The sequence below is a fragment of the Microbulbifer jejuensis genome, from assembly GCF_047289955.1.
GTDB lineage: Bacteria > Pseudomonadota > Gammaproteobacteria > Pseudomonadales > Cellvibrionaceae > Microbulbifer.
Map to the genome: position 1 here is coordinate 1 of NZ_JBLBUB010000025.1, position 57,671 is coordinate 57,671.

A 57,671-nucleotide genomic window follows, 5' to 3' on the forward strand; every position below is an offset into this window, starting at 1 on the left:
TGTCTCATGTCGACCTGCAAACTCAACAACGGTATTCTTATCCATAGCAGCGTATTCCTGGTTGGTTGACTGTTTGGCGACAACAAATCAACCAGATACGCTGCTTTCTTTCAAACCCTCAAACACCAGATTCGGTTATAACTCTAAAAATTATATGGTAATTACACTCCCACTTCGTGTGACCTAAGCTGTTCACTTATCTCATGGTGACGCCTATGTGTGTTGCTTGGCGGCTCACACATTGGAGTTACTATGGGACTTACGGATCTGTCAAACTACGCGTGCCTCCACGGTAGAGTCGGGGACCTCCCTTTTGAACTAGAGGAGCCTCTTTGATCGCCTCTTGGAGTGCATAAAACACGATGAGAATTTTCTTTATGCAATTGAATCAATTACTTACCTGCCAGTTTAATTTCGAGCGACAGGTTTCGTAAAAATTATGATCGATCGGGTGGATTAACGTTAACCTATGCGGTTTTTTATGAATGTGAACAACATCGCCAAGTTCAGTAATCACTTGCTCAAAACCATCACAAGTTACATAGGGCTTAGCAATATTATGCTCACCAATGATGATCTTAAATTCGCTGCTGCCTTCTACCACAATTGGGCGACTACTCAGCGTGTGTGGATTAAGAGGAACAAGTACGATCGCATCCAACTTGGGATGCATAATCGGACCACCTCCGGAAAGTGCATAAGCGGTAGAGCCGGTAGGCGTTGATATAATTAAGCCATCAGACCTCTGCCTGTACACAAATTGCCCGTCAATATACAGGTCAAACTCAATCATCCGAATGAATTCACCAGGGTGGAGCACAACATCATTCAAGGCCGAGCCTTTGCCAATCGGTTTACCGTTTCTGGTAACTGCCATATCGAGTAAAAACCGGCTCTCGGCCATGTACTTTCCAGACAAAACCTCGCCAACTTTTTCCTCAACCTGTTCAGGGGTGATATCTGTCAGAAAACCAAGGCGCCCCCGGTTAATACCGAGTAGAGGGACGTTAAACTTAGCAAGAGTACGTGCTGCAGCCAAGAGGCTGCCGTCACCACCAACAACAATCACCAAATCACATAACTCGCCCAATTTATCTCTAGAGGATACGCGGGCACCATGACCAGATACCGCTTTTGCAGTCTCCGCCTCTAATACTATTGAGTAGCTCTCCCGTTGGAGAAAAGTCATTAAGCGCCTAAGGGAAATAACTGCACTATTACTTTCAGTTCGACCAATTAAGCCTATATTTTGAAATTCTGACACATATCCCCCGTGGTGCATCTTTATACTCTTATCTATTAGTCAACCCAATCAATCACCAGGTCGATTCTTTTAAGCTTCCCACAACATCGAACAATGAATGGCAGAATCGCTAAATCGAACAGTCAGAAATAGCCGCAGAGACAAATTAAAGACCCGCATTTTTCAGGGCAAGAATGCAATTAGCTTTTCAAGCAATAGCCGCGCCGCCCCTGAAGACCCCCGGTATGAAGTGCAAGTGCTCTCACCCCTCGCTGCTCCCCATCCTTGGCAGTAATTTTTTTTAGTGCATTAAAGAGCTTACTTGTATAGATGGGGTCCAGCGGAATATTCACTTGATCTTCGAATTCTCTTTGGAAATCTGCTAGCGCTTTTGGATATTTCCCATACCCCCCACAGTGGTATTGACTCAACAAGCGCAGTCTCAGATCTGAGAGTCGGTCTAAAGGTAACCGGGTTCCTGATTTATCCTTCTCAAGGTGCCCAAGTCTAGTAGCGCTCAATCGTTCAATCCAGAGGCCCGCATCCTTGAGAATGCTATCGCCAGCCTTCAGAATTTCAACCCCTATCACGGAAATATTCCGGATACCTACTGAAAATCCCGCAAAGGTAGCCCCGGTACCACAAGCAACCCACATCTGATCAAAGGCGACCGGCGCTGTCTCTTCAATCACCTTTCCTAGTAACTGAACGCCCTTGATCCCAAGCAGGTTCGAGCCGCCTTCCGGTATAAAATAAGCTGAACCGGGCTCCAAGCCCACCTCATGAAGAAAGTCAGGCTGATTTCTTTTTCGATATTGAGTTCGTGTAACAAATTTCAATTTCATACCAAATCGCTGCGCATCCTGCAAGTTTGCATTTAGTATGGCGGGTATTTCACCACGGATGACGCCGACCGTTCGAAACCCAAAACGAGCACCCGCTGCCGCAACAGCATGAATATGGTTTGACCAGGCACCGCCGCAGGTAATCAGTATCTCCGCACCTCTATCTCTCGCCTCAATCAGGTTGAATAGAAGTTTGTAAGCTTTATTTCCCGAAATGATCGGATCGATTAGATCGTCTCGACGCACCCAGACATCGAAACCGGGAAAAAGACCGCTCTTTATTTGCTGATAGGGGACCTCGCAGGCAGCGTCTGTAAAGGCCTGCAGATCCAGACAATCCCAAAAGCGGGGCGACATAACTAAACCCTCTACCTTAGCTGCTATGCCGGTCTGGGCAAAAGCCCATCCACCAAAAAATCATCCAATACAAAATGGACAATCTCTGTCTTATCGCCTGATTTAACTAGGAAAACCACCCCTGCACCACCAGTCTCCGCCGTGACATCAGCCTCTTGAGAGGGTGGCCGCTTTAGAAGTGCCTGAGGTTCAAGAAGAGCCACATTGATTCCCTCGCCGTTACTTGATGGAAATTTTACTAACCCTACCTGAAGCGCTCGCGCCGAAATCACTTCCAGACCCTGAATATGCATCTTCCGAAGCTCCCTGCCCAGACTCTGGCAGTAGCGGTAATCGCCTGGATGCGTCAGCGCAGACCAATTTTTTTCCCAAGCGATATCCTGCAGCCGGATCGCCGGGTCTGCGCGATACTTTGCTGAAAATACACTGTGGTAGCTGGTAAGGGGATCGGGGGGGGACTCAAGCATGTCGTGAAAAAAAAGGAGACGGTAATAGGCCGCTTCTGCCAGAGTCGTCATCAGGGTTTTACATCCATAAAAAATGCCCGATTCCGCCACCCCACCGAAGCGAGAGCCCCAGGGCAATGGCGGGTAACGAAAGGGAGTAGCTAACAGGTAATGCAACGCCTCCGTACCCGACAGTCTCTGCGGTTTGTTTTCTTCCAGTAAGTGCTCGAGTACCTGTTGCTTTTGCAAGCTGTCCACCAGGCTGCGAGTGGCGATCTCCTCTTGCGACTCAACGATACGGTACAGCCGCCCCATGATACGAATCTTCGAAGACTCAATTCTTTGAGTCAGAGCGGTAGTCACACCTTGCCCCGCATTGCATCGAGATAGGTGACAATTCGCACCAATCCATCAATCCGGTATGCCAGCTCACGCGGAATACCATTCAATGCCCGGTTAGGTGTGGCAAACCAGCGGCGGACGCCCTCTTCACTGCCACAGAGGACAAAGGCCGCTCGGTAAGCACGGATCAATAGCAGTGCAAGCTGGCCAGCCGCGCTGGCGGGATCCAGGCCTGATTTTCGTCTCAAGGTCCGCTCGTCCAGGTGAACGATTTCTCCAAGCTCTCTCTTCTTCAGCGCCAAATGGGCGGCTGTACTCAGAAGGGCCTCAAGAAGTACCGTATCAGCACTGGGCTGGGGGTGAAAATCTGGGGAGGAATTCATATACCTTGTTTTTAATGGCCAGATGTCCAAATTATAAGTCATTATCGGACAAATGGCAACGAACCCTGTGCCGAGAGGCCCAAGGGTAACCCAACTCGCCATAGAATCCTTGCTAAGTGGATATAGGTATCTTCAGCAAATGCAGAGAGAAAAACTGGATCAGGTGAGAAGCATTCAGACTTAGAGCAGACGGGGTGTATTTATCGTTTGGCGGACCGGACGGGACTCGAACCCGCGACCTCCGGCGTGACAGGCCGGCATTCTAACCAACTGAACTACCGGTCCCCGATAGTATTCTTCCCAGTGAGAAGCTGGTGGGTGGTACAGGGGTCGAACCTGTGACCTACGGCTTGTAAGGCCGTCGCTCTCCCAACTGAGCTAACCACCCTTGCTCTCTGGGGAGGGGTTGCCCCCAAAGCGAGGCGCATACTACCCGACTGGACTATCCTGTCAACAATTTTTGCGCCACAAATATTATCAGTGACTCGGGTTTGCTTCGTCGGACAGCGACACTCGTGCGCCTCCAATCTCGTCCTCACCCGCCCTGGCTTCCTGCAGCATTTTATCCTGGCGATAGTCGGGGGAGATCAAGTGGCCCGCAATTTTCACAGGAATTTCCCTGGGAATCAATTGCTCCCGCGGGCGCGCCACATCCTGTTCATTGTAGTTACACACACCGGTAGGAAAAATGCGGCGCAAATCTTCAGCCCGCCCGGCGATTTCCTCAGTATGCAAACCGTAAATGCCTTTTACCAGCGCCCGCTCTATGGGTTGCAAGGCACACTTAAAAACGTCATCCGTCACTGGTGCTCCGGCCACTTGGCGCGCAGTGCTGTAAATTGGATACATCCTGGTGCATTTCCCCGATGGCCGGCGATTCCAGTCCCCGTCCCAAACCTCGGAGCCTGTCGCCAGTACATTGCCCTCGCGGTCAAAACAGCGATCACTGGCTTCTGCGGGGCGATTGCCCACTACGCCGGCTGCTGGATCTCTGATAATATTCTCCATCCAGCGATCAATCATATCGAGTGCTTCATCCAGGGGATAATACGCCTTGTGGCTGATCCAGATCAGTTGGTTGTCGGCATGGCCGCGCGCACGACGGATACGCTCACGCGCAGTAAAGGAAGCGGAGCTGTGATGCATGTCGGGCTCTTTATCCAGATAATGACGCAAATCAATGATCGGGATTTCTACATCGCCCAGAAATACATGACCAGAGCGGTAAATTCCTTTGATAGCCTCCAGACTGGCCCGACTTCGCCTTGCGGGGTTTTCAAGGCTTCCCATATTTAAGTTCTGTTCACTCCAAACAGAAAGGCGGACAGGGAGCAGGCTGCCATTCAAAAACCAAAGATGCTCCTCGGTCTGATTCTCCTGGGTTTTCCACCCACCGACCGACGCATTGAGTTTTAGGAAGGTGTCAATGCTGATATCGCCATTCACAAGGGCCTTCAATCCATATTGAACACCTTCATTGTCCCAAGTAGTGTTGGCATATCCATTGGCACCGGAACCATAGAAGCTGCGCAGGTTTTCCCAATGCGTCCAGTGGACCTGCCTCACCAGGTCTTCGGAAAAGCTTTTGAAAAAGTGTACAAAATTGGGGTTATTGACCAGTGGCACCAGACCGCGCCAACCCTCCACACATTCAGTCGTGCCGCGTGCGCGGCTTCTATAACGGCGATCAAACAACCCCGCCGCCATACTCATCAAATCAAAACGGCTGCTCACCTTAGAATTTGCCGAAAGCCCCTGTATGATTGAACGCGCTTCGGCGTTGCGCCAACGGGTATTGCCGGCATCCAGAACATCGAAGAAATATTCCAGCGGCTCACAGTCAAATGCGTAAATGGTCTGACTGACCATATCGGGGTATGAATAGAGCGGAATCGCTGCGTCCAAAAGACCGGGGGCATTTTGTGCAAACAAATATTGCTGAATGGCCCCGCCCGAACCACCGATACCCACCGTGTACATGGGTTCACCGTAAAGGGCTTCAAACTGCTTCTTGAGCCGTCGCGAGGCATCCTCCGCCAGCCATATGTTGTAATGGTTTCTGGTTTGATTTGCCGTCGAATAGATAATGGCATACCCCCGCGCCAGCTGATCCACGCGCCGGGTGGTGATATCCCCCTTGCTGATATTTCCCTGGCGCCATCCAATGCCAACACCACCGCGGAACTGGTAGATCAAGCGCCGGTTCCAATTGCTACTGTTGGGCTCCCCAGCACCTTCCCCTTCGCCCTTCAATACCGCGATAGCGTAGAAGTGGCGGTTAATGGTCCCTGTTTCAACACGCACAATAAAATCCACCTGCCGCCCATTAACAGTTACTTTCTGAACATCGTTACGAGCTTCATGCAGGCTATAAAACTGCCCATCCTTTGTACTGCGGTAGAAATAGGTGACCTCAGTGGCATGGCTACAATCACGACTGTATCCAATCACCTCTTTTGTCTTTTGCCCATCACCATCCAGGGCAAACACAGGAACACCCTCACCTGCCTGATTATCCACCAGCGGTTGTTTACCGGTAATGGCATTCCAGCCGCAGAGAAAGGGATATCTTGAGGCACCCGCGAACAGGGTTTCTACCGGCCCAACTTCACCAATCCCAATAGGGAAGGGAAAGTATTCCGGCGGGCGCGCCATCCTCCTCGGGTGTGGGCCGGCATAGGCCGGCATGGCGGGGTAATCGAGCGCGCCTCTCGGTACCCCAAGCACTGGCGCATTGGCCTTTCCGTGTACTTTTGGCAGCTTCTGATATCCATACCATGCGCCCAAACCCAGCATTCCTGTCACTACCAACAGAAAAACAGTGACAAACCAGGCTCCCCTTACCGACATAGACGCCTCCACAACTGGCAACTTCGCTATCTGGTACAGGTTGAGTATATGAAGGGATGGAAAGGACAACCGCCAGTTGGCACCTGGATAGACATAAAGGGGGCAGGACGTGGCGCATCGCGCAAGGCGGCAGCCTCACGCCATGGTTTCAGGCACAAGAGAAGGCCAATAAGGGTCTCCTTCTACCCGGGCCTCGAGGATCAGTCTTTGGCAATGATTCCTCTTTCCTGCAGGGTGGAGACTATCACTGCCACTTCCTGCTCAAGGGTCATCTCAGCGGTATTCAGGTGCAACTCAGGCGAAGTCGGCGCCTCGTAGGGATCATCAATTCCAGTGAATCCTTTGATCTCTCCCGCACGGGCCTTCTTGTATAGGCCTTTTGGATCACGAGACTCCGCCTCCCCCAAGGGGCAATCAACAAATACCTCTATAAAAGGGAGGCCCCCTACCTCGTGCATCTTCCTGACCTTTTCACGGTCCTCCCGGTAGGGGCTGATAAAGCTACTCAATACCACAATGCCAGTATCCGCGAACAGCTTGGAAATCTCACCGACACGGCGGATATTCTCCTGGCGATCCGCCGCGGAGAAACCCAGGTTGGCATTGATACCCAGGCGAATATTGTCGCCATCCAGCCGGTAACTCAACACACCACGGGCAGCCAGCGCCCGTTCCAAAGCAACCGCAACCGTGCTCTTACCGGAACCAGACAGGCCTGTGAACCATAGAGTCACTCCCTTGTGACCGAGCATGTCCGCCCTCTTCTCACGAGTCACACTCCCCTTGTGCCAATGAACATTGGTCGCCTTGCGTTCAATCGTTGTAGTCACCCATCACTCCAGACTTTCAAATTTAATCCCCACCTACACCCAGTGGACCGCGGTCGTAATATCCACTGACTCAGGACAACTCTCGCGTCAATTATCCCGTATTGAACCGGGACAGGTAAAGGCTGGGCTTATAGCCTATTGCGCGACTTGAACACGCTGATCGCATAAGCCCTATTAAAGTCCAAATCATCTCCAGTCATTTGGCAGGTAATCGCCAGGCTCACTACCTGGCGGTTTTTAGCGCAAGAAACCCACAGCTGCCCGGGCAAACTGCCGCCTCGCATTAGACAGCCCCCTTGGGGCCATGAACCAGCGGGGCGAGCGGACTCCGAAGTCTTTAACTTTCCACTCACCGCTCGCCGGCCTTTCAGAAAGAGCGACCAATCATTCGCTTAGCGGCATCCAAGGCGAAATCCCTATATTCCGTTTCTAATTTGGCCATTTCCAGCTCAAACTGAAACTGCTTTTTGCGCGACAACTGTTTCCAATCCTGCAAAATGGGGATATGAGCGGTTTTCTCTGCAAGGGTATAGAAGGCCACAAATTCATCCCGCACCGCCTGATCAACTTGTAACGCATCCAGAAGTACACGAATACGTATCGACGCTTCGGTCAATCCGATGCCTTCATCCAGAAGTGCGCGCGCGATGATCTGGATACTGTCATTGACCCTCCGGCGCTGATCTGCCGCCGCCTGCGCCAGTTCCGCCAGCTGCTCAGCCTGTTTCTTTTGTGCGGCAGACAACTTGTGCAGAAAGTACCCTGCCACCAGGGCGAGAATGACAATAATCGTCGCGGCTACAATCAGCAGCCAGGTTGGAAATAACGCCATCAAAAATACACCTTTAGTAGCACCAGTCCAATACTGGCGGTAACCACGGAGAGCAGGGTACTGAGCCCAACAATATGCGCGGTAAGTTGACTGTTGCCACCCATTGTGTGTGCCATAACAAAAGCCGATATGGCACAGGGAGCCCCCGTCATCAACAGTAGGTAGCCCAGATATTCCGGGCTCAATCCCATCATCCAGCCAATCACAAACGAAATCGCCGGCGCTACAACCAGCTTGAGCAGAGAAGCGGCAAGCGCTGTAGGAGGGCTGTGCAGCAGTACCCCTATTTTCATGCTGGCACCAATGCAGATAAGCCCTAAAGGTAGACTAACAGAGGCCAGGTCCTGAATGGTATCCCGCACCATATCCGGTAGTTTGACTTCCAGCATCCGGCATAAGATCGCGGCAAACACCCCCAGAATCAGGGGGTTTTTAAAAAGTTCCCATGCCAGCATACGCCAACTAAAGTTCGTATCCTTATTGTAAAGTACGAATAAAACGACTGCGATCACATTAAACTGGACGGCGAGTGCTGCCACCAATGTAGCCGCATGGGAGACCCCGGAACCTCCGTAAGCTTTCTCCACCCAGGCCAAACCCACGATGGCAAGGTTTCCCCGATAGGTGCCTTGAATAAAAGCGCTTCGGTCACTAGGCACTAGAGGGCGAGCCAGTAACCAGGCCAGCGGGATCATTGCAAAAGACCCCAAAACTCCCGCGGTTAACAGCGGGACTTCTTCCATCGGTCTTGCCTTGGATGCGTAAATACTGATAAACAGCAACGCTGGCAGGGTAATATGAAAAACCAGCCTGGAGGCATCGTCGATAAAGCGTTCGCGCACAATACCGCTGATACTCAACAGGTATCCGGCCACAATCATCAGGAAAATAGGCCCGGTGACCGAGAACGCGAATACAAGGTTTTCCATACCGGGTTATTCTTTCGCAGCGACGGTGGTCGCCTGAGGCAATTCCTCCGGTTCCGACGCATTTGCCTTTTCGCGCAATTCAGGGGAAATCTGTTTGCGAGTTTTGGCCCCCAGCTTGCGCAGGCTGTCGATGCGCTTTACCGCATTGCCACGGCCGCTGGCCAAGCGTTTGTAGGTCTGCTGATAGGCGTCCTCCGCCTGGCGCAGGCGATCACCCAGCGCATCCAGAGATTCCAACACCAAGGCAAACTGATCGTGCAACCTACCCGCTTCATCGGCGATTTTCTCCGCGTTCTTGTTCTGCTTTTCATAGCGCCAGATATTTTCCACGGTGCGCAGGGTCGCCATCAGGCTGGTGGGGCTGACCAAGACTATCTGCTTGTCGTAGGCAAAGCGGAACAGGTCCGGGGCCGCCTGCATGGCCAGCAGGTAGGCAGCCTCTATGGGTAAAAAAATAAATACGAAGTCCAGGGTGCGCACGCCTTCCAACTGCTCATAGGCCTTTTTGTTGAGACCGGAGATATGGGCACGCAGAGCATTGACGTGTTGTTTGAGGGCCTGTGCGCGCGCCTCGTCGGTCTGGGCCGAATTGTAGCGTTCGTAATCCACCAGGGAGACCTTGGCATCGATAATCAGATCTTTGTTTTCCGGCAGGTGCACGATCACATCGGGCTGGCGCCGGCAGCCGTCACTGGCAAGGCTGACCTGGGTCTCATACTCCCGCCCTTTCCTCAGGCCGGACTCTTCCAGCAGCCGCTCCAGCACCACCTCCCCCCAGTTGCCCTGGAACTTGCGATCCCCCTTCAGGGCGGCGGTGAGGCTGAGGGTCTTATCGCCGATACGCTGCGTCTGATCGCGCAGCGCTTTGATCTGTCCCAGCAGGCTATTGCGCTCGGCATTTTCGCGATCATAGACATGCTCCACACGCTTGCGAAAATCCCCCAGCTCGCGCTCAAGGGGATTGAGACTCTTGCGCAGGCTGTCTTCACTGCGGCGCATAAAGCTCTGCTGCTTTTCCTCAAAGATACGGTTGGCCAAATTCTCGAACTGTTCACCCAAGGCACTGCGCATCTGTTCCATGACCCGTCGCTGCTCCACCAGGGCCGCTTCGCCCCTCTCAACCAGCACCTGGCTGCGGCTCAGCTGCTGCAGCTTGTCGGCCAGTTCTGCACGCAGACGCTGTATCTCGGTGTCGAGTTGGGCCTCCCGCTGACGACAGCTTTCGAGGCGGGTTTCGGCCACCTGCAGTGCGACTTCAGCACGCAAAAGGCTGCGACGACTGCCGGCACGGGACAGCCAAAATACAGCCCCCACTAAAATCAGCAAGACAAGCGCCGCCAGTGTTGCGTGATCGGCATTCAGTTGCAGCGGAAACGCAGGCATAGAGAGCCACTCCCAGACCCGTAATAGAGCGGTATCAGTTTGGATTTTCTATGGAAACAGGCCATTCGCACCTGGCAGCCCCAGATGATCGTCGGGCGAAACACCCATTCTATCAGCTTGCAGGCCGAAAGTGCTGCGATTGCAGCAAGCTACCATTGCTCGGTGCGCGCTCAGCCCAAAACGCAATTGCGGCAACCGCAGGGTTGACACTCCCCCAGTGATCGGCACTGCCACCGACAAAAGTACACTCGCAGTGTGGTGCGACAGGAATTTTTTTGGGAATTTGAGGTATTCTTGGGGAATTGGTCTTGATGTTGGTACCCCAAGCAGATGTTCAAGCAAAGTGCCCTCCCCGACACACCCCCCCCCAGCGCACTGGTCTTCGATTCCGGCGTGGGTGCCATCAGTATTGCACGGGAGATCCGCCGCCTGATACCCGGGCTGACGTTGCATCTGGGTATTGACAACGGTTTTTACCCCTACGGCAACAAAAGCGAGGAGGAACTGCGCCCCCGTATCCTGGAGCAGGTAAAGGCCATGATGGCACACTGCGGGGCCGACATCTTGATCGTGGGCTGCAATACTGCCAGCACACTGGCCCTGCCGCAGCTGCGCAGCACACTGGAAGAGCCCGTAGTGGGCGTGGTGCCTGCGGTCAAACCCGCTGCCGGGGCCAGCCGCTCCCGCACCATCGCACTGATCGCCACCGAGGGCACGGTAAACCGCAAGTATACCCGCGAGCTGATTGCGCAGTTCGCCAATGGCAATCGGATCATCAATGTAGCGGCGCCTGAATTGGTCCAGTTGGCCGAGAAAAAGCTGCGCGGAGAGGCTGTGTCCGCCAGGGATCTGGAGCCGGTTTTGCACCGGGTATTCCGCACTGCCGGTGGCGACCAGGTGGATATCGCAGTGCTTGCCTGCACCCACTTCCCCCTGCTGCGCGAAGAGTTACAGCAATTTGCCCCGCGCTCAATTCAATGGGTGGACTCCGGCGAGGCCATAGCACGCCGGGTGCGCTGGTGGGTCGATGAACTGCAATTGACCCTGCCAGGTACGCCACAGCCCAGCCGCCTGATTACCAGCGCTGCCGACCGCAGCGGAACTATCGTGCAAGCTTTCCGGGAATTTGCTCCCCTCAGCGAACCTCTGGCACCAGGCTCCTGAATTCACCAGGCCGCCGAATGCCCTTGCACAAACCACGACCGTTCCCCCTCATAACAGGACTCCACCGGTACCCAAATTCATGCTGAAACCGGCATTTCCCGCCCTCGAGATTTTCGCACAGCTCCCCCCGGGGGGGCTGCTGCTCACCCCCAACAACCGCCTGCGCAACCGCTGCCAGCAGATCTATGCCGCGCAGCAGCCACCCGGCACCTGTTGGCTGCCGCCGCCAGTGGAGTCCCTGCAGAGTTGGCTCGATAAACTTTGGTTCGAGCTGCAGCAGTGCAACTGGCAGCCTGCGCTCATGCGGGTCCTCGACCGCGAACAGCGGCAATTGCTCTGGCAGCGCGCTTTGGACCAGTCACTGAAACAACAGCTGCTCAATCGTCAGCAACTGTGTCGGGATGCCGACAGCGCCCTGTCGCAACTGGTGCAGTGGCAGCGGGTTACCAACATCCAGAATTTTGAAGAGACCATCACCCCGCTGATGGAGCAGTTTGCGGTGTCGTTGCAGGAGGAAAAGCTCCCTCTATGCACTATGACCAAGGTCTTTGCCAATACGCTGCAGGCTTATACTGCCATTACCCCGGACCAGCGCGACCAACTGATCTTGCGTGCCCTGCAGGAGGGGATACTGAACCCCTGCCGCAAATCGATATGGCCGGATTCACGCAGATTTCGCCACTGGCCGGCGAGATTATCCAGGCTGCCGCCCACAAGGTGTGCAGGAGAGCCGGTGTGCGGCAGCCGAGCCAACTACGGGCCGCCGCCTGTGCCGATCGCGACGACGAGCTGGGCCAGTGCCGCACCCGGGTGGAGACGATTTTTTCACGGGTGTTGGAGCCCCAGTGCACCGATCCCCAACAACCGCACTACACCCTGCCCTTCAACTTTTCCGCCGGTGTGCCACTGGCGCAGACCCCCATTGGCAGTGCAGCCCTGCAGTTGCTGGATCTCCTGCGCGGTGAATGGGACTGCAATGCCTTGCGCAATACGCTCTTCTGCCCCTTCTGGAGCGACAGCGGCGAAACCTGGCTGCGCAGTGCGCTGTATCGGCGCCTGCAAAAGCTGCAGCTGCGCCGTATTGATGGCGCCGCTGGCAGCGCGCACCCGCTGAAACCTGGGCGAACCGTCTGTCCAAGACCCTGGCCGATCTCGGCTGGCCCGGTACCCGCACCCCCAACAGCCAGGAATACCAGCAACTGATGCTGTGGGAAACCACCCTGGAAAAGCATGCAGCCCTCAACGCCTACGCCGGCAACCTGACCCTGGCACAAGCCCTGCAGCTGCTGCACCAGATCGCCAGACGCACACCATTTCAGGCGGAGACCCACGACGGCCCCCTGCAGATCCTGGGTGTGCTGGAGGCCGGTGGCCTCGCCTTCGATCACCTGCGCCTGATGGGCTTCGGCCAGCAACAGTGGCCGCCGACACCGGCACCGGCACCCAACCCCCTGCTGCCAATCCAGTGGCAAAAACACTGGAAAATGCCCCGCGCCAGCGCAGGGCGGGAATTGGGTCTGGCGCAAGAAATCACAACCGGCCTGCTCAATGCCAGTGGCGATATTGTAGTGAGTTACGCCTGTGAAGAAGACGGCGTGCAACAGAGCTTGAGCCGCTTGTTCGGGCATCCCGAAGCGACCGAACACTTTGCCGGTGACGCCCTGCAAAGCCACTTCAATGCATTGGCCGGGGCTGTGCCACTGGAAAAAATCGACGATGAATCGCTCCCCCCTCTGACACCAGAAGACTGCCAGCAGGTGCGCGGTGGGGCCTCAGTCCTCAAGGCACAGGCGCTCTGTCCGCTCAACGCGCAGTTGTATTATCGACTCGGTGCTGGCAGTAGTGATAGTGCGCCGGATATCGGTCTGAGCCCGGCCGAGCGGGGCAATGTGGTGCACAAGCTGCTGGCAGAATTCTGGCAGCGATGTGTCGCCCTGGCGCAGCTGCAGGCCCTGGGCGAAGCGCAGCGCCATGAGCAAATAGCGCACGCCATAGAGCTTGTGCTGGGCGGTGTGCGCCGAAAATACCACCACCTCCCCGGTGGTTTCTGGGCCCTGGAAGCGCAGCGCCTGCAGCGACTGATGCACCAGTGGCTGGCCACAGAGTTGCAGCGGCCCGTCTTTTCCGTGAAGGAAATTGAGTGGGAACAGGCAGTGGAGATTGATGGGCTGCATTTCAACCTGCGCCTGGACCGCCTGGACCAACTTGCCAGCGGAGAGCGACTGGTGATCGACTACAAGACCGGCACTCCCACTATTCGCGACTGGCTCACCCCACGTATTCGCGAACCCCAGCTGCCACTCTATGCCCTGTTCCAGCCCCACGCCCGTGCCATCACCTTCGGTCAGGCACGCAGTAGCGACTGTAAATGGCATGGCTGCGGTGAGCTTGAGCAGCCCATAACAGGGATCAAAACCGTGGCGGATATCGAGAAAAACACCCCCTTCGGCAGTTGGAGCAACCTGGTAGCGCACTGGTGTGAAAGCCTGAAATCTCTCGCGGGCGAATACCGCAGCGGTGCCGCCGCCCTCACCTTCGACCGGCCCGCAGACAACACCACGGAGCTCTGGCCCCTTAACCGCTGGCCCGAAAGGGCTCAGAGGTGCGAATGAACGAGACAGTGACCACCCCGATCCTGCGCCATCCCACTGATGCCAGGGCCCGCAACCGCGCTCTGGATATCACCAGCAGCTTTGCCGTCTCTGCACCGGCGGGCTCAGGCAAGACCGGTCTGCTCACCCAGCGGATACTGAAGTTGCTGGGCACCTGCCAGCAGCCCGAGGAAGTACTGGCGATTACTTTTACCCGTAAGGCCGCCGGCGAAATGCGCGCTCGCCCGGTCGAAGCACGGTACCGCGCCCGGAGAATGCCCACCAGGCTGCCACCTGGGATCTGGCTCGGACACTGCTGGAACGGGATCGCGAGTGCAATTGGCAGCTGCTGCAAACACCGCAGCGCCTGCATATCCAGACCATTGACGGTCTGTGCAGAAGCCTCGCCAGCCAGCTGCCCATCGAGAGTGGCCTGGGCGCGCCGGGTGAACCTCTGGAGCACACCCGTATCCCTTTCGAACTGGCCGTGGTGAACCCGCTCAAGCACCTGGACGGTGAGCAGCCCGACCGCGACCTGCAGCAATTGCTGTTGCACCTGGACAACGATCTGGGCCAGCTGAATACACTGTTGCGCCTCCTGCTGGAGAAACGCGAACAGTGGCTGGGCCCCCTGCTCAATGTGCGCCACAAAGACGCCCAGGACTATTTCCACTTCGTCATTGATGAACTGGTGGCAGAAAAGCTCGAAGACCTGAACTGCACACTCGGCAGCTACACGGGCGAATTACTCGAACTGGCGCGCTATGCCGGCCGCAACCTGCAGCGGGACAACCCCGCCTACCCGCCCAGTGGCAACCGCAACCGATACCGCAACAGCACTGGCTAGCCCAGTACCGCATGCGCGATTACCAGCCGGGTGAGGACGGGGGGGATAATATTCCGCAATTGGGGCAGGTTGCCCAACGCTGGCTGCGCCACGCCGGCACCGTTGCCCACGAGACCCTGGCCACCATTGCGCAGACAGATATCGCGCAGTGGAACGAGATACGCCTCGCGCAGCAGCGTACACTCTGGCAACTGCGCTTGTCGCAATTGGGCCTGTCCGGCAGTAACCTGGACCGTGCTGCTGAAAAAGTGGCAGTTGCCGTGCGCAACAGCCTGAACTGCCCTACCGGATGCTGGCTACTCGATAGCACATCGGTGCAGGATGCAACCTGTGAACTGGAACTCCACAGCGGCGGGCGGCATCTGCGCCGCGCATTCGTGGACCGCACATTTATCGATACCCAGGGTGTACGCTGGATCGTGGGCTACAAGACTGCCGAGCCCGGTACCGGAGAAAATCAGGCGGCGTTTATTGCCGCCCAACTGGAGCACTACCGCACCCAGTTGGAAACCTATCGGAAACTCTTTTATACCCGTGGCGAACGCAATATTCGCTGTGCCCTGTATTTCCCACTACTGCAACAACTGGCCGAACTGGTTTGAATATACCGTGAGTGAGCGTGCCAGCCCGACAATAAGCACAATTTGGCCGCTCACCTTTGCGCCAAAAGACTTACCAGCGGGTCGGAAGGAAAGAATTCCCCTCTCCCAGGACACGCTGTGAATACTTCCTTGTACGCTCGTAATCGGCATCCATGCCTCATACGATCCAGGGAGAGGGGTATTCTTCCCTCCTGCTTTACTAGTATCCGCCCTACTTCCTCGCTTGCCCAATCACCATTCACCGCATCACCGCCAAATTCCAGTAAGGTGCCAAACTGTTACAGGATGGCTGCCGCCTAATTTCCCAAGATAACACCCAATATTTGGTTGCACATGAAACCCTCGCCCAAGCCTTCTCAGCACAGTAGGATAAGCGATCCGCGCGCGAATGTGCGCCGGACAACAAAGGAACAGAGTAGCCAGTAAACGCCATGAGCACACAGCAGTTCGACGACTTGAATGTTGTCTCCCAGGAAGTTCTGATCAGCCCGCAAACCCTCAAAGTGGAACTCCCCATCAGTGCCGCCGCGGAGGCCGCCGTTGCCAAGGGGCGCGCCGCAGTGCGCAATATCCTGGACCGCAAAGACCACCGCCTGATGGTGGTTATCGGACCCTGCTCCGTCCACGACGTGAAAGCCGCGATGGACTATGCCCATCGCCTCAAGGAGGTGGCGGACAAGGTCGCCGATACCCTTCTGGTTGTGATGCGCGTCTATTTTGAGAAACCCCGCACCACAGTGGGCTGGAAGGGGCTGATCAACGACCCCCACCTGAATGATTCCTTCAAGATCGAAGCGGGGCTGCATATCGGTCGCAAGCTGCTGCTGGAGGTTGCCGAACTGGGCCTGCCCACAGCCACCGAAGCCCTGGACCCGATTTCGCCCCAGTACCTGCAAGACCTGATTTCCTGGTCCGCTATCGGCGCGCGCACCACGGAATCCCAGACTCACCGGGAAATGGCCAGCGGCCTCTCTTCCGCCGTGGGCTTCAAAAACGGCACCGATGGCAGCCTGGAAGTGGCTATCAATGCATTGCAATCCGTCGCTAATCCACACCGCTTCCTGGGCATCAACAAGCGCGGTCAGGTGGCTATCATCCACACCAGCGGCAACCAATACGGCCATATGGTGCTGCGGGGTGGCAATAACAAACCCAATTACGATTCTGTCAGCGTTACCATGTGTGAACAAGAACTGCGCAAAGCCAATATCACTCCCAATATCATGGTGGATTGCAGCCACGCCAATTCCAACAAAAATCACGAGTTGCAGCCATTAGTAGTGAACAATGTGACCCACCAGATTCTCGACGGCAACCGCTCGATTATCGGCATCATGGTGGAGAGCAACCTGAAAGCCGGCAACCAAAAACTTCTGCCAAACCTGGATCAAATGCAATACGGGGTTTCTGTGACCGATAAGTGCATCGACTGGGAAACCACCGAATACCTGCTATTGGACATGGCTAAACAATTGCGCGAACCACTCCGATCCCGCAACCAATGACTGGTTTATGATTCACCCGGCAATCCAGGAAATTGCAAAAACAATAGGGCACCGGGAGTGACCAACACCACACCGAGGCCGGCACTGATCTTTAAAATATAAACCATGCTGGGAATGGAGCAATACTGTAGCACTCTGCCGGGGACACAGGTTTCAGCGTAGCTTCGCATACACACCGAGCCGAACGAACGACCTGGGCCGGCTGGGGATTTGATCCCAAGGTGTTAACCCCCCGCATTCTGCCCGGATCACAAAGCGAAATGACAACTTCCCTGTGAAAATTCTATTATTGCCGGGGCTGGATGGAACGGGATTGCTCTTCAGGCATCTGATTGAGGCCCTGCCAGAGTCCCTGGACCTTGAGGCTATTTCTTTTTTCGATTTTCCGCAATCAAGCTATCTTGAGCAGGCACAGCGTCTGGCGGAACTGTTTTCTGATAGGCAGATTTTTTTAGTTGCTGAGTCCTATTCTGGACGGATTGCTTATGAGTTATGCAGTTTGATGAGCGGCAAGATCAAGGGTGTGGTATTAATCGCCAGTTTTATTTCCCCTCCATCCAAGGTCTCCAGACTGGCAGTCCCACTTTGCAGATACGGGATTAAACCCACAAGGTTAAACCAATGGCTCGCCAATATGGTTGGCTTCAATGGGTATGGCTCCAGAAGACAGGTTCACGAAACCTTTTTCGCACTTGCAAAGACACAGGGGGAGGGACTGCAAGAGCGCGCGCGCAATATAGCGCAGCTTGATATCCCGATCATAAAACACACTGTGCCCACCACCTACATCCGCCCCAGCAGAGATCATCTGGTCAATAGGGGCGCAGTGAATATTATTGACGCATTATATTGTGACCTGGAAATCATCACTCTGCCTGGCGGGCATTTTATTGCCCAATCCAAACCCGCAGAATGCGCCAGGATCATAGAACTGGCAGCTTTGTCAGCTTTATCAATGAGGAAAAAATTGCCCGGCTTATACGGCGATAGGAGGCTTGAGGGATTATAGGTAATGCCCACAAGAAAAAACACCTGATCTGAATTAGACCGATTGTATCGACCAAAAGGGAAACATTTCCATAGTGTGGATACCAATCAGCTGCAAAGTTGCAGCTTTATTTATAGGTGCTACTTTTTACGATTGGTGGTGGTGACCATCTATCAAAGAGCACGGCTGGCTTGGGTGCATACAACCGCATCAATACGTTAAATTCCCCTTTCGGTGCCGGCAGCCAGTTTGCCTCTTTATCCTTGCCCGGGCTCTGGCTCTGGATATAGATCACAACGGAACCATCGTTGCCTTTCTTCAAATCCATCCAACTGGATATGGCAAATTGCCATAAACTCCCATGGTATGGGTATTCATTACCCATCCATTGACAACTGGAGCCATATTACCGATTTCCTGTGCCATCCGTTTCCGGGCTTCTTTTGGCGCCTCCTGCAGGGCCTGTTGCAACCGGGTGTCAAGACGATTGAAATCGAAGCGCTTTTCTCTGCTAATCCCGAGATGTTCAATCCTCGCGAGTTGGGCCTGATCTGTCAGGTGCGGCCGGGTTGTGTTGAGCAATTTCGCAGCGTATGCGAAGAATTGTTTTCCAGGCATCCTTCAAGGCGTGATGAGCCTCACCCTTATTGAGGCCGATTTGAGCGCGGCGTTGCATGTCAGTGTCGAGCAGCCATTCGATGATAAACAATGTCCGCTCGATGCGCCCGATTTCTCTCAGCGCAATGGCCAGATCATGTTGCCGTGGCCGTGCCGCCAATTTCTTCAGAAGCTGGCTGGGCTGCATCCTGCCTGAAAGCATCGTCGCAATGCAGCGCAGAACATCCGGCCAGTTGGCGATGATGGTGGTTTCCCGGATTTTGTCACCCACCAAACCCCTCAGTTCAGTCGGGACACCTCGCCGATCAAAGACATGCAGCCGTTTGGACGGCAAATCCCTGATGCGCGGGATGAACAGATAGCCAAGCAGCGAAGTAGCGAAGTAGCGGCAAATACGAGATCGGTGAAGCCGCCTGTATCGGCCTATTGTTCCCTGATCCGTTTGCCCGTTGGGTTCATCAGCAACCCATCCAGAATATATGGGGCCTCGTTCACCGTGGCAGGGATAACCTGCGTTGCAAAGGGACCATATTGATCTGATACATGGGTATAGGGTTTCAAGCCCGGCTCATGGCCGTATTTCGCATTGATCAGATTCATCGCTTCACCCTGTCGCGTGATGGGGAAGAATTGCCCATCACTGGAAGCGGTTTCACCGGCACCCCAGTATTTTGCCATTGGTAACTGTGCCTGCGCTTCGATCACGATGGCCAAGGCCCGATTGATAGCTTCACTTTCCACGTGCCAGTTTGAAAGCCGTGCCAACTGAGTAAAACTATGCGTGCTGCTTGCCCCGGCTATCTTGCTCAACCCGAGATTTAAGCCCTCGGCCAGAATGACGTTCAGCAACCCAAGCCTGTCCTTACAGGGTGCTCCGGTGCGCAGATGGGTAAAGGCATCTGTGAGCCCGGTATCATTGTCCACATCCATGAGGATATCCGTAATCCGCACCTCCGGCAGGCGGTGATAAAGATCAAGGATGAGGCTATCGGCTTCAGCGGGTACATCAACTTCAAACCGATCGACACGCAACCGGTCATCCTCGATGACACCACCGGGGAGGGTTCCGTTTTTAACCGCCATCGCAAGCCTGTGCAGCCCGTCTTCCAGCCGTTGTTTTCGATCTGCGATCCAGACTTCCGGTTCCAATGGCATCGACAGACCCATAGTCTGAGCGGCCTCGACCGGAACCAGGGCCTGTTTCATGTCGCTGTAGCGGCGGGAATGAGCAAGCCAGACATCCCCGGATCTGAAGGCTTCGCGCAGATGGAACAAAACCGCGACGACCCAAAGGCGGTCCCGGTTGGTTTCCGGATTCCGCAAGTGAGTTCGCCACTTCGACTGTGGCTGAAGAAAGGGCGCAGAACGACTTGGAACATCGCGCTTGTCGCGGATCACATCGGTCGCCGCCAGCAACGGCTCAGCCACACTGGCTCCCGCGATATCCAATACTGCCAGCATTCACGGGGCATAGAGCTTGAAGCGGTGATAGCCCTGCTCGACATAGGCCAGGGTATCCGCCTTGACGGCCTTACCGAGTGCTCCGGCTGTCGCGACGAGGTTTTCCAGAGCATCCCAGCCACAGGAAGCATCCACGGCACCGGCGACAGCCACCTCATCGCCTTTGGCCAGCAACAATGTCGTGCCCAACATCTCGAACCCGGCCAGGGTTGCTGCGATCTCCGATTGCGCCGCGGCAACACGAGCACCGCAAATCCTCTTTGCCTCTCGCCATATTGACCCCACGATCCGGTCGTGGGTTTCGATGACGGTATCTGCGATGGCAGCTGACCATTCCACAATGCATGCGGCGAGAATGGCCAATCGGCGATCACTGGTGATGTCCCGAAGACCATCTGTAAAATAGCGCTCCCCCTGACGGCGCAATTGTGTGACCCGATGCACTGGGATGTCGTCTAGAACCGCAGGTGACAAGCCAATTCCTTGCAGAAATTCCAACCGATCAAGCTGACGGTTCATATCGGCAGAGTTCTTGCCGACCTCGAACTGACGCAGCCAAATGAACCGGCTGACCCGACCATCCACCTCTTCGTTTAGCAAGGCATCAAGGCGAACGCGCATCTTGCTATCGAGACGCGCGACAATACGCGCATCGATTCGCCGTTCGGCGTCAACCAACGCATCCGCACAGTGACGTTCTATTCTGGTTGGGCCGGGCAAGACGATCTGGCGCCGCCGACACTCTTCCACAAACCCGCGCACTATGCCTTCACTGGATTGTGCGGCCTCGGCGTGCTGGTCGAGCCAACGTTTCATCTTCTTTGCAGCTTTGCCCGTGAACATCTTGTACCCATATATCTTACGCAAAACGTCAAGGTGTTCGTAACGGGTGTTTTCTCTGGCAGCGTAGGGAAGAAGATCGTCAGGCTTTAGGCCAATTTGGGCAGCCACAAAACGCAAGACAAGCTCAGGGATCACCTCACCTGCATCCAGCAAGCGGCCCGGATACCGAAGAGCGCAGAGTTGGAGCGCAAAGCCGATCTGGTTCTCTGGCCGCCGCCGGGTGCGGATATGCGCGATGTCTTCATCATCCAATCTGTAGTGTTTCAGCAGCAAAGCCTCATCGACAGGAAGATCAAAAGCGCCGCGCGTTGTCGCACGGTCAGAACCGCTCGGTGTGCCATTCAAAGTTATGTCCGTAAGAGGTCCGATGAACGGACGATTTTTCGTGATTCGCTCTGCCCAGAAAAACTGGTGCGGGAAGCGTCTCGTATAGGTAGTACGATAAAAATTGCAGTGAAGGGGTCATATACGTACAGTTCTGCCATGAACACCACGCTTATCAGATACGTCCGCTGCTCGACCAACGATCAGGACCTCACCGCCCAGAAACAGGCGTTGGAAAATCTCGGCGTTGCTTCGGATCACATCTACACCGACCACGGCCTGACCGGCACCAGCCGCGCTCGCCCTGGTTTGGATCAGGCCATTGCCGCTGTGCGGGAAGGTGACACGCTCGTCGTGCCCAAACTCGACCGGCTGGCTCGATCCGTGCCAGATGCCCGCGCTATCGCCGATCAGCTCGAAGCCAAAGGCGTCAAGCTTGCTCTCGGGGCGTCCGTTTATGACCCAACAGACCCAATGGGCAAAATGTTCTTCAACATCCTCGCCACTTTCGCTGTGTTCGAAGCCGACCTCATCCGCATGCGCACCCGCGAAGGCATGGCCATCGCTCGTGCCAAGGGAAAATTGCGCGGAAAGCAGCCAAAGCTATCTGACAAGCAGCAGAAAGAACTCTGCCGTATGCATGGAACCGGAGAGTATTCAATCAGCGATCTGGCCGAAGTGTTTTCCGTGTCCAGACCAACAATCTACCGAACCCTCAACCGGCACCAGACCTGACTTTCGCTGATGTTTATGACTGAAACAAATATCGAGCAGCCACCTTATTTTCATCAATGGTCTTACACAGTTGAGACAGACGAAACATCAATCGTTTTGCCTGATGGCTGTACGGATATTATTGTCATCTCCAATGACGAGTCGGAAATCAGCGGGCTTCATTCGACGAGCTGGGACATATCACCAAGACGGGTACGCCTGCGTGCTGGCACATCGTTGACGGGCTTTCGGCTAAGGCCCGGAGCTACCATAGATCTTCGCGACCTGGGCACCGAAGCATATAGCGCGGCCAATCTCGCCGCGCAGATCAGCAGCGTCGTGCGACACGATCAGGAGATTACCCAAATCATTGATGACCTTGGTCTGCCGGGGAGGAGCGTCGCCGAATTGGCCAAACAGCAAGGCGTATCAGAAAGAACTTTGCAACGTCACTTCAAAGGTCTCTCGCTACCGTCGCCGGGATTCTGGCGTCAATTGGGACGCGCCAGGCGGGCGGTTCAAGCACTCCCCTGCCGCGTTCCGCTAACTGAGATAGCACTTGAGTACGGCTATAGCGATCAGGCCCACATGACGCGCGAGTTTGTACGTTGGTTCGGAAAGACGCCCGTTCAATTGCGTCGCGACCACGCCACTCTTAAAGACCTGGCCCAACCCGGCCTTGGCAATTGGTCAAGTCAGGCTGTTCTGTAACCTGTATGCCTGTCTCAGAAAATCCTTACTCTCCTTGTCATCAATGTCAGCCATACTAACGAACTTTAGGTGCCTGCGGTGTTTGCCGCTCCCCTCAAGGATTTTCTTCGGGTCGTCCAATTGGGCTCCGTTCGTGAATTCCAGAGAAACGTGGTTCTTATACTCGAAGACGCCGCAGAACTGCGACTTTGGCTGCCCGAGGGCACTCTGGATGATCGTTCCACCATACTTGGCCACGAATTCCGCATCAGGGGCGACAGAATGGACAAGAGCTTTCAATCGCCCAGCAATCTCGGCTCTTATCGTCTCATCCATCATGACGTCATCCCGGAAGCTTCACAGCGGAACAAATCTCGATCAGATAGCCGTTCGGGTCCGACACATAAGACGTTGTCTGCCCCCATGGTTCATCACGCACGTCTTGAATGAGCGAGGCACCGGCATTGAGCGCATTTTGAAGGGCACCAGAGACATCATCCGTCTCAAAAGCGATCTCAAATGTCGGATTGTCACTCTTCGGTGATGCCGGGTTCTTGCCCAATTGTTGCATGAGAGCCGTTGAGGAAAAGGCCAATTTGGTCGCTCCGGTGACCAGTTCACCATAGTCGCCGCTTTCGTGAAGGAAGCCACGCTCAAACCCGAATGCCTTCTCAAAGAAGATCAGCGAAGACGCGACATCGTCGACGTATAGAATTGTGTAGCGAAAAATCATCTGAGTTGCCCCCGGTTTGCGTTTGCAGGCACAAATAAATGCTGTCAGCATGGGGTGTCTTGAAAAAAGCCGACATTCATCCGTGTTGTAGAGACCATCAAGTATGGGCCCACTTGCTGAATCCGCCGCTCGTAAGGCGAACAGCCGCTCAGCCAAATAATCTGTTTAAAGGGGGATTTGGCACTCAGCCGCACTCGACCCCTTATTGGGAATCAGGCCATATTCACAACGTTTGCAACCGGTGAACAGCTGGGCCTGGAGCCGGGTACTGAAATGTTCAGTCCAGTTTTGAGTACATTCCAGGCTCTGGAGCTGGCTATGATCATCCATGTTGTAGTGAATACTCTGGCGATATTGAAACTTTTTTTCAAGTCGGGTATTACCCCACATAAAGAACAAGTACTCCCGTCGCAGCTGCCCTACTTTGAGCAAATCATAGCTGTTGATCAGAAACTCAGCGGCATCCTGTGCCTGTGTGGACTGCAGGCTCATCTGGGCAAGGTCAACCTGCGCTCGCACCTGATTCCACTCCGTATTTTCATACCCGTGGGTATTATGCAGATACTCTGCTGTAAACTCCCAGCCGCCATTGAGGCTGATTTGAGTGCCCAAGACCATTTTAAGATACCCTTGCCTCTCTGTATGGTCGTAACGGAAATGACTGACCACCGGCAATTCCCGCTGCTGCTCCCAAGCTGCCTCCAGGCGCAGTGTCATTCTATCCTGCGCCAGTGTACTCAACCCCAAAGCGGCAGTAGTGTCTCCCCCTTTCAATCGGTGAAAAATCGACTGCGTATCCAGATCGCCCTCGCGATTGATCCTGAGCGCCGTCTGTAACCCCTTTTGCGTAAAAGCGCGATCTGACACCTTGCCAACTCCATCGGCGACTTCGACAGTATAAAGACCAATATTCCAGTCCCCATAACGCAGATCGATGTGAAGCATGTCCCAACCCTGTTGCTGGATGAGGATATCGGAATCGAGACTCGGGCGATCATATACAGGTTTGAGAAGGTTCGCTGTTGTCCAATGATAACCATTGCTCCACTGAGGCTTGTGACGACCGATATTAATTCCAAATCTTTTATTCACACTGTAATAAGATACATATCCTTCCAGCAAATAGTGGCCAAATTTTCCCACCGAGCTTCCGCCTTCATCTATCTGGTAATGTTCGAAAAATGCGAGGCGTGTATAGGCCGAAAATAGGGGCCGGCCGCGAAGTGGCCATTGAGATCCAGTGCCAACTGTGTGTTGCCTATGGGAAACATCAGTTCACCCGTGTCGAAAAATTGCTTTTCCCTGACAGAGTTCAACTCATGGTAAGCAACAACAGAAGCTGAACACTCCTTAAGTAAACCCGTTTTTACTGTATCAGTAGGTTTGATATCATCGGAGAAATGGACTTGATCTGCCTCATTGGAAAACGGAACTTTATACTCGATGGTATCATTGTTCATAGCGGCCCCCAACAAAAAAAATGGACAACCTATGATCAGACCTTTGCCAAATTTGACTGTTTTTTTAATTAAGCCTGCCCAGGGACTCTTTCTGGAAAATAGCGGCATCCAGCACCTCCAAACGATAGTCATCGAACCTCATCCAGGTGTAACTATCCTTCATTAGAGCATCCACCAACAATAATTTATGCAGTTTAAGCTCGCCTTCATAGAATTTGTACTCTTTGTAGTAAGCAGTTTTCAAAAGACGTTTTGAACGAGAATAGAATTCACTTTTGAATGGCTTATTACCTGCATATTTTTCCATCCAAACTTTCACAGATGAATAAGTAACACTGGGATATTTTGCGGTCAACTTCAATACCCAATACTCTTTCCCCACTATTGATTCTTCTCCATATATTTCCGCATCGTAATTATTGCTGAAGCTGGCACCCACAACATCACCATTACTGATTTCACCAAGTAATCGTTGAGATGGGGCAACACGGATAAGCCGGCGGGTACCAGGAATATAAAGCCACATATTGGTATTTTCTTTCAACATTGCCCGACCTCTTTCACGAGCGGGCGACTGAAAATAAATAAGAGATTTATCATTATAAACTTTTATGTAAAGTTTATTGCTTCGTGGGTCCCTGTTTTTTTATAACTTATATTGGTAATATTAAAGCTGAACCCCTGATCCCTATAACCGCGCACCTCATCTAACCTATTGACTAACGATTCGACAGAGATTTGCTCCGAAACTGAATGATTGAAATCCGTCAACAAGAAAAAAAGAAAAGCCAAACGATATCCATCCATCACGGCACCAAATAGTTTGAATCCACTGGATCACAAACAACAACCGCTATCAGGAAAATCTCAATGCATCTACAACTGCTATTCTGGATGCCTTTACAGCGGGATATACACAGGAAAAAAAAGCAGTCAACACACCCAGCACAAACGTTTTTAACAAAATATCCAGCGCAATTAATATTCGTATTGGATAGTCTTCAGTACTGCCGGGCGGCCGAGGCATCATCCACTCCCCAAAATTAACTCCCCTAGCCATTAGAATTCCGCCCAGCAGACCGAGCAGGCCTCCGATAACCCCCAGAAACATTGATTCAAGCAGAATCAACCCAACAACCTGTGTTGGCGTCCCTCCCATCGCCCTGATGGTGCCAAGTTCACGGGTACGTTCCATCACCGACATTAGCATTGTATTCGATATACTTAACGCTATAATCACCAAAACGATGACTGTAATAAAGTCAAACACACCATCGAACAGCCCAACCACCTGGTGGTAGTAATCCGCTAATTCCTCCCAGCTTTTCAGCTCGAACACCAGTCCATGTTCACGAAAAGCCATCGTCAGCTTAGTAACAGACTCAGACGTCATACTTGTTTCCTCCAACAGTACAAGCAGGCGGGTCACATCGGATGTATACAATAACTCCTGCGAAAGAGACAGATTTACTCGCAACAGTCTGTCATCCAACACTTTGACACCTGTGTTGATAACACCCGCAACCTGTACATCGACTGCATTGATTGCACCATCTCCAGTGCTCCCCAGCAGGGTTAAATAGTCTCCAACCTGTGGATTCAGAGCGTTAAAAAGTCCTTCCCCCAAGTGGGCGCGGATCTATCCTCTGCAAACAAATCTTCACCATCTACAATGCGAATAGCCGAAGAAAGCAGAACTTTCTTCTCAGCCGTTATACCAATACCGGATATCGCAATAGATTGCTTACCATCACTCAGCAATCCATTGAATTTCAATCGTGGAGCCACAACCAATGCTTGCGTTTTCTTATCAATCACCCGACAATTTGCTCCAGAACGGGCGCGGGAACCATGTAGCGCTCAGGATCAATATTCCCATACTGGCTATAACCTTTGGCGTAAACCTGGATATGACCGGGTTGTGAACGGATCATACTCTCACGCATATCCTCATATATCGACTGGACAAAACCCCCAAATACGACCAAACTGGCACAACCAAAGACAATTGCTACCAGAGTAATCAAACTGCGTCTTCGATGCCTCACTATATTCAATAGTGCAACTTTCCAGCCCAAAGTCATTTTGACAGTGCTTCCAATGACAAACGGGATTTTTGGGCCCAGCCTGTTTCTGAAATCGCCAACTTTTGCCATAACAGCCTGGCTTCTTCTTTCTGCTTATTTCTGCTGTAAGCCTGCGCCAGGTTAAATTCAACCAATGCAAGAAATTCTTTTCCAAATTTTTCGCCGATTTTTTGCCTGACCATCTCCAGGTCCTCTACTGCATAGTGGGCCCTTCTCAAAAAGGCTGGCATATTTGCACAGCTGATGCCACGTTGAAGCCTAGCACCCAGATTGAACGGCCACTGCTTCACCGCCCTATCCATTATTCGGTTACCTGTTCTTGAGAATAGTACGAGCTTGCTAAACTCATTAGTATAGAAACTGGATTTATATGAAATCGTAGAACCCAAAGCCGCGTCCAATTCTGCGTCATCATTTAGCTATTCTCGCAACTGTTTCAAGTGCTCTTCTAAAGCTACCACCTCCTCAACACGAGCCTCGGAAGACGAAGTCAACAAGGCCAATTGAGTGAGATAGGCTGCCTTTTTATATTCAGGCGAAGAATTACTATCCAGGGCGGCAATAAGACGGAGCCTGTCAGAATAATTGGCAGGAATTTCTGTTGGCAGAATATAATCCACAGCCCATGCCTTGAAAAAGCAGGCAGTTAAAGCCAGCATGACAACGAAGCGCAAATAAAAAATGTGCAAGACGTTGGTTATCATGTCTGGGTTTCCTGCGCACCGACGCGCTTCAACGTCTGTCTAGCAGAAGTCACTGCTGCTACAGCGCTATCATTGACCAATTCACCATCGCAAAGGGTAATGACCCTAGACGCCAGGTTTGTAATATACGCATCATGCGTTGAAATAACAAAAGTGATGCCTTGATCCCTATTCAAATTTTCTACCAGCCGCATAATATTTTCAGAGGTTCTGGAGTCTAAATTTGCAGTTGGTTCATCTGCCAAAACAATATCCGGTTGAGCAACTATGGCTCTGGCAATAGCGACACGTTGCATTTGCCCGCCTGACATCTGCGCGGGCCGCAGGCTACCCAGCTTCTCCAGACCGACATCTCTCAAAGCCTGAACCCCTTGTGATCTGGCATCCCGGACACCACTCAGTACCAAAGGGTATATCACGTTTTCCAAGGCGGTGAGTACGGGCATCAAATTAAACGATTGGAATACAATACCGATTTGCCTGCGCCTTAATACGGAGCGCTTGTGTTCGCTGAGCGTTCCGATATTCACGCCTCTCACAAGCACACTACCGGAATCACTTTGATCCAATGCCGATATAATATTCAGCAAAGTACTCTTACCACTGCCACTGGGGCCTGTGAGCGCAACAAGTTCGCCCTTATCCATTGAAAGGGTGATATTCTTAAGCGCATCAACCCAGGCATTTCCGATCAAATAACGCTTTGAAACACTGGTAAGTTTAACCAGCATCAGTTGCCATCCAAAGCCACAAACCGTTGTGTTAGCTCCTTGCAGGATGCCTGCAGGATGTATGGACAACGCGCCAAGACCATCGCCTTTTGATAATAATTGGATGCAGTAGCCATATCCGCACTATCCTCCCGTTCTTTAATAAGATAGGCATTAGCCAACGCTATATAGATCAGTTGCTTGGCTTCCATGGATATGGCTTTCGGCGTCTCACTTATCAACGCATTAAACCAGGCTTCATCCTCAAAGACGCGATGGAAAAAACCACCGATTGGACCCACATAGGCAAAAGTCAACAAGCGAATCAGACGAACACTAAAATCTGAATTTGCTTCGAGCGCAGCCGCATCCACTTGACCCATGGCATGACGCAAACGATAGAGTTTATAAATACCCATCAATGGGTCAAACATAGCACCAGCTAATTTCCCCTCGTTGGAATAAAAGGCAGCCTTGATCAGCATATTATCAGGCTCTTTCCGATAGGCTCTTCCTAATAAACCAGCTGCTTTACCTATCTCATTGTGTTGGCTGTACAATTGCCCTAATTGCAGCATCGAGGCCGTGTCAGATTTATTCTCGTCAAGCCTTGCATGAAGAAAATTTAACTGTTTATCGTCGCGCCCACTATAGGCTATTTTCTCGAATTCGATGGGTGCTGAACCTGAAAACCAGGCAACAATATTCCCAATACCCATACCTATTAATAGTATTACCAGCCATTTCTTAATCATTGATGGATCCAAAGAAGTTTACGCTTCAACAGAATTTTCAATAAGTTGGCTATCCATTTCCTGTAGCGTAGTATGCTCATCAAAAACTAGATTTTCAGGATTCATTACACCAGGATAGAGCTGTTCGCAAATCAGTATTACTTCAACGATATTCAGCGAGTCTATCCCCAGATCGGCAATGGGCATATCAGGGTCAACAGAATCGACATTCAACATAAGTGATATTTGTTCACAAAGCACCTTGACTTTACTCTCTATAATCTCTGTAGACATCATTAATCTCCATTAGTATGGTGCACTTTCAAATTATAAAATCTCAACAAATAATCCAGAGTTAGAGTAAATAGATAGATCCGATGCTCATCTTTACAATGTTTATATTGTAATTTAATGAGCTTCGCACTAATCATAGGAGGGATAAAAAACCAGTTGCGAGCAAGCCACTGGTTTCCGTAAAAGAAAATCCTTTGAAACGAATCATAAATATTGGCTATTGAGTTATCATCAATGGAAAAAGTAGAGCCAAGCGTTGGCTCTACAGTATGGGAATCTACGATCCGGATTTTTGTTCCTGTATTTGAGGCTAATATATTTAACAAAAATCTCTTGAATGGAAAGTTAAAATTAATATCTATATATTCTTCAATTTCCATATTACACCCGGAGCTATTCCAACTTAGATTGAGAAATTCAAGCACTCTCAGGGCATGCCCCTTAATATCAATACCACTGACAACATTGTTTTTATGAGCTTTATTAAAAATAAAATTACTTTTCCTATTACAATAAAAACTACCTGGAAGACTACTTCTCTTCACAGTAAATATATTTGTATTACAGGACTTCATACTGTGATAATATTTTGCAAGAAACACGTTATCAAAAGGTGACAACAAGAGAGAAGCCACTCTTGGCAACAGGTTATAAATTGCTGACTTATGCCCCTGTGGTTCAAGCAGCGATGCATGAAAACCACCTTGTTTAGGCATGCGCTTTTCTAACCATATCAGTTCTTTGGCGTTAACTGATACACAATCACCCGGAAACAGCATTCTAACACCCATAAGCAAACATTTTCGATCAATCGAAAAGCCAAAGTATTCCATTTCAATAAGATAACGAAGATCAACCCTATTAACACCCATTTGCAAAAAGGATAATATGTTCTGCCCTAAATACAGTCGGTTATTATTTATATAGTAGAATAAAGCACTGTCGAAAGATTGCGAAATCTGTAAGTAAAAATTTTTTTTACCATGTTTACGAATAACGCCTTGCTCTCCCCCACACCCTTCAAAACTGGTCTTTGTTGAGCTTTTACCATTTATTAGGTTTAGCAGGCAAATCTCTGATCCATTTGCTATTGCAATCGATTTCATCTCTGATTTAGTATCATACCCCTTTTTCACACTTCCACCGCTAGAGAAAAGATTGATGTTGCGTGCAACCAAGATGAAATCAGTTTTGCTGACGCCGAAATAGCAGACATATGATTCGCCCTCGGTATTTCAGTCAGTCGCGAATCTATATCCGGAGAGATAAACCAAGTCATTACCGTATATAGAATATGCGCATCAATCACCTCATCAAATTCTCCAACAATAAAATGACAGGGAATGTCAATACTGCTAAATAACTTAGCATAGTATTTAGCATTATAAGCACCCAGCAGATTGTAGCTGCAGTCGAGAATTCTTTGTTGGTTCCCCGCAATTGATCCCAGTGCAGGAAAGTGTAAAACTGGTAAGTTCCTGAAGTAAGGGATTAGCAGCGCCAGCCAGTAAAGCCACAAGTTCATTTTAGGAAGATTTTTCAGCTCAGACTCTACCAGAGGCTTTGAATATCTTTTCCTACGGAAATATCTGAAAAAATGCCCCCATCCGGATGTGTCGTAATTATGTTTTCTTGTTTCGTCTGTCTGTGTCAGTGGTGGCGCAATCGCAAAAAAAGCGATAATATTCTTTGTTCCATACATCCCCAGATAGCGAAGTGCCACCAGTGCACCTGCACTATGCCCGCCGAGCACGAAATGATGCACCCCTTTCCCCTTCAGGTGATTTACCAGGTCTTGCAAATCATCTTGCAGTTGATCTTGGTAATCCAGATCTCCTGGACGCCCTTCGCTGTTGCCGTGGCCTCGCCAATCCGGCAGACAGACGGTGATACCCCGGTCCTGTACTATACGACCAAACATAAGATACCATTGACTGTTAAATGTACTACCGTGCATACAAATTAACACCGCCTGAGTATATTCTGACGGCAACCAGCGAAACGCTAATTTCTTCCCATCACGCGCTAAAAAAAATTCTTGAGTCACATAGTCCTCGACAATTGGATTTTAAATATTTCTGTTCTTTCCTTGTGTTTTTCTTTGATCGATCGCTGCGTTCATAATACTGTCGGGCTGGCTGCGAGCGAACGCCAAAAACACCGGCACCATTCCAGGCCTGGCAATATAGTCCTGAGTCTGCGCCCAGATTGCCTCAGCTTTCTTTGTAATATTTTTCTGCTCATCCTCAGACAGGTAACCTGACGAATCACTTATATTGACTATCCCGGTATGGAAGGAGTCGGCAGATATAAAAGCCCTAACTTTGGTATTAGTTTGATCAGAAATCATCTCAGATAATTTTTCTGAAATCTTCTGAAAAAGCCATTCTTCATCTTTCTTATTCAAAGTAGGCTTTTCTAGGATATCGGATAGTAAAATACTGTTATGCACCACCATCCTATTGGCGAGCAACGGCAGATCTAATTTAACTTGAACAATCGTAAGGAATATTTCTACCCAAAGTTTGATTCGTAAATCAATACGCCAACCATCACGTCCATTTATACCCATCTGATACACAAAATATTTATAATAATCAGCACCAGATTCAAAAAATCCATCAGAATTTCTTCGATAGTATCTGCCTTCGGATTTTAAAATCTCCGCTGTGGCCAGAAGCTGATTTTGTAGAATCAGCTCCAGCGCCATATAGCCGCGGCGTAAATAGCTTTTACGCTGCCAATATGCCTGGTTTAGATAACTTCCCGATATATAATCCCAGACAATCTCCAGGAAGTAGGCAGCGGTGTTGTAAGCCAGTAAAGGAGAGCAGAGTTCTGCAGAGTCAATAATAGGATAAACATTGGCCACATGCGCGTACAATCCCTGAAAGAACTCCTTGGCAGTTCGATTCGCAATCGGCAATTCATTTTCGAGTATTTTCTGCGCTTTATCTCTGTCAACCTCTCCAATATCCTTAAGCACATATTTTGTGATATGGTCGTTAAACAGGGCAATCATGTCCCCACCGCCACTAAACAAAGGATCGAGAAACATGGCCGAAAATCCGGATGTTGCCCATCTTTCTGCGAAGATAAATTCATCCGCCCTGTAGGCAAGTTGTCCCCAAGCTTCAAAGTCGACAATATCAGCACCCTGTAATAATTCCGAAACCGCCCTGTATTGCATTAGAAAGTTAAGAAAATGTTCTTTTTTGGTCGGCGGATAATTAAATTTTTCTTTTTCCCCAACGACACCAATACTCGTATAACCGCCACTGAGAGGTATTACCCAGATCCAATAACCATTACCTGCGAAGTGGTTCGTAGACAAAAATCTTCCATAGGCTCTTTTTCTCCAGGCTTCATTACCCATTGAGTCAATATCCTGAATGTTCCTAAAACGCCCCCAAGCGGAAAAATGCTTCGGCACATTCTCTAGTCGGGTTAATTTTCTATGCTTCCGGGAAATTCTATTTCGACCGCTGCAATCGATCAGCCAGCGAGCATGCACTGACACCTCATTATCCTCTATTGACAAATCTACCGAATGCCTCTTATCACCTTGTCTTATTTCCATCCTGGTAGCCTTGATTCCCATTATCACTTCGATACCATTATCACGATTCATATCTACCAGGTCTGCTTCCAAACGGGCCCGATCCAACTGAAATGCAGGGTGCGGTGGAATACTGGTGGTTCCATGTTCACTCATCTCAGCAAGAGTTAAATTGTGATCAGGGTTATCGTAGAAGAAACGCAGGCCGTTCTTGGGGAGGTGATTGCGGTAAAGATAATTAACCATACCCAGTTGTTTTATAAAGTAATGGCCCGCCATCTCTACTGTGGCCTCACCTACTTTACCGCGAAATTTACTATTGGCTTCCACTACAAGAATAGATATGTTACGGCTGCCGCGCCTTAGCTGTCGGGCAAGGGTTAGGCCGGCCCAACCTCCACCGATGATGATTACGTCATATTCATATTTTAGTTGTGTGACTGTATTCATCAAAATTATTCCAATTCACTCAACAGAGAACTCCAGTCAGAAAATTCTAATTCACAAAATGAATTGCGATCTTGGATAACATTTAAATAATATTGTGTTCTAGGTAACTCATTTCTGATAAAAAATTTGGCAATAATAATTTTTGAGTTAAAAAATTCTTTATCTTTATCTCTTTTGCACAACTTGCAAGAAGAGACGCAAGCAGCTTCCAGTAGCAACCAGGCCAGAGTAATATCTCCCATCATATGAAGAATCCGGGTACTGTAGGCAGGGATTTTCAACATTTCCTTGCTCTTGACCCAGTCATGTACAACCTTTAATACGGTTTCAAAGTGTCCAAGGGAGTCTTTCAAACAGTTAAATTCGGCTAGGAGCTGCGGATAATCCCCTGCCGTATCAATAAATCTATCAATCTCTATCTTATATATATTGAAAAGTTTACTCGTATTACCCAGCCCCAGCTTGTCTCGAATAAGATCCTGACTTTGGATATAATTAGTACCTTCCCATATTGCCAGTACCTTGATATCCCGAGCATACTGCTCTAATCCCATATCTCGTAAATACCCACGGCCACCACAGGTCTGAATAGCCAGCTCACATATTCTCCAAGCCTGGTCACTGATATAAGCTTTCACAACCGGGGTCAGCAGATCTACCAGACCCTGGTGATGCACTCTCTCCATTTCCTTATCATCGCGCCCCTCAAAAGTATTGATAAGACTCTCCGACAAGGTCAATTTCGCAATTAGAGCACGACAACCCTCTACCTTGGACTTCATTTCTAGCAGCATCCGCTGTACATCGGCATGCTCTATAATGTTGACCCGATCGGCCGTTGGACTAAAGCTCTGATCGAACCGCTTGCCCTGAAGTCGCTTGGAAGCGTACGAAAGTGCGTTATAGTATGCAGAAGAGGCCATTCCCAGAGCATAGACACCCGTGCTTATCCTGGCCTGGTTCATTAACGTAAGGAACTGCAAGAGGCCCACATTTTCCCGTTCACCCAGCAAATAACCGCGGCAAGGACCCTGCGCACCGAAAGTAAGATGTGTATTGGCACACCCTTTGAAACCCATTTTTTCAGCTATAGATATACACTCTACATGGTTAAATCCGCCGAGAGTACCACCTTCATCCACCCAGTATTTGGGTACTATAAAACAAGAAAGGCCGTAGGTCCCCGATCCACTCTGCTCACCCCTGCCCAATACAAAGTAGATAATATTATCAGCCAGATCATGCATACCGGCACTAATCAGATATTTCTCACCAGTCAGCAAATATGTGCCGTCTGTCTGCCTCCTTGCCCTTGTTTCCACTAGAGAGACATCGCTTCCCGCTTGTGGTTCTGTGAGGCACAGGCAAGCAGTCCACTCCGAAGCGGCCAGCCTGTCTCTAAAAAGCGCCTTCTGTATCTCGCTGCCATATCTGTCTAACAAAGTGGATGAGGGCAAGCAGAAACCCCCATAGGCCATAAAGCTGGGATTAGATCCCATAAACATCTCAAGAACCATCTGCAAAATAAATGGTGGTAAAGTACTTCTTCTCTCCCCGCTTACAGAGGTTACATCGGTCCACTCCTGCTTAAATCTTTTCCACATTTCCGGAAAAGACTCAGGGAGCTGAATACTACCAGCCTTTAGCTGGCAACCTTGTTCATCAGCTTGCTGAAAACCGGGACCCAACACTTGATAGGCAAAATTCTTTGCACGCAACAATATTTCGTGCAGGATTTCCGGTGAGCAGTCCTGGTAGAGAGGATGGTCAAACAATTCCCGCGTCTGATAGAATTGATCTTCAATAAGAAATTTGAACTCTCTTAGATCAATCTTATAGATATTTTTAGACATATCCGGTTCCTTGATCGGGCAGGAGCATTCGCCAGCTTCGGGAACCTAATACCCAATGAAATATTTGATTTACCTTCCCTCGATATTTTTTTTGGGGATACTGCAAGGCGTTGCGTATATGCAATAGATGGTTTCCACCCCTGATGTACCCGATATGCCATGCCACACTAAAGTCGGTATAAGCTTGTTCAAGGGAAAGGGTTTTCGTATTGATCAAGCTTGAAACCAAACCGTTCTGTTCAGCAAATGGACGTTCGATTGTGAGACATCCAGCTCTGCCACCGCCACCGAGCGTAATGACCACGAGCTTCTTAAAACCTTCATCTACGAAATACTTATTGATCTCCATGAGAGGTTTAATACTCAGGTAATGCTTTCCATCATCCTCAATACTTGGCAACCAACTGGTTTTTTCTATACAAGAAAATCCCTGTAGCAGGCATTTCGCCCAACGAGATGCAATGTTGAACGATACCACACGACTTGTATCCTGCTCTGCAATAATAGAAGTCATTTTACTCAAATTATTTATCAGGTGCTGAGCACCGTTAAGTGATAGATGCTGAGATAAAATAGTGCAGTTTGATACTCTGTAAATACTCTGCGATTGATAGTTTCTGCATATCCAGGTAACAGCTACCCCGGTAGTCACCTTAAGACCATCCTGGCCTGGTTTTATTCCAACTCCCAGGGCATCCAAACACTCTTGTTGCCGATCTCTGGCGACTTCCAGATTAATAATGAGGGCCTCTGACTCTTTTCTGGTTGAGTAGCTTAGAATGGCTGCATGAAAGCTGGTACAAGCGCTTCCCAGAAATAAAATATCGTGACCGATATCCTCCAGATCGGCAATAAAGCGTATTACACATCGCTCAATCAGTACATTTACTTCCCCTGCAGATACGATATAAATAAGCCTTGGAAGAACCGAAAACATAGACAGGTATCGATTCAGAGAGCACAATAACTGAATTGTTTCTCCACTATTTTCTATCCAGACACTTTTAATAAACATATCTAGACGGCCCTATGCAAAAACGTCGTTTCTACTCCTTCAAACCCATGGACATGTAATCGTTGACAAATACTCTCGACTAAATTCCGACAGTAATCAGGAGAAGAAATCCTTACACGAAAAGTATTTTCCCCGGCCTCCAGAGGATGCCGAATCAGTGTATCCTCAATAACTAAATACGCTTTACCTTCCCGAGTGAGTATCGCCTCTTCATTGGATACATCCTGGAGCATTAACACTTGTTCTTGCAAAAATTCCTTGGGCATTCTTCCGCCCGCCGGCATCTGCATCCTTAACAAGAGTGTTTTGAACTGGGGATTACAACTGTTTATACATTTAAGCAAGCTCACGATAAATTGGTAGTGCTCAGAGTAATTTAATAAAATTGGCACACTATTGACACGAAGACTGGAAAGAGCCAGAAAATCGTCCGCATGTTCAAGGGGTAAAGTTCTGGCAGAGCAAAGCTTTGGCAAATGCGGATAGGGGTTGCGCAGAAGATTCGCCGATATTTGGATTAGTATATTCATATTTTCTCTGACAAATAGAATCTGCTATGTTGATCGGCACTTACCTTCGCAATGCAGTAATAGCCATTGAGCGCCAACGAGCACGCTAAAATCCGCTTGCGCTCTTGAATTTCTTTATTCACACCATGAGTGATAATATTCAACCATGGATCGCTGCCAAAACAATGCCCCCATCTAGCATGAAGATCCGAAAATTGCTCAACATCATTGAGAAGCTTTGAGAAAATTTGACGGGTTTTTTTTGGGAAAAAAGGCAGTGCCAAAGTAAGATTACTTTGTTCCATGATCATTTTGCGGATAATGATTGCAAATTCTGGCATGGTATTGTAAGTTACCGTACAACCCGCAATTATCTCTTTTTCATTATAATGTTCCACTTCAAAAAGCAATGTACAGAGACCAAAACCGCTTTTACCCCAGTTTTTGTTTTTTTTCCAAAAACTCAAGCTCAATATGTTCACATCCAGGATGCTGACCAAGATATAGTGGGCACTTGGGTTTTGTCGCAAATAATAACGGAGACTATACCCCCAGGATGCACATTCATAGGTATTAACGAAACTACTTACTGGCACATAATACTCTCTTTCTATAGGACGGATATCCCGCTCTTTGATCGTTCCCGAAGTGAAAGGTAGTTCTATCATTGTAGAGCAAAGAAAGTGACGACTTATCTTCCTTCTTAATTCTGGGGGTATAACGTTTAGCACTTGCTCACTTTGCTCATAGATTTGAGCTGTGATTGACTGAACGGTTCTCTTTAAGGTGCCATTTGTAGTAATATTAATTGTTTCAATGGGTGTAAACGCGGCGGATTTTAAATACAGGCTCATATCCTGTATTCCTTCGCTTTACTATAGATTTCATAAAAGCACCGATATGAACTGCCTTCCGCTTTTGTAAAAGCCAGAAAATCTCTCTGGCAAATCTTGCTTTTCACTTTACCGGCACACACCAGATCCAGAAGCAGTTCATTGCTTGAAAATTTTATCGCCAGAACCCTGTCTATACTGCATAAAGAGAAAACCGGAGTGGAAATCTGCTCATTGCACAAATAAATAAGGTACTCAATATGCTCTTGGTCTAAGGTGGTGAGCTCCACTTCATTCTGATCATGTAGCCATAAAATATAGTGCATTAGAGACTTGACAAAGCGAGGGCGGATCAAGCTCAGAAACTGATTAACCGCTCCCAATCCCCCTTTCCTGAGCAGCATATCCCTTGAGACTCTCACACTACCATGACAATTCCCCAGTTGCAGTGTCCCAGCCAGAAATGGTTTACCGACAGCAGATTGGTTCAACTGTGCGCAAATATCCGGAGGCAGTAAGAAGGTAGCCGGAAATGGCCGTGTTGACTGCTTGGCAACCACCATGGCAAAACCTAAATTTTGTGCTCCGATCCCATGTATTTTATCTACATTTAATACTAGGCCACATTCATTTTCGATTTGCTCGGTTCTCCAACTATCCAGACTTGGCCCTCCACTATCCGTCATTAGAAAGTGACCGGAAATACCGTGATCAACCCAATTTTTTACCTGGGCATGCTGTTTCTCCGTTGCTGTCAGGCTGATCATCACTGAACCGAAAAGCCCTATCATCTCGTGAAAGTATTTGATCAAACCCTCATTGCGCACGGCGTCGATGACACGATCAATCGCATAGATATGCTCAACCTGTTTTAACGGTTGTTCAATCCGCGGTTCTTTCAGGGGTGCCAACTCTGACAATGGATCTTCAACAATCATCGAGGCATCAAATAGACGAATACATGCACACTCAATTAACCACTGGAAGGATATAGGAACTGGAGAAATTGTAGAAAGCTGTCTTACTATAAAGTCACCTACTTGGGATTGCAGTTGCATAATCTACTCCATCAGATAGGATTTTGCCGGCGGCAACCTGAGAAAGTGTGCAAGGGTATAGCTGGCATTATACGCACCACAATTACAAAATATGGCCAAATCTTCAGGCTCAATTTCTTTCCCCACCACCTTACCGATCACATCATCCCTGTTGCAGGATGTACCGACGAGATAACCGCAATTTGCTGTATCCCCTGAGTCTACCACTATCCCTTTTCGCACTATTATGGGCTCTTGTAAACGCCTAAATGTCTGTTCTGTTTTCGCCAGAAGAAAATTCTGTGCCATACCGCCATCACAAATACCATACTGCGTTTTATTAATCCATTTCACATAACGCACTTTTGTTACAAAGTATCCGGCCGTCTCCACAATGGCGCGACCACTTTCATGGGCAATTTGTATATAGGACGGAAACTCTGAAAGCAGGCTTCTATATCTGGAGAATTCAAACTTCTGGTTTTGCCAGTGGCTCTCGATTCCACCGCCTAGGTTTACGAATGCAATTGGGTAACCCAGTGCACTTTCGAAGCTTTTAGTAATATGCAATGCAGCCTGTGCGGTAATGTTGGCCAACTTTGTAAAGCTATATGAACCTCTGAAGATATGAAACCCAGCTACTGTCAGGTGGTTTTTTTTACAGATATCCAAAGCTGCTAGGGCATCACCCCAACTTAAACCAAAATGATCTGACCTTACCCTGCCAGGTATCACACCAAACTTATCCAAAATACTATGATTTAATCGCAATACCAGCGGATTAATAGAGCGCTTTACTTGAACTTCTTTTATCAAACCTAACTGGGATAAATTATCCACAACCAATACAGAGTTACTGGAGACTGCTGATCGAAGAAAATTTTTATCCGCAGAAGGATTATTAATATAACGAAAAACTTGCCCTTTCGGAAGAAAATTCAACTCCCCCATAGAAGCTATCTCTACGCCATCCTCAAAAATATGTCCACAGCGCAGAATCAGATCAAGACAGCTATTCGCCTTTAGAGAGTAGATCAGAGATGTTCCCAGATTCTCCTTGAGTGTTTTGTAATTGTTAGCAATATCTTCAATAGAGTAAACATAACAGGGTGTTGAGAAGTATTTTTTGTACTCCCTAAACTGGGTAATCACTTTTTTCAAGGAACCATTCATAGCCTACCCAAGAATTAAAAATAAGGCTCTAACAATCCTACACTTTCTTACACCAATGACAATTAAGGCACTTCTACTACGGGTTCGGAAAGAAACAATACCCCTCTCCCAGGAGGCTCTGTGAATACATCTTTGTACGCTCGTAATCGGCATCCATGCCTCATACGGTCCTGGAAGAAGGGGTAATCTTCCCTCCTGCTTTACCAGTATGTATTAATTCTTTAAAGAATAAACAAATAGATAACATTTCATAAAACAATAGATCCCATTTAATCATGAGGATAAAAGAACATTTTAAAAGGTATTTAGTAATCCAGTTCAGGCAATGCTGAAAACAACCCAGCTCAGCCTTGAATTTCTTTTTTAAGATAATTTATATCTACTTTATTATTTTCTGTCAATTGTATCGCTTCAACAAATCTGATTTCACGTGGTATATAGTCAGAATCCAGATTTTCCTTTAACCAATCATGGAACTGTATTTTATCATCCGGGCAATTTTTACGCAGCTCAACAACACAGACTGCATATTCATTTCCCTGTTTGTCTACTGATCCCACTACAACATTAAGATGTACCAGGGGGCAGGCATCAATAAGATTTTCCAGATCCTTAGGGAAAAGACAAAACCCTGCCTGCTTGATCAGGTCTTTTGAACGTCCCCTAAAAAAGTAAAATCCATCTTTATCACGACTGAACAAATCTCCTGTTGCAAGCCAGTTATCATCGCGATACTTCCCTTCCAGGATATATGTTTCTCTCAAAACATTTGGATCGTTATACGCTTGCATGACTGCAGAACCCCGCACATACAGCTCTCCAATTTCATCAGCCTCTGCCTCCCGATAGCTATCATCCAGCGTATCAAATATAAAAATTTTGGCTTCAATGCCTGGAATCGGTTTTCCAACCGAACCCATTTTTTGCTCCCACAATTCCGGTTCCAGATACAATGCCCGCTTACACTCAGTAAGACCGTACATTGAATATATATTCACGTGGGGACAATGGAATTTCCAAGCTTGAATTATAGATTCAGATAGGTGCCCACCGGTATTGGTGATGCTGCTTAGTTGGGAAAGATCGGGCTTTACCACCGACACCAGACTAACTAGCGTCGACCCCATGGCGGGAACAAATGGCAGAATTGATATATTGAATTGATCAATTGCTTGCAGGGCTTGAATTGGATGAAATATCTTATTATAAATTACCGTTGTACACTCTTTGAAAAGTGCGAACAATATCTGATAAAGGCCATAGTCAAAAGAGAGTGGCGATAGACAGAGGATTCGGTCTTCCTTGGTCAGGCGAAGATAATGCGTAATGGACTGTAGCGCTATCAGCACATTCTGGTGCGTGAGCATGATACCTTTGGGGTTACCTGTACTACCCGATGTATAAATAATCAACGCCAGATCTGCACCGGTTAGCCGGGGTGCTGAGCAAAACTTAAACCGCTTTTTTTCTGACCGATAAGTTCTCAATAACTGAAGTTTACCCCTTTCAAACAGGGCCTTCGCATTACAATCTGTCGCTACAGATCCTACTGCAGTGTTGCGAGCATCCTCCTTGACCGGTACCACTGTGAGACCCAACTGCCAGGCAGCCAGTATCACCGCTATTGTAAATATATCACTCTGGGCCTTAACTATCAGCCTATCACCAAAGCCCAGACAAATATCTCTCTGTTGTAAGATTGAATATGCCTTTTCACACTGCTTCGCGGTTAATTTTTCACCAGACAAGTTTTCCACGCTGCCATGCCAGGACTTAGCAACAACTTTTTCGAATAGATCGGCAAGCGAAAACATTCTTAGTCCATTTAATTAGTATAAATATTCCAACTTGGACATCCATGTCTATTTTTAGTCAATGCACGCTCAACCACTATGAGTTCAGTGACTTATAGGATGGGTTTCTGACAATAACAAGCATCTCCTTAAAAATTTGTGACCTATTTTTTTATTTGCACTCGTGACATTTACCAATGTTTACAATTTTTGGGTTTGTTTTGATAAATTCCTCAGGAATCTATGCAAATATACTATTCAGCAATAATTTTTTAAAAAAGAAAAATTGATTAGCAAGCGTAAAAACTGGTAGATTCTCGATGCAGGCTATTTTTTATACAAATAGAATTTGATACTCACATAATATTTTTTGCTATGGAACCCCGTTAAATGTGAATTTTTGGATAGGTATGATAAAAAATATGCCTACAGAGCATGATATATGCTTATATTGATTGACGTAATAACTTTTATTTTGCAAAAACTATTTAGGAAACCCTGTCTAGTTTTCTGGACCTACAAGAATACTGCCAGCCTGCGCTTTATTTACCAGGGCTTAAGCCCTGGTTAGTTACAAATGAAACAACTGCAAGGCCGTTTTTCTGCTCAAATTGGCTTGCCTCGTGCAGTTATTTGATAAACCGGTTATCACAACCAATTACGTATAATTACGACTTCACCCATTGTATATTCCAGTTGCCGACCTTTTTTTTCTTATTACAGCGCATTGACTCCAGAATAAGGGGATTCAAATCGGGCTAATTTGGAAATATTGATCCCATGGGCCGCGCACTGAAATTAAAACCGGATTCAAGCCTATTCTTGGTCTTGATGATTCTTCATAACCTGATAAAAATATATAAACTGTGACAGACCTCCGCTCTTATCAGCAGGACAACATTACCCAACGCCCCATTTGACTTTCATGGGTTCATATAAAGTACGCCTGTGCCGGGTTGGTAAGTTCCATTTCAAGACATTCATTGGACAGGAACGCTATTTTGAAACCGCGTCTTTTTGATATTTTAATCATAGGTGCTGGCCTCTCCGGCATTGGCGCCGCCTGCCATCTCAGCCGGGAGTGTCCCAATGGGCGTTTTGCCATTTTAGAGCGACGCTCAAGAGTCGGGGGGAACCTGGGACCTGTTCGCTACCCCGGTATCCGCTCCGATTCCGACATATTCAGCTTCAGTTTCAGTTTCCGCCCCTGGAAAGACCTTGAATTATTGGCCGGCGGAGCCTCAATTCAGCGCTATATCAATGATACTGCGGAAGAATATGGTATCTTTGAACATATCGATTTTGGCATAGACCTGCACAGAGCCAACTGGTGCAGCACTCAGAAATACTGGCAACTGGAGGGAGTAAGCACCACAACTGGGGAGCCCTGCCACTACACTGGTCATTTTCTTATCTCCTGCACCGGTTATTATGACCACCAGCAGGGGTTCCAACCGCAACTCCCCGAATCCGAGAGGTTTCGCGGAGATTATATACACCCTCAACAGTGGCCTGCAAAGCTAGACTATCATATACAGACAATTATCGTTGTTGGCAGTGGTGCCACTGCCATTACCCTGGTACCCGCCCTGGCAAAAGCGGCTAAACATGTAACCATGCTGCAACGCTCGCCCGGTTATATCCTGTCGATTCCCTCATCAGACAGGCTTTCATCTGTACTCTTAAAATTTTTACCCAAACCCTGGGTGTTTTCTATGGCCCGTTGGCGCAACATAAAAATACAGCGCTGGCTTTTCAAGGCATCCAGGCGTTGGCCGGTATTGATGCGAAACCTGTTCCTGCGCGCGGTCAGAAAGAGCCTGCCATCGGGTTTCGATATGCGGGATTTCACTCCGACCTACAATCCCTGGACCCAGCGGATCTGCGCGATACCCGATAAGGATCTGTTTAAGGCAATGACTTCCGCAAGAGTTTCGGTGGAAACCGGACAAATCGAGACCGTCAATGAGGCCGGTATTCTGCTGAACTCGGGAAAACAACTGAATGCCGATATCATCATCACCGCTACCAGCCTCAAGCTACAGGTACTCGGCGGCATAGCACTGTGCATTGACGATGAACCAGTTCCCATCAGTCAGAAATTAACTTATAAAGCCGTACTAATGGAAGGGGTACCTAACATGTCCTGGATTTTTGGTTACACCAATTCGTCCTGGACCTTAAAAGCTGATATCGCAGCCCGTTATATCTGCAGACTTCTCAATCATATGACCGCTAAAGGCTACCGGGTTTGCGTGGCGCACGATAAGGAAGGTTGTGCAGAGAATAGCTCGATAATGGCTGGCCTGGACTCCGGTTATGTAAAGAGAGCAGAGGGGATTTTACCCCGACAGGGCAGCAAGCCCCCCCTGGCGCCTGCTCAATGATTATGAAAAGGACTCAAAGATCCTACTTAATGCCGCTATTGAAGACGGCATTCTCACTTTTGAGCCCAAACCAATTTCCAAGGGTGCGCCAGCTCATAGCGTTATCCAGGCCATCAAATAGACCTCCACAATCCGCTTGACCACTGTTCCCAAAATGGCGTCACTCGATCTTGGGGAGACCGGCCGCCCCACAGCCGCGCAGAGACGAAGGGTCTCACTGTGAGATCCGCTCCAATAACCTGCACAATCGGCGGGCTTTAGCAGCATTTCGCAGGAGCTGGCAGAATCCGGCCCCACACACTGGTTGAGTAACGCCTGCAAGCTTTACCTCAGCTGCTTTATGGGCGCCAGTTGCGCTTTTACCTGGTGGATATGCTTATCCACCAACGCATTGTTCTCGGCGCAGTTCTCAGCCGACCGCGCGCTGAACCTGAGAAGATTACGGATATCTTCGACTGGTATATCAGGAGTGCGACAACGCCGTATAACGTGCAGCTGCTGCACTTGGTCTTCTGTGTAGTGGCGAAAATCACCTCCGGAACGTGCCGATTCCGGCATCGGCTCGATAGTGTTCCGCAAGGCTCTCTACAAACTGATGGGGAATACTAGCTTTGAACCCGACCGTATTGCCGGGTTCACAGCGTGAATGGGAATTTGCCGCCAGTGGCCACGGGCAAGGGCAAGGGCATATTTTTCCACCTCCATGCCCTCACTGCCCCAGCGTGAACAACTGGGTATTACCTCCAGTGGCAACCGTATTGATGGTCTTGGTTTTTTCACTGCCGAAACGAAACAGATAATGCGGCCCACCGGCCTTGGGGCCTGTGCCGGAAAGACCCTGGCCGCCGAAGGGGTTTACACCCACGACTGCACCCACCATATCCCGGTTCACATAGCAGTTGCCCACATTCACACGCTTGAATACCGCTTGAGCGCGCCCTTCTATGCGCGAATGCAGGCCAAAGGTAAGACCATAGCCGGTGGCGTTGATGCGGCGGATGACCTCATCCAGTTCCTCCGCCTTAAAACGCATAACATGCAGGAAAGGGCCGAATACCTCGCGCTTGAGTACAGAGAAATCCTCGATTTCCACAACCTGCGGACCAAAGAAAGTACCTTTATCGGGTTTTTTATCTTCGTTAACAGTAAACAATGGCTTGGCTTCCCGGCTCATACGTTCACGATGCGCCTCCAGCATGCCCTGTGCTTTTGTGTCAATAACCGGGCCTATGTCGGTTTCCAGTTTACCGGGGTCGCCCAGGGTCAGCTCTTCACAGGCGCCTTTTAGCATAGTGAGCAAATTGTCGGCGATCACATCCTGTACACAGAGGATACGCAGGGCGGAGCAGCGCTGGCCGGCGCTGAGAAAAGCGGACTGGATAACGTCGTCCACTACCTGCTCCGGCAGAGCGGTGGAGTCCACAATCATGACATTCTGACCACCGGTCTCGGCGATCAGCGGCACAATCGGACCCTCCTTGGCGGCCAGCTGCTGGTTAATCAGCCGTGCGGTTTCGGTGGAGCCGGTAAAGGCCACGCCGCTCAAACGCGGATCTTCGATCAGCAGCTTACCCACGGCAGCGCCGCTGCCGGTAATAAGGTGCAGCACCTTTGCTGGCACACCGGCATCAAGCATCATCCGCACAGCGTGAGCGGCGATAATTGGTGTCTGCTCAGCGGGCTTTGCCAGTACCGCATTGCCCGCAGCCAGTGCTGCAACCACCTGACCGGTAAAGATGGCCAGGGGGAAATTCCAGGGACTAATCGTCACGAATACGCCACGACCACCCAGGTACAGTTGGTTCTGCTCACCGGTCGGGCCGGGCAGCTCGGTGGGTTCACTGAAATACTGGCGGGCAGCGTTGGCGTAGTAGCGACAGAAATCCACCGCTTCACGTACTTCACTGATGCCGTCGTTGAGGGTGCGCCCCGCTTCCAGACAGATAATAGCGGCAAGCTCACCGGCTTTCTTTTCATAGAAGTCAGCGACTCTGTCCAGTATGGCCGCGCGCTCATTGCCCCCCAGCCGATCCCAACCGATCTGCGCTTCAGTAGCCGAGGTGTAGGCTTGCTCTATCAGGTGTTTGTCGGTATTGGCTGTGTGGCCAACCACTTCGCCGGTGGCCGGGTTATAAACCAGCTCCTCCGCTTTGCCCATAACGCCATCGACAATAGGGCCGCCGAGAAAGTGTTTGTCGCGCTGGTTTTCCAGCGTTTTCATCAAAGGGGCAACTGCGAGGGGGTCGGTCAGTTCAATACCCTGTGCGTTTTTTCGTGGCAGGGCTTCTGCGCCCATATAAATATTCTCGGGAAGGGGAATTTGCGGGTGGCGATAGGGAGTGCAGGCTTCACTCAGGTCGAGGGTATCCTGCACCAGCGTCTCAATCGGGGTTTCCTCATCCATAAAACGGTTTACAAATGAACTGTTGGCCCCATTTTCGAGCAGGCGGCGCACCAGATAAGGCAACAGGTCGCGATGTGCACCCACGGGCGCATAAACCCGCACCGGCACACGCCTGCCGTGAACCGCTTCAATCTGCGCATACAGCAGATGGCCCATGCCGTGCAGGCGTTGGAATTCGAAGTCGGTACGGTCACCGGCCAGGGCCAGAACCAGGCCCACGGTGTAGGCATTGTGGGTGGCGAACTGCGGGTAGATGGCGCTGCCGGCGTCCAACAACTTTTTCGCGCATATCTGGTAAGACAGATCGGTATGGCACTTGCGGGTATACACCGGGTAATCAGTGAGACCCAGTTGCTGTGCATGCTTGATCTCGCTGTCCCAGTAGGCACCTTTTACCAGGCGCACCATCAGTTTGCGGCCAGTATCGCGGCCCAGTGCAATCAGCCATTCGGCTACGTATGGAGCGCGTTTCTGGTAAGCCTGCAGCACAAAGCCCAGCCCCTGCCAGCCTTTCAATTCCGGGTCACGGGCCAGGGCTTCGAATATATCCAGGGAGATATCAAGCCGCTCGGTCTCTTCCGCATCGATATTAAGGCCCATTCCGTATTGGGCTGCGGCCAGGCACAGACGCTTCACCTGGGGCAGCAGTTCGCCCATGACGCGTTCACGCTGAAGTACTGTGTAGCGGGGATGCAGAGCGGACAGTTTGATGGAAATTCCGTTGGTCTCTACAATATCGCACTTGGTGTTGGCCTTACCGATCGCTTCAATCGCCACCCTATAGGCTTCAAAATAGCGCTGGGCGTCAGCCATGGTGCGCGCACCTTCGCCGAGCATGTCGAAGGAGAAACGAGTGCCCGGCAGGTTTTCCTTGGGTCCGCGCTTCAGTGCCTCTTCGATGGTGCGACCCAAAACATACTGGCCACCCATGATCCTCATGGCCTGCATCATGGAAGTCCGCACCATCGGTTCACCGAGGCGGCTAATCAGGCGTTTCATCCAGTGCGACGGTTGCTCGGTGATATCCGGGTCCAGTTCAACAACACTGCCGGTGAGCATTAAACCCCAGGTGGAGGCGTTCACAAACAGGGAGTCTGACTGGCCACGATGGCTGGACCAGTTGCCGGAATGCACTTTCTCTGCAATCAGTTTGTCGGCAGTATCCGCATCGGGAACCCGAAGCAGAGATTCCGCCAGACACATCAAGGCCACGCCCTCCTTGTTGGAAAGGCCAAACTGCTGCAGGAACGCATCCAGAGTTCCGCGTTTGCTACGCTGTTTGCGCGAATGGCGCACCAGCTCGCGGGAGGTGCTCAGGATTCTCTTGCGCAGGGCGTCATTTGGCCGGGGCCCGGCCAGGAGTTCACTTACGCACTGGTTTTCGTCGGCGTGCAAATACTGGTGTACCCGTTCCCGGGCACTGTCAAGATCTCCGGCGAAGGTTGTCGACATATCGTCTCCCAAGCTCTATATCCATGGTCAGCATAAAAGACCGGATTATGTGGGAAAGTGCTTAGAATTAATCGCCATTTTGGCGCTGGCTGTGGTTAAATATAACGCCTAATTGCGTGATTACCAGTAGGGTATTTTGTCATGTCTCGACAGTTGGAAGATCTCGATCGTATTGATCGCCAAATACTGCGTATCCTGCAACGCCACGGACGCCTACCGAATGTAGAGCTGGCGCGCAGGGTGAATCTCAGCCCCACTCCCTGCCTGGAGCGGGTCAAGCGCCTGGAACGGGAAGGGTTTATCCGGGACTATGTCGCATTGCTGGACCCACTCAAGGTCCACGCCGGACTGGTTGTGTATATCCAGGTCACATTGAATAACACCGCCTCCGAAGCCCTGGAAGCCTTTAACCAGCATGTGGCCAGTCTGGAGGAAGTACAGGAGTGCCATATGGTCGCCGGCGGTTTTGACTATCTCGTGAAAATTCGTATTAAGGACATGCTCGGGTATCGCCGTTTTCTCGGCGAAAAGCTGGCCTCACTGCCGGGCGTACGCGAAACCCACACCTATGTGGTGATGGAAGAGGTAAAGACGGATACGGCCGTGGCCGTGCCCGACCCCGAGCCCAAGACCAAACCAGGCCGACGTTCCGTATGAAGGCACTGCTGGCGCGCAAAGGCTTGGCTGTGCTGGGCACCTGAGCACTGAAAGATGCCTACAAGACAGCCTAATCGGTGAGAGGGGCGCCGCCAGAAGCCCTATGCCGTGCGCAATCTGGATCGGTGTTGAGTCCCGATTGACTCCTCGGTTGCGCTATTCTTACCATCGATTGCGTATTTCGTACTTGAATAAGACAATTTGGCAATCAATATTGGCCGGAGTTTTATTATGCTCGGCACAGGTTGGGTATGCCCCTTATCACTGAGCTGACCGCGATAACCATAAAACAACAGGTACTGTATGGATTTTTCACTGAGCGAAGAACAGCAGATGATTCAGGAGGCAGCGCGACAGTTTGCCGAAACCGAACTGAAACCCATCGCTGCCGAACTCGACAGGACCGGAAACCGCCAGTTGCTGCTGGAAAAGCTCAAACAACTGGCCGAACTGGGCTTTATGGGCATCAATGTAGATCCGGAGTATGGCGGCACTGGCGCTGGAACTATCGCTTTCTGTCTGGCCATTACTGAACTGGCACGCGGCTGCGCCTCTACAGCAACCACCACCTCTGTAACCAACATGGTGGCCGAAGTTATCCAGGCAGTTGGAAATGAAACACAACGGCAAAAGTACCTCCCGAAAATTTGTAGCGGCGAATATTCGGCAGGCTCCTTCTGCCTGACAGAGCCGGGTTCCGGCTCAGACGCCGCAGCCATGCGCACCCGGGCCGTAAAGGATGGCGATGAATATGTATTAAATGGCAGTAAACTGTTTATCAGCAGCGCCGAGTTTGCGGGTATCTTTGTTGTCTGGGCGGTAACTGATCCCACCGCGGCAAAGGGCAAGGGGATTTCATGCTTTTTGGTGGAGGCGGGCACCCCGGGTCTGATTATAGGCAAGGCCGAAGAGAAGATGGGGCAGAAGGCCTCTGTCACCAATGAGGTCTCTTTCGATCATTGCCGTATTCCCGCCGCCAACCTGCTGGGCGAAAAGAATCGCGGTTTCCGTATCGCTGCGGGGGAACTTGCCGGCGGGCGCATTGGTATTGGCGCCCTGGCACTGGGTATCGGCCTAGAGGCCCTGGACTGCGCCCGCGCTTACATGCATGAGCGGGAGCAATTTGGCAGGAAACTGGCGCAATTTCAGGGACTGCAATGGCAACTGGCGGATAAATGTACCGAATTGGAAGGCGCGCGCCTGTTGCTACTGCAGGCAGCCTGGCAGAAAGATGCGGGGATGCCCTTTGGCCCAGCGGCTTCCATGGGCAAGCTGTTCGCCAGCGAAAAAGCCAACGAAGCCTGCTATCTGGCATTGCAGATTCACGGTGGCGTGGGTTACACCCGCGAATACCCCCTGGAGCGCATGAGTCGCGATGTGCGCATCACGACGATTTACGAAGGCACCAGCGAAATCCAGCGCTTGATTATCGCACGCCATTTACTCGATGTGCGCTAACTCGATCTTAGGGTAAAAGTAACAACCATTATCGTTGCCGCACAGCGCCAGGCTGGTAGAGACTGAATCCACACACTGGCGCGAGCATACAAAAAATTCAACTGGAGCGGACCGCGCTTAGCGGTGACATTATGTATAGTTAATGCATAGACATTGTCATGCGACCGACTGCATCCCAGCAAAATCAACGCTAAGACGCAACGAACTTTATAGTGACCCCACTGTAATTAGGCCAACTCAGGCTCCCTACATCGCCTCTGGTGAATCCAGTCTATAATTTCCCCTTCCGGGGTGTAACCACTCACAGTTTCCCGCAGCAGCTGGCGCACGCATTCGTAATCATCATGCTCTACCGCATACAACAGTTGAGCCATTACGGCCTTGAAAGCCTCCCAAGACAAATGGTCTTCGGTGGCACACATAATCATGGGATGATCGGTCGGGCTGACGTTGTCACCAATCAATAACTCTTCATAGAGCTTTTCACCTGGTCGTAAGCCTGTGAATTCAATAGCAATGTCACCATGTGGGTCCTTCTCAGAGCGCACGCTGCAGCCACTAAGGTGAATCATCTTCTCTGCCAATTCGGCAATCTTCACCGGCCTACCCATGTCCAGCACAAACACGTCCCCACCCTGCCCCATGGCACCCGCCTGGATAACCAATTGTGCAGCTTCTGGAATCGTCATAAAGTACCGGGTAATATTTGGATGTGTCACCGTTACCGGGCCACCGCGTTTGATCTGATCACGAAAACGTGGAATCACAGAACCGGATGAACCCAGTACATTCCCAAATCGCACCATGGTGAAACGCGTTTTGTTGACCTGATTTACCGTTTCGCCATCGTTGAACAATATAGGGGCAGACTCCCGACTTAAAGCCTGCAGCGTCATCTCTGCAAGACGTTTGGTACTACCCATTACATTGGTCGGACGCACCGCTTTGTCGGTCGAGATCAGTACAAAATGCTCGACTCCAGCCTTCACCGCAGCTTGAGCGGTATACAGCGAGCCAAACACATTGTTCAACACACCCTCGGCAATATTGTGCTCGACCATCGGTACGTGCTTATACGCCGCTGCGTGATACACCGTGCTTACTTCCCAGGAGCGCATAAGATCCAGCAGGAGTTTCGGATTGCGGATGGAACCGAGGATTGGCACCAGCCGCACAGGCAACGACTCACGCCGGATCCGCTGCTCCAACTCGGAGTGGATGGAGTAAAGGTTAAATTCACTATGCTCAAACAACAGCAGAGTGGTTGGGCCAGTTGCTAGAATCTGCCGGCACAGCTCCGAGCCAATCGAACCACCAGCGCCGGTCACCATCACCACATAGCCACGAATACAGCGCTCGAAAAGCGCTTTTTGAGGCGGCACCGCATCGCGACCAAGCAGGTCAGCTACATCCACTTCCTGAATATCTTCGACTTTAACCCGGCCACTCGCCAAGTCCATAAAACCCGGCACACTGCGTACATGCAGGGGAAAGCGCTCCAGTAATTCGAGTATCTCGCGTCGGCGTGCACGGGAGGTCGACGGGATTGCCAGAAGTATTTCCTGGGCTCCGGTCTGCTCGATCATTCGCTGGATATGCTTAGGTTTGAAGACCCGCAAGCCTGCGATCACCCGGTTGGCAATACCAACATCATCATCAATAAAAGCCACCGGCAGCATGACCCGGTCTATACGCAACGCTGCCACCAGTTGATTACCTGCCGCCCCTGCGCCGTAGATAGCCACTTTCGACAAATGGTCTACTCGGTTAATAAAGGGTACCTGCTGGCTCGCAACATACCAATCCCCCATAAAGTACTGCCGTATGGCCAGACGCAAACCGCCGATCATCACCAAAGTTAACCAACAGTAGATGAAAACTACCGAACGTGGTACCGCAGCCGGTGGCTCACGGTACCAGTAGACCACCAAAGCCAATACCAAAGCCGAGAGCATGACCGCCTTGAAACCACTAATCAATGCGTCCTTGCCAAAGTAACGCATCACCGCTCGATACATGCCGAACCGGAAGAAAATAGGTATCGCAATTAATGGTGCAATGATAAACAGCCAGGAATACCCGGCAAAGGGATTAACAAGTTTGTCGAACCCCAAACGAATCCCAAACGCCAGCCAAAGTGCCAGCCATATCAATAGAACATCAGTCGATACCTGAAGGAGTCGTTTATTTCTACGTGATAGCCTCAACAGCCATTTACGCAGTTTATTCATTATCGTTTTCCTAGCCCAGACCATACATTTTTATCGTACCAACGAGTCACAACTGATCGTCATTAGTCATCACTATTCAATTTGCCTCATTTTAAATGTCTCTTCCATCCAGGAAAAATCCAAACTCATCAAGATATGCCACATTCCATATTGAGTGGGCAAGGCAACAACAGTAGCCTTCTGGCAATTACATATGTAAAAGACGATAAGCTTATTAAACTGCTCTTTGCATGACATCAACCAGCACAGAACAGGTTCTATCAATTTCCGCATTGGTCAATGTTGGATGCACAAGAAACATCAGGCTGGTTTCACCCAACTCCCTGGCTACTGACAGACGTTTAACCGGACGCCACCCAGTGCCTTCAAATGCTTTCTCCAGGTATACCTCAGAGCAAGAGCCAGAGAAGCAAGGCACGCCCTGCTCTGTAATTTCAGAAAGGATACGGTCACGGCTCCAGTCACCTTTCAGCTCAGAGGGATCTATAAACACATAGCATTTATATACTGCATGAACAATATCCGCGGGCAGCTGCGGAACACGGAGCCCAGTAAGTTCATTGGCGACTGACCAAATCCGTTCTGCATTCGCTATACGTTTCGCATGCCAATCAGGCATACGCTGCAGTTGAATACGACCGATTACCGCTTGCACTTCCATCATTCGCCAATTAGTACCGAAGCTTTCATGGAGCCAACGGAAACCCGGAGCATGCTCATGTTCATAAACAGCTTCCCACGACTTACCGTGATCTTTAATTGACCACATACGAGACCACAACTCTCGGTCATTGGTGGTTACCATGCCCCCCTCTCCAGCAGTGGTCATAATTTTATCTTGGCAGAATGACCAAGTACCAACATGGCCAATTGACCCAACCGGTCGACTTTTATAACGTGCCCCATGTGCCTGAGCACAATCCTCAATCACTTTCAGGTCATGATCAGCGGCAAGCGCCATAATAGGGTCCATATCACAGGGCCAGCCTGCGAGATGTACACATATTATTGCGCGCGTACGCGGTGTAAGAACAGCACTAATAGTTTCTGCAGTGATATTCTGTGATTCATTGTCGACATCAGCAAAAATTGGGGTCGCACCTGCATTTACGATACTTGACACCGAAGCAAGGAAGGTGCGTGGCGTGACAATCACTTCATCACCAGCGCCTATACTCAGCCCCTGTAAGGCTAAATCAAGCGCAACAGTCCCATTCGCCAAAGCTATCGCGTGCTTAGCATCTGCCCATGCAGCAAAGCTCCTCTCAAATTCTCGGCACTCCAGCCCAGTCCAATAGTTGACCCTATTGGAAAGAATTACAGCCTGAACGGCATTGGCTTCTTCCTCTGAAAAAGAAGGCCATGGAGAGAATGATGTATTGAGCATAAAATTTCTAGCTATCTTATCTTCTTGGCTGGCACACCAACCACAGTTAAATCATTTGGGATATCATCTAAAACCGCCGAGCCTGCGCCGATCGTCACACCCTTACCGACACAAACCAATTGACGCACACTGGCGCCAATACCAACCCAACTCAATTCGCCCACTACCACGCCTCCAGCAAGTCGTGCTCCCGGGCTAATATGCACCGCACCACCCAATATGCAATCGTGATCGACACTACATCCAGTATTAATAATGCAGCCAAGGCCAATATTAGTGTTAACATTAACCACAGCACCAGCAAAAACGACCGTTCCTACACCAACCGAGGAGTAACGGCTCACATTGGCAGCCGGGTGGATCAGTGTCACCACCGGAGCTCCCACTGACAGTAACTCACAGAGCTTGCAATAACGGACCCGATTGTCGCCAATAGCAACCAGCACTCCATCGAATTTGGCTACCTGTTTCATCAACACAGCAGTGTCACCCACGACAGGCCACACGCCATTCGTTCGCAGCCCGGGCCATGCATCATCAAAAAATTGGATACTCTGCCAACCACAGTATTCGGCGGTATCTGCCACAACCTTACCATGCCCACTTGCGCCCAAGATGGCCAATTTCATCGACGCTGGTCGCCGGTAAATTTAGACATAGTTACCTCTCCATCGGCACTGATACCATCACGCATTATCACCTTCTTGACAGTGAGGAAAAGAATTTTCAGATCCAACCAAAATGATCGATTATTCACATACCAAATATCCAGCTGAAATTTTTCTTCCCAACTCAATGCATTTCGGCCATTGACTTGTGCCCAACCCGTTAAACCAGGTCGCACGTCATGGCGACGATACTGCTCAACAGTGTATAGCGGTAAGTACTCCATTAACAGTGGTCGAGGGCCGACCAAACTCATATCGCCTTTTAGTACATTCCAGAGTTCTGGCAACTCATCCAAGCTCATGGAGCGCAAGAAATTACCCAGCGACGTCATACGTTCAGCATCCGATAAGGAATTACCTCTGAAATCCTGTGCATCACGCATGGTTCGAAACTTGATCATTTTAAATGGGCGACCATTAAGGCCAGGACGAACTTGATAAAAAAATACGGGCGAACCCAGCTTACGATGGACCTGCCAGCTAACAAAAGCTATTGCGGGGCATAGTAAGAGTAACCCCAAAAGGGAAGCGAAAATATCAAAAAAACGCTTAATCATTTATCACCAAATAGAGCTCGGGCTAAATTTTTGGCCAGCTTAGCATACTCATGATTTTCTAATGCGTAACGCCGACCATTATCACCTAAGGTTGCACGCTCAGATTCAGGCATACGGTAAAGTTTCAAGATTGCATCAGCGATAGCTTTAGGGTTTTCAGCTGGAATCTGAATGCCCGACTTGCTATCAGATATAGGTTTATAGGCGCCAGAATCAATAGCGTAAATAATAGGTTTTGCCGAATACAAATAATCAAACAGTTTATTTGGTGAGACACCAAATCTAAACAGTGGATCTCCCGTCAAACCAATGAAGCATACATCAAAACGCTCCAATACTGATTGAACTTGGGGTTTAGGAACAGGATCTACAAAGTGAACATTAGTAAGCCCCTTACTCTGAACCAACCCCTCAAGGTTATTTCTGTCCTTTCCAGAACCTACCAAAATTATCCGGATGTCGAAATATTCTTTTAAATTCTCAGCAGCCAGAACCAATGAATCCAGTGCATTGGCTACGCCAAAGGTCCCCGCATAGCCCACAAGAAATTCACCATCCGGGAACTGCTCACAGGCAGACTTATTCAACTCTTTCTTTTTAGAGACTTCTTTTATGGAAAAGCCATTAGCAACCCAGGAGAATTTTTCTGGGCTCATACCCCTAGCGACCATGTGAGAAACAGAATTTTTGAGGTTTGAAACAACGACATCAGCCTTTCGGTAAGCCTTATCCTCCACCCACTGCAAAAAACGAATGAATGGATGTTTTCTGGAATACCCACCTAGCTCAACCAAAGTAAGCGGCCATATATCACGAACCTCAAAAGCCAGACGAGCACGATAGTAACTCGCCAGATATTTTGCGCCTAAAAAACCCACTAATGAAGGGGAAGAATATAAAATTACATCTGGTGAATCCGGAATAACACTCTTAAGCCCACGCAACCTCCATGAAAAAGCAAACCAATTAAAAACACGCCTTTTACTATGTGCATTAGGGTAGCGAGGCAATTTAACCCATACAATGTTAAAGCCTTCCAACGAGTGAACCTCATGAGATTGCTTAACACATGGCGGATTTCGGAGTAAGTGGGTATAGCTGGCTGCGATCAGGTAAACATTATAGCCCTGCTTAGAAAGCTCATGTGCGAAATAGTAATGCCGCCCACCCATTCCGGTTTTAGGTGTAGAAGAGTATTGATTAATCAACCAAATAGTTTTTTTAGCCATGATTATCTATATATTGCGCAAAAATTTAGCTATACACTTAGATGCCTGACCACCACCATAGAGATTATTCTGATCCTCGACCAACTGGCCAAAGCGCCTACCGACAGCAGTAATTATGCCATCCTGGTCAGCACCAACCAATTCATTCACTTCAATGTTCACCAATTCAATCCATTCAGTTTGATCACGCATAGTGACGCAGGATTTACCGAAGAAAAATGCCTCCTTCTGAACACCTCCACTGTCAGTTAATACCAACCCACAGTGTTGTAATAACCATATCATTTCGAAATAACCAACTGGATCGATTACATGTACATCGAGAGTTAAACCAGCCTTGTGGATCGCGGCTCGAGTGCGAGGGTGTAAAGGCAAAACGATTGGCGCAACTGTCTCATGGATGACCAGTAAAGCATTGACTATCGCCTGCAATCTAGCGGGATCATTAGTATTTTCCGCCCTGTGTAATGTCGCGAGGATAAAACCATCAGGCAGACTCAAGCCTTTTGGTGCCACGGCACGCTTAGCAAAAAATAACGCGCTATCCTGCATCACATCACCAACATTCAAGATTTTAACGGGCCTGTCAGAAAAACCCTCTCGCGCCAAATTGTCAACAGCCGCCGTGGTGGGACAAAATAATACATCACTCACTTGGTCTGTAAGAATACGATTGATCTCCTCTGGCATACGCATATCAAAGCTTCGCAGCCCTGCCTCAATATGCGCAATCGGGATATGTAATTTAGCTGCAGCCAAAGCCCCCGCCAATGTTGAATTTGTATCACCGTAAACCAGAACACGGTCAGGGGCCTCCTTGAGCATCACTCGCTCAATATCAGCCAGCATCCGACCGGTCATCTCACCGTGCAAACCGCCATGAATATTCAATTGATAATTAGGCCGCGGGATACCCAGCTGATTGAAAAACACATCCGACATGTTAGCATCAAAGTGTTGGCCAGTATGGACTATTATTTCGGAGAAACCTTCCTGTTCGTCTATTGCTCTGGAAACCACACTAGCCTTAATAAACTGAGGTCGCGCACCAATAATTGTAAGCAGTTTCATTGACACCCCCTAACATCAAAATAGATTGGAGTAGAGTTCAAGTAATTTACGCTCTTCAATACCCCAATTGTAACGCTCATTAACCGCCCGCTGCCCATTACGCCCCATCTGTTCAGCCTCTTCAGGATGAGTTAAAAGATAATCAATTGCTTCAGCTATCGACTGAGGATTCATTGGATCAACACATATGCCACATCGGTTACCCTCAATGACCTGCTTCCACAGAGGAAAGTGCGAGGCAATGACGGGGACACCAGCACTCATATACTCGAACATCTTGTTTGGTTGAGCATCAATATGATTAGGCAACGGATGGAAAGTCACTAAACCTGCCATTGAACGACTCAACAAATCCTTTACTTCTTCACGGCTTAAGTAGCCCAACGCATCAACCTGTTGCCAGCCTTTTTCTTTTTGTACGGCCTGTTCTACAGGCTTC

55 protein-coding genes, 2 tRNA genes and 1 pseudogene (1 of these 58 running past the window's edge) are annotated in these 57,671 nt (G+C 49.9%); 13 read left to right on the forward strand and 45 right to left on the reverse strand.

Annotated elements, in window-relative coordinates:
• Positions 1 to 388: 388 nt before the first annotated feature.
• The 11 genes from ACL7TT_RS15495 to ACL7TT_RS15545 all read right to left on the reverse strand — a co-directional run bounded on the left by ACL7TT_RS15495 (position 389) and on the right by ACL7TT_RS15545 (position 10,440).
• Positions 389 to 1,264, reverse strand: coding sequence for an NAD(+) kinase (locus tag ACL7TT_RS15495; RefSeq protein ID WP_413396744.1), 876 nt, complete (start codon positions 1,262 to 1,264; stop codon positions 389 to 391).
• A 179-nt stretch (positions 1,265 to 1,443) separates the two neighbouring features.
• Positions 1,444 to 2,445: a 1-aminocyclopropane-1-carboxylate deaminase/D-cysteine desulfhydrase gene (locus tag ACL7TT_RS15500; RefSeq protein WP_413396745.1), complete on the reverse strand. Its 1,002-nt coding sequence runs from the start codon at positions 2,443 to 2,445 to the stop codon at positions 1,444 to 1,446.
• Positions 2,446 to 2,468: 23 nt separating this feature from the next.
• On the reverse strand, positions 2,469 to 3,206 hold the full coding sequence (locus ACL7TT_RS15505) for an RES family NAD+ phosphorylase (protein ID WP_413396747.1): 738 nt from the start codon (positions 3,204 to 3,206) through the stop codon (positions 2,469 to 2,471).
• A 44-nt stretch (positions 3,207 to 3,250) separates the two neighbouring features.
• The gene (locus ACL7TT_RS15510; RefSeq protein WP_413396748.1) at positions 3,251 to 3,616 is read right to left on the reverse strand and encodes an MbcA/ParS/Xre antitoxin family protein; all 366 of its coding nucleotides are present in this window, start codon (positions 3,614 to 3,616) and stop codon (positions 3,251 to 3,253) included.
• A 208-nt stretch (positions 3,617 to 3,824) separates the two neighbouring features.
• Positions 3,825 to 3,901 (reverse strand) — tRNA-Asp (locus ACL7TT_RS15515).
• 27 nt (positions 3,902 to 3,928) lie between these two features.
• Positions 3,929 to 4,004, reverse strand: a tRNA-Val gene (locus ACL7TT_RS15520).
• Positions 4,005 to 4,093: 89 nt separating this feature from the next.
• Positions 4,094 to 6,466, reverse strand: coding sequence for a DUF6351 family protein (locus tag ACL7TT_RS15525; protein WP_413396750.1), 2,373 nt, complete (start codon positions 6,464 to 6,466; stop codon positions 4,094 to 4,096).
• A 200-nt stretch (positions 6,467 to 6,666) separates the two neighbouring features.
• Complete coding sequence (gene cysC, locus ACL7TT_RS15530) at positions 6,667 to 7,296, reverse strand: adenylyl-sulfate kinase (RefSeq protein WP_413396751.1); 630 nt, start codon at positions 7,294 to 7,296, stop codon at positions 6,667 to 6,669.
• Between the two features lie 367 nt (positions 7,297 to 7,663).
• A complete protein-coding gene (locus ACL7TT_RS15535; protein ID WP_413396753.1) occupies positions 7,664 to 8,128 on the reverse strand; it encodes a DUF2489 domain-containing protein in 465 nt (154 codons plus the stop codon).
• A complete protein-coding gene (locus ACL7TT_RS15540; protein ID WP_413396755.1) occupies positions 8,128 to 9,057 on the reverse strand; it encodes an AEC family transporter in 930 nt (309 codons plus the stop codon). Before ACL7TT_RS15540 ends, ACL7TT_RS15535 begins: the two co-directional genes overlap by 1 nt.
• 6 nt (positions 9,058 to 9,063) lie before the next feature.
• Positions 9,064 to 10,440 (reverse strand): DNA recombination protein RmuC, encoded by a 1,377-nt coding sequence (locus ACL7TT_RS15545; RefSeq protein ID WP_413396757.1) that lies wholly within the window; start codon positions 10,438 to 10,440, stop codon positions 9,064 to 9,066.
• Between the two features lie 330 nt (positions 10,441 to 10,770).
• On the opposite strand from ACL7TT_RS15545, the gene murI reads away from it, so the two are divergent.
• From murI to ACL7TT_RS15585, 8 genes are all read left to right on the forward strand, one after another.
• The gene (murI, locus tag ACL7TT_RS15550) at positions 10,771 to 11,604 is read left to right on the forward strand and encodes a glutamate racemase (protein ID WP_413396759.1); all 834 of its coding nucleotides are present in this window, start codon (positions 10,771 to 10,773) and stop codon (positions 11,602 to 11,604) included.
• A 654-nt stretch (positions 11,605 to 12,258) separates the two neighbouring features.
• Positions 12,259 to 12,807 carry a hypothetical protein gene (locus tag ACL7TT_RS15555; protein WP_413396761.1) on the forward strand — a complete coding sequence of 183 codons (549 nt, stop codon included), beginning with the start codon at positions 12,259 to 12,261 and terminating at the stop codon, positions 12,805 to 12,807.
• Entirely contained in the window at positions 12,747 to 14,216 is a 1,470-nt protein-coding gene (locus ACL7TT_RS15560) for a PD-(D/E)XK nuclease family protein (RefSeq protein WP_413396848.1), read from the forward strand. Before ACL7TT_RS15555 ends, ACL7TT_RS15560 begins: the two co-directional genes overlap by 61 nt.
• A complete protein-coding gene (locus ACL7TT_RS15565; RefSeq protein WP_413396763.1) occupies positions 14,213 to 14,689 on the forward strand; it encodes a UvrD-helicase domain-containing protein in 477 nt (158 codons plus the stop codon). The genes ACL7TT_RS15560 and ACL7TT_RS15565 overlap by 4 nt, the downstream gene beginning before the upstream one ends.
• Positions 14,686 to 15,042, forward strand: a complete 357-nt coding sequence (locus ACL7TT_RS15570; RefSeq protein WP_413396765.1) for a hypothetical protein — start codon at positions 14,686 to 14,688, stop codon at positions 15,040 to 15,042. The genes ACL7TT_RS15565 and ACL7TT_RS15570 overlap by 4 nt, the downstream gene beginning before the upstream one ends.
• Positions 15,043 to 15,053: 11 nt before the next feature.
• On the forward strand, positions 15,054 to 15,644 hold the full coding sequence (locus tag ACL7TT_RS15575; RefSeq protein ID WP_413396766.1) for a hypothetical protein: 591 nt from the start codon (positions 15,054 to 15,056) through the stop codon (positions 15,642 to 15,644).
• A 431-nt stretch (positions 15,645 to 16,075) separates the two neighbouring features.
• A complete protein-coding gene (locus ACL7TT_RS15580; protein WP_413396767.1) occupies positions 16,076 to 17,149 on the forward strand; it encodes a 3-deoxy-7-phosphoheptulonate synthase in 1,074 nt (357 codons plus the stop codon).
• A gap of 274 nt (positions 17,150 to 17,423) precedes the next feature.
• Positions 17,424 to 18,158, forward strand: coding sequence for an alpha/beta fold hydrolase (locus ACL7TT_RS15585; protein WP_413396769.1), 735 nt, complete (start codon positions 17,424 to 17,426; stop codon positions 18,156 to 18,158).
• A 106-nt stretch (positions 18,159 to 18,264) separates the two neighbouring features.
• On the opposite strand, the gene ACL7TT_RS15590 is transcribed toward ACL7TT_RS15585, so the two are convergent.
• Entirely contained in the window at positions 18,265 to 18,522 is a 258-nt protein-coding gene (locus ACL7TT_RS15590) for a DUF1214 domain-containing protein (protein ID WP_413396771.1), read from the reverse strand.
• 228 nt (positions 18,523 to 18,750) lie between these two features.
• Positions 18,751 to 21,400 (reverse strand): annotated as a pseudogene (locus ACL7TT_RS15595) (Tn3 family transposase); the annotation flags it as partial.
• A 142-nt stretch (positions 21,401 to 21,542) separates the two neighbouring features.
• On the opposite strand from ACL7TT_RS15595, the gene ACL7TT_RS15600 reads away from it, so the two are divergent.
• A complete protein-coding gene (locus ACL7TT_RS15600; RefSeq protein WP_413396773.1) occupies positions 21,543 to 22,118 on the forward strand; it encodes a recombinase family protein in 576 nt (191 codons plus the stop codon).
• Between the two features lie 15 nt (positions 22,119 to 22,133).
• A complete protein-coding gene (locus tag ACL7TT_RS15605; protein ID WP_413396775.1) occupies positions 22,134 to 22,808 on the forward strand; it encodes a helix-turn-helix domain-containing protein in 675 nt (224 codons plus the stop codon).
• Here ACL7TT_RS15605 and ACL7TT_RS15610 read toward each other — a convergent pair.
• The 23 genes from ACL7TT_RS15610 to ACL7TT_RS15720 all read right to left on the reverse strand — a co-directional run bounded on the left by ACL7TT_RS15610 (position 22,788) and on the right by ACL7TT_RS15720 (position 41,752).
• Positions 22,788 to 23,126, reverse strand: coding sequence for a DUF1801 domain-containing protein (locus ACL7TT_RS15610; RefSeq protein WP_413396777.1), 339 nt, complete (start codon positions 23,124 to 23,126; stop codon positions 22,788 to 22,790). The two genes, ACL7TT_RS15605 and ACL7TT_RS15610, sit on opposite strands and share 21 nt — an antisense overlap.
• A 4-nt stretch (positions 23,127 to 23,130) precedes the next feature.
• Positions 23,131 to 23,571 (reverse strand): VOC family protein, encoded by a 441-nt coding sequence (locus ACL7TT_RS15615; protein WP_299945109.1) that lies wholly within the window; start codon positions 23,569 to 23,571, stop codon positions 23,131 to 23,133.
• Positions 23,572 to 23,685: 114 nt separating this feature from the next.
• Positions 23,686 to 24,465 carry a hypothetical protein gene (locus ACL7TT_RS15620; RefSeq protein ID WP_413396779.1) on the reverse strand — a complete coding sequence of 260 codons (780 nt, stop codon included), beginning with the start codon at positions 24,463 to 24,465 and terminating at the stop codon, positions 23,686 to 23,688.
• A 215-nt stretch (positions 24,466 to 24,680) separates the two neighbouring features.
• Positions 24,681 to 24,980, reverse strand: a complete 300-nt coding sequence (locus ACL7TT_RS15625) for a hypothetical protein (RefSeq protein ID WP_413396781.1) — start codon at positions 24,978 to 24,980, stop codon at positions 24,681 to 24,683.
• Between the two features lie 64 nt (positions 24,981 to 25,044).
• A complete protein-coding gene (locus ACL7TT_RS15630) occupies positions 25,045 to 25,527 on the reverse strand; it encodes an outer membrane lipoprotein-sorting protein (protein WP_413396782.1) in 483 nt (160 codons plus the stop codon).
• Positions 25,528 to 25,836: 309 nt separating this feature from the next.
• Positions 25,837 to 26,607: an ABC transporter permease gene (locus tag ACL7TT_RS15635; RefSeq protein WP_413396784.1), complete on the reverse strand. Its 771-nt coding sequence runs from the start codon at positions 26,605 to 26,607 to the stop codon at positions 25,837 to 25,839.
• Positions 26,580 to 26,798: a hypothetical protein gene (locus tag ACL7TT_RS15640; protein WP_413396786.1), complete on the reverse strand. Its 219-nt coding sequence runs from the start codon at positions 26,796 to 26,798 to the stop codon at positions 26,580 to 26,582. The genes ACL7TT_RS15635 and ACL7TT_RS15640 overlap by 28 nt, the downstream gene beginning before the upstream one ends.
• A complete protein-coding gene (locus ACL7TT_RS15645; protein WP_413396787.1) occupies positions 26,795 to 27,007 on the reverse strand; it encodes a hypothetical protein in 213 nt (70 codons plus the stop codon). The genes ACL7TT_RS15640 and ACL7TT_RS15645 overlap by 4 nt, the downstream gene beginning before the upstream one ends.
• A gap of 53 nt (positions 27,008 to 27,060) precedes the next feature.
• On the reverse strand, positions 27,061 to 27,369 hold the full coding sequence (locus ACL7TT_RS15650; RefSeq protein WP_413396789.1) for a hypothetical protein: 309 nt from the start codon (positions 27,367 to 27,369) through the stop codon (positions 27,061 to 27,063).
• A 117-nt stretch (positions 27,370 to 27,486) separates the two neighbouring features.
• Positions 27,487 to 27,771 carry a hypothetical protein gene (locus ACL7TT_RS15655; RefSeq protein WP_413396791.1) on the reverse strand — a complete coding sequence of 95 codons (285 nt, stop codon included), beginning with the start codon at positions 27,769 to 27,771 and terminating at the stop codon, positions 27,487 to 27,489.
• Positions 27,768 to 28,502, reverse strand: a complete 735-nt coding sequence (locus tag ACL7TT_RS15660) for an ABC transporter ATP-binding protein (protein ID WP_413396793.1) — start codon at positions 28,500 to 28,502, stop codon at positions 27,768 to 27,770. Before ACL7TT_RS15660 ends, ACL7TT_RS15655 begins: the two co-directional genes overlap by 4 nt.
• Positions 28,502 to 29,236 (reverse strand): hypothetical protein, encoded by a 735-nt coding sequence (locus tag ACL7TT_RS15665; protein WP_413396795.1) that lies wholly within the window; start codon positions 29,234 to 29,236, stop codon positions 28,502 to 28,504. The genes ACL7TT_RS15660 and ACL7TT_RS15665 overlap by 1 nt, the downstream gene beginning before the upstream one ends.
• An 18-nt stretch (positions 29,237 to 29,254) precedes the next feature.
• Positions 29,255 to 29,509, reverse strand: a complete 255-nt coding sequence (locus ACL7TT_RS15670; protein WP_299945131.1) for an acyl carrier protein — start codon at positions 29,507 to 29,509, stop codon at positions 29,255 to 29,257.
• A 2-nt stretch (positions 29,510 to 29,511) separates the two neighbouring features.
• A complete protein-coding gene (locus ACL7TT_RS15675) occupies positions 29,512 to 30,645 on the reverse strand; it encodes a hypothetical protein (RefSeq protein ID WP_413396797.1) in 1,134 nt (377 codons plus the stop codon).
• Positions 30,642 to 31,556: an alpha/beta hydrolase gene (locus ACL7TT_RS15680; RefSeq protein WP_413396799.1), complete on the reverse strand. Its 915-nt coding sequence runs from the start codon at positions 31,554 to 31,556 to the stop codon at positions 30,642 to 30,644. Before ACL7TT_RS15680 ends, ACL7TT_RS15675 begins: the two co-directional genes overlap by 4 nt.
• 21 nt (positions 31,557 to 31,577) lie before the next feature.
• Positions 31,578 to 33,518 (reverse strand): NAD(P)/FAD-dependent oxidoreductase, encoded by a 1,941-nt coding sequence (locus ACL7TT_RS15685; protein WP_413396801.1) that lies wholly within the window; start codon positions 33,516 to 33,518, stop codon positions 31,578 to 31,580.
• 5 nt (positions 33,519 to 33,523) lie between these two features.
• A complete protein-coding gene (locus ACL7TT_RS15690; protein WP_413396803.1) occupies positions 33,524 to 35,371 on the reverse strand; it encodes an acyl-CoA dehydrogenase in 1,848 nt (615 codons plus the stop codon).
• Positions 35,364 to 36,386, reverse strand: a complete 1,023-nt coding sequence (locus tag ACL7TT_RS15695; protein WP_413396805.1) for a hypothetical protein — start codon at positions 36,384 to 36,386, stop codon at positions 35,364 to 35,366. Before ACL7TT_RS15695 ends, ACL7TT_RS15690 begins: the two co-directional genes overlap by 8 nt.
• Positions 36,387 to 36,388: 2 nt before the next feature.
• On the reverse strand, positions 36,389 to 36,916 hold the full coding sequence (locus ACL7TT_RS15700) for a hypothetical protein (protein ID WP_413396807.1): 528 nt from the start codon (positions 36,914 to 36,916) through the stop codon (positions 36,389 to 36,391).
• A complete protein-coding gene (locus ACL7TT_RS15705) occupies positions 36,913 to 37,749 on the reverse strand; it encodes a hypothetical protein (RefSeq protein WP_413396808.1) in 837 nt (278 codons plus the stop codon). The genes ACL7TT_RS15700 and ACL7TT_RS15705 overlap by 4 nt, the downstream gene beginning before the upstream one ends.
• The gene (locus ACL7TT_RS15710) at positions 37,746 to 38,786 is read right to left on the reverse strand and encodes a hypothetical protein (RefSeq protein ID WP_413396810.1); all 1,041 of its coding nucleotides are present in this window, start codon (positions 38,784 to 38,786) and stop codon (positions 37,746 to 37,748) included. Before ACL7TT_RS15710 ends, ACL7TT_RS15705 begins: the two co-directional genes overlap by 4 nt.
• 3 nt (positions 38,787 to 38,789) lie before the next feature.
• Positions 38,790 to 39,917, reverse strand: a complete 1,128-nt coding sequence (locus ACL7TT_RS15715) for a type III PLP-dependent enzyme domain-containing protein (RefSeq protein WP_413396849.1) — start codon at positions 39,915 to 39,917, stop codon at positions 38,790 to 38,792.
• A 365-nt stretch (positions 39,918 to 40,282) separates the two neighbouring features.
• Positions 40,283 to 41,752 (reverse strand): class I adenylate-forming enzyme family protein, encoded by a 1,470-nt coding sequence (locus ACL7TT_RS15720; RefSeq protein ID WP_413396812.1) that lies wholly within the window; start codon positions 41,750 to 41,752, stop codon positions 40,283 to 40,285.
• A 980-nt stretch (positions 41,753 to 42,732) separates the two neighbouring features.
• On the opposite strand from ACL7TT_RS15720, the gene ACL7TT_RS15725 reads away from it, so the two are divergent.
• Positions 42,733 to 44,118, forward strand: a complete 1,386-nt coding sequence (locus tag ACL7TT_RS15725) for a flavin-containing monooxygenase (protein WP_413396814.1) — start codon at positions 42,733 to 42,735, stop codon at positions 44,116 to 44,118.
• 324 nt (positions 44,119 to 44,442) lie between these two features.
• Here ACL7TT_RS15725 and ACL7TT_RS15730 read toward each other — a convergent pair whose 3' ends face one another.
• On the reverse strand, positions 44,443 to 44,676 hold the full coding sequence (locus ACL7TT_RS15730) for a MerR family DNA-binding protein (protein WP_413396851.1): 234 nt from the start codon (positions 44,674 to 44,676) through the stop codon (positions 44,443 to 44,445).
• Between the two features lie 151 nt (positions 44,677 to 44,827).
• Positions 44,828 to 47,974, reverse strand: coding sequence for a bifunctional proline dehydrogenase/L-glutamate gamma-semialdehyde dehydrogenase PutA (gene putA / locus ACL7TT_RS15735; RefSeq protein WP_413396815.1), 3,147 nt, complete (start codon positions 47,972 to 47,974; stop codon positions 44,828 to 44,830).
• 141 nt (positions 47,975 to 48,115) lie between these two features.
• Between putA and ACL7TT_RS15740 the strand changes: the two genes are divergently transcribed.
• Positions 48,116 to 48,631: an Lrp/AsnC ligand binding domain-containing protein gene (locus ACL7TT_RS15740; RefSeq protein WP_299945165.1), complete on the forward strand. Its 516-nt coding sequence runs from the start codon at positions 48,116 to 48,118 to the stop codon at positions 48,629 to 48,631.
• Between the two features lie 303 nt (positions 48,632 to 48,934).
• A complete protein-coding gene (locus tag ACL7TT_RS15745; protein WP_413396817.1) occupies positions 48,935 to 50,089 on the forward strand; it encodes an acyl-CoA dehydrogenase family protein in 1,155 nt (384 codons plus the stop codon).
• A gap of 227 nt (positions 50,090 to 50,316) precedes the next feature.
• Here the strand turns inward: ACL7TT_RS15745 and ACL7TT_RS15750 are convergent, their stop codons facing one another.
• The 7 genes from ACL7TT_RS15750 to ACL7TT_RS15780 all read right to left on the reverse strand — a co-directional run.
• Positions 50,317 to 52,320, reverse strand: coding sequence for a polysaccharide biosynthesis protein (locus ACL7TT_RS15750; protein WP_413396819.1), 2,004 nt, complete (start codon positions 52,318 to 52,320; stop codon positions 50,317 to 50,319).
• A 214-nt stretch (positions 52,321 to 52,534) separates the two neighbouring features.
• Positions 52,535 to 53,707: a DegT/DnrJ/EryC1/StrS family aminotransferase gene (locus ACL7TT_RS15755; RefSeq protein ID WP_413396821.1), complete on the reverse strand. Its 1,173-nt coding sequence runs from the start codon at positions 53,705 to 53,707 to the stop codon at positions 52,535 to 52,537.
• Between the two features lie 11 nt (positions 53,708 to 53,718).
• Complete coding sequence (locus ACL7TT_RS15760; protein WP_413396823.1) at positions 53,719 to 54,336, reverse strand: acetyltransferase; 618 nt, start codon at positions 54,334 to 54,336, stop codon at positions 53,719 to 53,721.
• A complete protein-coding gene (locus ACL7TT_RS15765; protein ID WP_413396824.1) occupies positions 54,333 to 54,932 on the reverse strand; it encodes a sugar transferase in 600 nt (199 codons plus the stop codon). Before ACL7TT_RS15765 ends, ACL7TT_RS15760 begins: the two co-directional genes overlap by 4 nt.
• The gene (locus ACL7TT_RS15770; protein WP_413396825.1) at positions 54,929 to 56,161 is read right to left on the reverse strand and encodes a glycosyltransferase family 4 protein; all 1,233 of its coding nucleotides are present in this window, start codon (positions 56,159 to 56,161) and stop codon (positions 54,929 to 54,931) included. Before ACL7TT_RS15770 ends, ACL7TT_RS15765 begins: the two co-directional genes overlap by 4 nt.
• Positions 56,162 to 56,167: 6 nt before the next feature.
• Positions 56,168 to 57,232, reverse strand: a complete 1,065-nt coding sequence (wecB, locus tag ACL7TT_RS15775; RefSeq protein ID WP_413396826.1) for a non-hydrolyzing UDP-N-acetylglucosamine 2-epimerase — start codon at positions 57,230 to 57,232, stop codon at positions 56,168 to 56,170.
• Positions 57,233 to 57,247: 15 nt separating this feature from the next.
• Positions 57,248 to 57,671: the 3' end of a glycosyltransferase family 4 protein gene (locus tag ACL7TT_RS15780; RefSeq protein ID WP_413396827.1), read on the reverse strand. It continues 680 nt past the right edge of the window; the window shows 424 of its 1,104 coding nt (coding positions 681-1,104); its start codon lies beyond the right edge, outside the window — the gene reads right to left on this strand; its stop codon occupies positions 57,248 to 57,250.

Bases quoted from the DNA above. Each gene is read 5' to 3' on its own strand.
- ACL7TT_RS15500 (WP_413396745.1), bottom strand. From the start codon at position 2,445: ATGTCGCCCCGCTTTTGGGATTGTCTGGATCTGCAGGCCTTTACAGAC.
- ACL7TT_RS15505 (WP_413396747.1), bottom strand. From the start codon at position 3,206: ATGGGGCGGCTGTACCGTATCGTTGAGTCGCAAGAGGAGATCGCCACT.
- ACL7TT_RS15510 (WP_413396748.1), bottom strand. From the start codon at position 3,616: ATGAATTCCTCCCCAGATTTTCACCCCCAGCCCAGTGCTGATACGGTA.
- ACL7TT_RS15525 (WP_413396750.1), bottom strand. From the start codon at position 6,466: ATGTCGGTAAGGGGAGCCTGGTTTGTCACTGTTTTTCTGTTGGTAGTG.
- ACL7TT_RS15535 (WP_413396753.1), bottom strand. From the start codon at position 8,128: ATGGCGTTATTTCCAACCTGGCTGCTGATTGTAGCCGCGACGATTATT.
- ACL7TT_RS15540 (WP_413396755.1), bottom strand. From the start codon at position 9,057: ATGGAAAACCTTGTATTCGCGTTCTCGGTCACCGGGCCTATTTTCCTG.
- ACL7TT_RS15545 (WP_413396757.1), bottom strand. From the start codon at position 10,440: ATGCCTGCGTTTCCGCTGCAACTGAATGCCGATCACGCAACACTGGCG.
- murI (WP_413396759.1), top strand. From the start codon at position 10,771: ATGTTCAAGCAAAGTGCCCTCCCCGACACACCCCCCCCCAGCGCACTG.
- ACL7TT_RS15555 (WP_413396761.1), top strand. From the start codon at position 12,259: ATGGCCGGATTCACGCAGATTTCGCCACTGGCCGGCGAGATTATCCAG.
- ACL7TT_RS15565 (WP_413396763.1), top strand. From the start codon at position 14,213: ATGAACGAGACAGTGACCACCCCGATCCTGCGCCATCCCACTGATGCC.
- ACL7TT_RS15575 (WP_413396766.1), top strand. From the start codon at position 15,054: ATGCGCGATTACCAGCCGGGTGAGGACGGGGGGGATAATATTCCGCAA.
- ACL7TT_RS15580 (WP_413396767.1), top strand. From the start codon at position 16,076: ATGAGCACACAGCAGTTCGACGACTTGAATGTTGTCTCCCAGGAAGTT.
- ACL7TT_RS15590 (WP_413396771.1), bottom strand. From the start codon at position 18,522: ATGGGTAATGAATACCCATACCATGGGAGTTTATGGCAATTTGCCATA.
- ACL7TT_RS15600 (WP_413396773.1), top strand. From the start codon at position 21,543: ATGAACACCACGCTTATCAGATACGTCCGCTGCTCGACCAACGATCAG.
- ACL7TT_RS15605 (WP_413396775.1), top strand. From the start codon at position 22,134: ATGACTGAAACAAATATCGAGCAGCCACCTTATTTTCATCAATGGTCT.
- ACL7TT_RS15610 (WP_413396777.1), bottom strand. From the start codon at position 23,126: ATGATGGATGAGACGATAAGAGCCGAGATTGCTGGGCGATTGAAAGCT.
- ACL7TT_RS15615 (WP_299945109.1), bottom strand. From the start codon at position 23,571: ATGCTGACAGCATTTATTTGTGCCTGCAAACGCAAACCGGGGGCAACT.
- ACL7TT_RS15620 (WP_413396779.1), bottom strand. From the start codon at position 24,465: ATGCTTCACATCGATCTGCGTTATGGGGACTGGAATATTGGTCTTTAT.
- ACL7TT_RS15625 (WP_413396781.1), bottom strand. From the start codon at position 24,980: ATGAACAATGATACCATCGAGTATAAAGTTCCGTTTTCCAATGAGGCA.
- ACL7TT_RS15630 (WP_413396782.1), bottom strand. From the start codon at position 25,527: ATGTTGAAAGAAAATACCAATATGTGGCTTTATATTCCTGGTACCCGC.
- ACL7TT_RS15650 (WP_413396789.1), bottom strand. From the start codon at position 27,369: ATGGATAGGGCGGTGAAGCAGTGGCCGTTCAATCTGGGTGCTAGGCTT.
- ACL7TT_RS15655 (WP_413396791.1), bottom strand. From the start codon at position 27,771: ATGATAACCAACGTCTTGCACATTTTTTATTTGCGCTTCGTTGTCATG.
- ACL7TT_RS15660 (WP_413396793.1), bottom strand. From the start codon at position 28,502: ATGCTGGTTAAACTTACCAGTGTTTCAAAGCGTTATTTGATCGGAAAT.
- ACL7TT_RS15665 (WP_413396795.1), bottom strand. From the start codon at position 29,236: ATGATTAAGAAATGGCTGGTAATACTATTAATAGGTATGGGTATTGGG.
- ACL7TT_RS15670 (WP_299945131.1), bottom strand. From the start codon at position 29,509: ATGTCTACAGAGATTATAGAGAGTAAAGTCAAGGTGCTTTGTGAACAA.
- ACL7TT_RS15685 (WP_413396801.1), bottom strand. From the start codon at position 33,518: ATGAATACAGTCACACAACTAAAATATGAATATGACGTAATCATCATC.
- ACL7TT_RS15690 (WP_413396803.1), bottom strand. From the start codon at position 35,371: ATGTCTAAAAATATCTATAAGATTGATCTAAGAGAGTTCAAATTTCTT.
- ACL7TT_RS15695 (WP_413396805.1), bottom strand. From the start codon at position 36,386: ATGTTTATTAAAAGTGTCTGGATAGAAAATAGTGGAGAAACAATTCAG.
- ACL7TT_RS15700 (WP_413396807.1), bottom strand. From the start codon at position 36,916: ATGAATATACTAATCCAAATATCGGCGAATCTTCTGCGCAACCCCTAT.
- ACL7TT_RS15705 (WP_413396808.1), bottom strand. From the start codon at position 37,749: ATGAGCCTGTATTTAAAATCCGCCGCGTTTACACCCATTGAAACAATT.
- ACL7TT_RS15710 (WP_413396810.1), bottom strand. From the start codon at position 38,786: ATGCAACTGCAATCCCAAGTAGGTGACTTTATAGTAAGACAGCTTTCT.
- ACL7TT_RS15720 (WP_413396812.1), bottom strand. From the start codon at position 41,752: ATGTTTTCGCTTGCCGATCTATTCGAAAAAGTTGTTGCTAAGTCCTGG.
- ACL7TT_RS15730 (WP_413396851.1), bottom strand. From the start codon at position 44,676: ATGCCGGAATCGGCACGTTCCGGAGGTGATTTTCGCCACTACACAGAA.
- putA (WP_413396815.1), bottom strand. From the start codon at position 47,974: ATGTCGACAACCTTCGCCGGAGATCTTGACAGTGCCCGGGAACGGGTA.
- ACL7TT_RS15740 (WP_299945165.1), top strand. From the start codon at position 48,116: ATGTCTCGACAGTTGGAAGATCTCGATCGTATTGATCGCCAAATACTG.
- ACL7TT_RS15745 (WP_413396817.1), top strand. From the start codon at position 48,935: ATGGATTTTTCACTGAGCGAAGAACAGCAGATGATTCAGGAGGCAGCG.
- ACL7TT_RS15750 (WP_413396819.1), bottom strand. From the start codon at position 52,320: ATGAATAAACTGCGTAAATGGCTGTTGAGGCTATCACGTAGAAATAAA.
- ACL7TT_RS15755 (WP_413396821.1), bottom strand. From the start codon at position 53,707: ATGCTCAATACATCATTCTCTCCATGGCCTTCTTTTTCAGAGGAAGAA.
- ACL7TT_RS15760 (WP_413396823.1), bottom strand. From the start codon at position 54,336: ATGAAATTGGCCATCTTGGGCGCAAGTGGGCATGGTAAGGTTGTGGCA.
- ACL7TT_RS15765 (WP_413396824.1), bottom strand. From the start codon at position 54,932: ATGATTAAGCGTTTTTTTGATATTTTCGCTTCCCTTTTGGGGTTACTC.
- ACL7TT_RS15770 (WP_413396825.1), bottom strand. From the start codon at position 56,161: ATGGCTAAAAAAACTATTTGGTTGATTAATCAATACTCTTCTACACCT.
- wecB (WP_413396826.1), bottom strand. From the start codon at position 57,232: ATGAAACTGCTTACAATTATTGGTGCGCGACCTCAGTTTATTAAGGCT.